This is a genomic window from Agrobacterium genomosp. 13 str. CFBP 6927 (assembly GCA_900012615.1).
Taxonomy (GTDB): Bacteria; Pseudomonadota; Alphaproteobacteria; order Rhizobiales; family Rhizobiaceae; genus Agrobacterium.
In genome coordinates this window covers 1,746,735-1,803,902 of record LT009756.1, presented here as the reverse complement: position 1 = coordinate 1,803,902, position 57,168 = coordinate 1,746,735, and the positions used below count along the sequence as shown (strand labels likewise).

The 57,168-nt window shown below is 59.0% G+C and carries 53 protein-coding genes and 2 pseudogenes (2 of these 55 running past the window's edge); 19 read left to right on the top strand and 36 right to left on the bottom strand.

Annotated elements, in window-relative coordinates:
- The 3 genes from purL to AGR13A_RS08980 all read right to left on the bottom strand — a co-directional run.
- Nucleotides 1-1,966 carry the 5' portion of a phosphoribosylformylglycinamidine synthase subunit PurL gene (purL, locus tag AGR13A_RS08990; RefSeq protein ID WP_080834847.1) on the bottom strand. The gene continues 269 nt to the left of window position 1, outside the view, so the window shows 1,966 of its 2,235 coding nt (coding positions 1-1,966); it begins with the start codon at nt 1,964-1,966; the stop codon falls past the left edge of the window.
- A 114-nt stretch (nt 1,967-2,080) separates the two neighbouring features.
- Nucleotides 2,081-2,671 carry an acyloxyacyl hydrolase gene (locus tag AGR13A_RS08985; protein WP_035224214.1) on the bottom strand — a complete coding sequence of 197 codons (591 nt, stop codon included), beginning with the start codon at nt 2,669-2,671 and terminating at the stop codon, nt 2,081-2,083.
- 107 nt (nt 2,672-2,778) lie between these two features.
- Nucleotides 2,779-4,197, bottom strand: coding sequence for an aminotransferase-like domain-containing protein (locus AGR13A_RS08980; RefSeq protein WP_035224216.1), 1,419 nt, complete (start codon nt 4,195-4,197; stop codon nt 2,779-2,781).
- Nucleotides 4,198-4,290: 93 nt separating this feature from the next.
- Here AGR13A_RS08980 and AGR13A_RS08975 point away from each other — a divergent pair, with 93 nt between their 5' ends.
- A complete protein-coding gene (locus AGR13A_RS08975; protein ID WP_035224218.1) occupies nt 4,291-4,596 on the top strand; it encodes a DUF1127 domain-containing protein in 306 nt (101 codons plus the stop codon).
- A 247-nt stretch (nt 4,597-4,843) separates the two neighbouring features.
- Here the strand turns inward: AGR13A_RS08975 and AGR13A_RS08970 are convergent, their stop codons facing one another.
- From AGR13A_RS08970 to AGR13A_RS08900, 14 genes and pseudogenes are all read right to left on the bottom strand, one after another.
- On the bottom strand, nt 4,844-5,248 hold the full coding sequence (locus AGR13A_RS08970) for a hypothetical protein (RefSeq protein WP_035224220.1): 405 nt from the start codon (nt 5,246-5,248) through the stop codon (nt 4,844-4,846).
- Nucleotides 5,249-5,325: 77 nt separating this feature from the next.
- Nucleotides 5,326-5,997 (bottom strand): phosphoribosylformylglycinamidine synthase subunit PurQ, encoded by a 672-nt coding sequence (gene purQ, locus AGR13A_RS08965; RefSeq protein WP_080834845.1) that lies wholly within the window; start codon nt 5,995-5,997, stop codon nt 5,326-5,328.
- Nucleotides 5,998-6,018: 21 nt separating this feature from the next.
- On the bottom strand, nt 6,019-6,261 hold the full coding sequence (gene purS, locus AGR13A_RS08960) for a phosphoribosylformylglycinamidine synthase subunit PurS (protein ID WP_003495372.1): 243 nt from the start codon (nt 6,259-6,261) through the stop codon (nt 6,019-6,021).
- Between the two features lie 56 nt (nt 6,262-6,317).
- Nucleotides 6,318-7,082 carry a phosphoribosylaminoimidazolesuccinocarboxamide synthase gene (purC, locus tag AGR13A_RS08955; protein ID WP_003495374.1) on the bottom strand — a complete coding sequence of 255 codons (765 nt, stop codon included), beginning with the start codon at nt 7,080-7,082 and terminating at the stop codon, nt 6,318-6,320.
- A gap of 203 nt (nt 7,083-7,285) precedes the next feature.
- The gene (locus tag AGR13A_RS08950; RefSeq protein ID WP_003495376.1) at nt 7,286-7,849 is read right to left on the bottom strand and encodes an alpha/beta hydrolase; all 564 of its coding nucleotides are present in this window, start codon (nt 7,847-7,849) and stop codon (nt 7,286-7,288) included.
- Between the two features lie 68 nt (nt 7,850-7,917).
- On the bottom strand, nt 7,918-9,225 hold the full coding sequence (gene purB / locus AGR13A_RS08945) for an adenylosuccinate lyase (protein WP_035224226.1): 1,308 nt from the start codon (nt 9,223-9,225) through the stop codon (nt 7,918-7,920).
- 124 nt (nt 9,226-9,349) lie between these two features.
- Nucleotides 9,350-9,886, bottom strand: a complete 537-nt coding sequence (locus AGR13A_RS08940) for a hypothetical protein (protein ID WP_080834843.1) — start codon at nt 9,884-9,886, stop codon at nt 9,350-9,352.
- A gap of 60 nt (nt 9,887-9,946) precedes the next feature.
- Entirely contained in the window at nt 9,947-10,624 is a 678-nt protein-coding gene (gene rpe, locus AGR13A_RS08935; protein WP_035224231.1) for a ribulose-phosphate 3-epimerase, read from the bottom strand.
- Between the two features lie 110 nt (nt 10,625-10,734).
- A complete protein-coding gene (locus tag AGR13A_RS08930; protein ID WP_308400189.1) occupies nt 10,735-11,862 on the bottom strand; it encodes a branched-chain amino acid ABC transporter substrate-binding protein in 1,128 nt (375 codons plus the stop codon).
- Nucleotides 11,863-12,688: 826 nt separating this feature from the next.
- A complete protein-coding gene (locus AGR13A_RS08920) occupies nt 12,689-13,105 on the bottom strand; it encodes an NUDIX domain-containing protein (protein WP_080834839.1) in 417 nt (138 codons plus the stop codon).
- A gap of 29 nt (nt 13,106-13,134) precedes the next feature.
- Nucleotides 13,135-14,639 (bottom strand): annotated as a pseudogene (locus tag AGR13A_RS08915) (DEAD/DEAH box helicase).
- 219 nt (nt 14,640-14,858) lie between these two features.
- Nucleotides 14,859-16,154 (bottom strand): M23 family metallopeptidase, encoded by a 1,296-nt coding sequence (locus tag AGR13A_RS08910; RefSeq protein WP_080834837.1) that lies wholly within the window; start codon nt 16,152-16,154, stop codon nt 14,859-14,861.
- 160 nt (nt 16,155-16,314) lie between these two features.
- Nucleotides 16,315-17,142, bottom strand: a complete 828-nt coding sequence (locus tag AGR13A_RS08905) for a ferritin-like domain-containing protein (protein WP_167377448.1) — start codon at nt 17,140-17,142, stop codon at nt 16,315-16,317.
- Between the two features lie 15 nt (nt 17,143-17,157).
- Entirely contained in the window at nt 17,158-17,625 is a 468-nt protein-coding gene (locus tag AGR13A_RS08900) for a peroxiredoxin (protein ID WP_080834832.1), read from the bottom strand.
- Nucleotides 17,626-17,744: 119 nt separating this feature from the next.
- Here AGR13A_RS08900 and AGR13A_RS08895 point away from each other — a divergent pair, with 119 nt between their 5' ends.
- The gene (locus AGR13A_RS08895) at nt 17,745-21,128 is read left to right on the top strand and encodes a YhdP family protein (RefSeq protein WP_080834830.1); all 3,384 of its coding nucleotides are present in this window, start codon (nt 17,745-17,747) and stop codon (nt 21,126-21,128) included.
- A gap of 239 nt (nt 21,129-21,367) precedes the next feature.
- Here AGR13A_RS08895 and tyrS read toward each other — a convergent pair whose 3' ends face one another.
- A complete protein-coding gene (gene tyrS, locus AGR13A_RS08890; protein ID WP_080836709.1) occupies nt 21,368-22,621 on the bottom strand; it encodes a tyrosine--tRNA ligase in 1,254 nt (417 codons plus the stop codon).
- 148 nt (nt 22,622-22,769) lie between these two features.
- Here tyrS and AGR13A_RS08885 point away from each other — a divergent pair, with 148 nt between their 5' ends.
- Entirely contained in the window at nt 22,770-23,891 is a 1,122-nt protein-coding gene (locus tag AGR13A_RS08885; RefSeq protein ID WP_080834827.1) for an anhydro-N-acetylmuramic acid kinase, read from the top strand.
- A gap of 240 nt (nt 23,892-24,131) precedes the next feature.
- On the opposite strand, the gene AGR13A_RS08880 is transcribed toward AGR13A_RS08885, so the two are convergent.
- The gene (locus tag AGR13A_RS08880; RefSeq protein WP_020012833.1) at nt 24,132-24,809 is read right to left on the bottom strand and encodes an alpha/beta hydrolase; all 678 of its coding nucleotides are present in this window, start codon (nt 24,807-24,809) and stop codon (nt 24,132-24,134) included.
- Nucleotides 24,810-25,020: 211 nt separating this feature from the next.
- On the opposite strand from AGR13A_RS08880, the gene AGR13A_RS08875 reads away from it, so the two are divergent.
- The 7 genes from AGR13A_RS08875 to sufA all read left to right on the top strand — a co-directional run bounded on the left by AGR13A_RS08875 (nt 25,021) and on the right by sufA (nt 32,303).
- Entirely contained in the window at nt 25,021-26,190 is a 1,170-nt protein-coding gene (locus AGR13A_RS08875; RefSeq protein WP_080834825.1) for a cysteine desulfurase family protein, read from the top strand.
- A 197-nt stretch (nt 26,191-26,387) separates the two neighbouring features.
- Nucleotides 26,388-27,857: a Fe-S cluster assembly protein SufB gene (sufB, locus tag AGR13A_RS08870; protein ID WP_006698793.1), complete on the top strand. Its 1,470-nt coding sequence runs from the start codon at nt 26,388-26,390 to the stop codon at nt 27,855-27,857.
- Between the two features lie 238 nt (nt 27,858-28,095).
- Nucleotides 28,096-28,851 carry a Fe-S cluster assembly ATPase SufC gene (gene sufC / locus AGR13A_RS08860; RefSeq protein ID WP_003522658.1) on the top strand — a complete coding sequence of 252 codons (756 nt, stop codon included), beginning with the start codon at nt 28,096-28,098 and terminating at the stop codon, nt 28,849-28,851.
- Nucleotides 28,852-28,873: 22 nt separating this feature from the next.
- The gene (gene sufD / locus AGR13A_RS08855) at nt 28,874-30,145 is read left to right on the top strand and encodes a Fe-S cluster assembly protein SufD (protein WP_080836707.1); all 1,272 of its coding nucleotides are present in this window, start codon (nt 28,874-28,876) and stop codon (nt 30,143-30,145) included.
- Nucleotides 30,138-31,388, top strand: a complete 1,251-nt coding sequence (locus tag AGR13A_RS08850; protein WP_080834821.1) for a cysteine desulfurase — start codon at nt 30,138-30,140, stop codon at nt 31,386-31,388. Before sufD ends, AGR13A_RS08850 begins: the two co-directional genes overlap by 8 nt.
- 36 nt (nt 31,389-31,424) lie before the next feature.
- Nucleotides 31,425-31,808, top strand: coding sequence for an SUF system Fe-S cluster assembly protein (locus tag AGR13A_RS08845; protein WP_003495414.1), 384 nt, complete (start codon nt 31,425-31,427; stop codon nt 31,806-31,808).
- A gap of 105 nt (nt 31,809-31,913) precedes the next feature.
- Nucleotides 31,914-32,303, top strand: coding sequence for a Fe-S cluster assembly scaffold SufA (gene sufA, locus AGR13A_RS08840; protein ID WP_059760334.1), 390 nt, complete (start codon nt 31,914-31,916; stop codon nt 32,301-32,303).
- A gap of 217 nt (nt 32,304-32,520) precedes the next feature.
- Here the strand turns inward: sufA and AGR13A_RS08835 are convergent, their stop codons facing one another.
- From AGR13A_RS08835 to AGR13A_RS08820, 4 genes are all read right to left on the bottom strand, one after another.
- Nucleotides 32,521-32,796, bottom strand: a complete 276-nt coding sequence (locus AGR13A_RS08835) for a hypothetical protein (protein ID WP_080834819.1) — start codon at nt 32,794-32,796, stop codon at nt 32,521-32,523.
- A gap of 62 nt (nt 32,797-32,858) precedes the next feature.
- The gene (locus tag AGR13A_RS08830) at nt 32,859-34,067 is read right to left on the bottom strand and encodes an ABC transporter permease (protein ID WP_080834817.1); all 1,209 of its coding nucleotides are present in this window, start codon (nt 34,065-34,067) and stop codon (nt 32,859-32,861) included.
- A complete protein-coding gene (locus tag AGR13A_RS08825) occupies nt 34,057-34,776 on the bottom strand; it encodes an ABC transporter ATP-binding protein (RefSeq protein WP_003495418.1) in 720 nt (239 codons plus the stop codon). Before AGR13A_RS08825 ends, AGR13A_RS08830 begins: the two co-directional genes overlap by 11 nt.
- A gap of 14 nt (nt 34,777-34,790) precedes the next feature.
- Nucleotides 34,791-36,089, bottom strand: coding sequence for an efflux RND transporter periplasmic adaptor subunit (locus AGR13A_RS08820; RefSeq protein ID WP_003495419.1), 1,299 nt, complete (start codon nt 36,087-36,089; stop codon nt 34,791-34,793).
- Between the two features lie 236 nt (nt 36,090-36,325).
- On the opposite strand from AGR13A_RS08820, the gene AGR13A_RS08815 reads away from it, so the two are divergent.
- Nucleotides 36,326-36,481 carry a hypothetical protein gene (locus tag AGR13A_RS08815; protein WP_080836705.1) on the top strand — a complete coding sequence of 52 codons (156 nt, stop codon included), beginning with the start codon at nt 36,326-36,328 and terminating at the stop codon, nt 36,479-36,481.
- Nucleotides 36,482-37,259: 778 nt separating this feature from the next.
- Here the strand turns inward: AGR13A_RS08815 and AGR13A_RS08810 are convergent.
- Genes AGR13A_RS08810 through AGR13A_RS08795 form a run of 4 tightly spaced genes read right to left on the bottom strand, consistent with a single transcriptional unit; the run spans nt 37,260 to nt 43,004 of the window.
- A complete protein-coding gene (locus tag AGR13A_RS08810; RefSeq protein WP_080834815.1) occupies nt 37,260-39,104 on the bottom strand; it encodes a TniQ family protein in 1,845 nt (614 codons plus the stop codon).
- The gene (locus AGR13A_RS08805; protein WP_080834813.1) at nt 39,104-40,093 is read right to left on the bottom strand and encodes an ATP-binding protein; all 990 of its coding nucleotides are present in this window, start codon (nt 40,091-40,093) and stop codon (nt 39,104-39,106) included. Before AGR13A_RS08805 ends, AGR13A_RS08810 begins: the two co-directional genes overlap by 1 nt.
- A gap of 2 nt (nt 40,094-40,095) precedes the next feature.
- Complete coding sequence (locus AGR13A_RS08800) at nt 40,096-42,318, bottom strand: Mu transposase C-terminal domain-containing protein (protein ID WP_080834811.1); 2,223 nt, start codon at nt 42,316-42,318, stop codon at nt 40,096-40,098.
- A 47-nt stretch (nt 42,319-42,365) separates the two neighbouring features.
- Nucleotides 42,366-43,004 carry a hypothetical protein gene (locus tag AGR13A_RS08795; protein ID WP_080834809.1) on the bottom strand — a complete coding sequence of 213 codons (639 nt, stop codon included), beginning with the start codon at nt 43,002-43,004 and terminating at the stop codon, nt 42,366-42,368.
- A 794-nt stretch (nt 43,005-43,798) separates the two neighbouring features.
- Here AGR13A_RS08795 and AGR13A_RS08785 point away from each other — a divergent pair.
- Genes AGR13A_RS08785 through AGR13A_RS08775 form a run of 3 tightly spaced genes read left to right on the top strand, consistent with a single transcriptional unit; the run spans nt 43,799 to nt 46,585 of the window.
- A complete protein-coding gene (locus tag AGR13A_RS08785; protein WP_139786039.1) occupies nt 43,799-44,593 on the top strand; it encodes an ABC-three component system protein in 795 nt (264 codons plus the stop codon).
- Entirely contained in the window at nt 44,577-44,828 is a 252-nt protein-coding gene (locus AGR13A_RS08780; protein WP_080834803.1) for an ABC-three component system middle component 6, read from the top strand. Before AGR13A_RS08785 ends, AGR13A_RS08780 begins: the two co-directional genes overlap by 17 nt.
- A complete protein-coding gene (locus tag AGR13A_RS08775; RefSeq protein ID WP_308400187.1) occupies nt 44,825-46,585 on the top strand; it encodes a DUF2326 domain-containing protein in 1,761 nt (586 codons plus the stop codon). The genes AGR13A_RS08780 and AGR13A_RS08775 overlap by 4 nt, the downstream gene beginning before the upstream one ends.
- Before the next feature lie 93 nt (nt 46,586-46,678).
- Here the strand turns inward: AGR13A_RS08775 and AGR13A_RS08770 are convergent, their stop codons facing one another.
- The gene (locus AGR13A_RS08770; protein WP_080834801.1) at nt 46,679-47,203 is read right to left on the bottom strand and encodes a DUF6428 family protein; all 525 of its coding nucleotides are present in this window, start codon (nt 47,201-47,203) and stop codon (nt 46,679-46,681) included.
- Nucleotides 47,204-47,246: 43 nt separating this feature from the next.
- Between AGR13A_RS08770 and AGR13A_RS08765 the strand changes: the two genes are divergently transcribed.
- The gene (locus AGR13A_RS08765; protein WP_035242396.1) at nt 47,247-47,588 is read left to right on the top strand and encodes an ArsR/SmtB family transcription factor; all 342 of its coding nucleotides are present in this window, start codon (nt 47,247-47,249) and stop codon (nt 47,586-47,588) included.
- Nucleotides 47,589-47,607: 19 nt separating this feature from the next.
- Nucleotides 47,608-48,810: an arsenite efflux MFS transporter ArsK gene (gene arsK / locus AGR13A_RS08760; protein ID WP_080834799.1), complete on the top strand. Its 1,203-nt coding sequence runs from the start codon at nt 47,608-47,610 to the stop codon at nt 48,808-48,810.
- 105 nt (nt 48,811-48,915) lie between these two features.
- On the opposite strand, the pseudogene AGR13A_RS25135 reads toward arsK, so the two are convergent.
- The 7 genes and pseudogenes from AGR13A_RS25135 to AGR13A_RS08715 form a co-directional block, all read right to left on the bottom strand.
- Nucleotides 48,916-49,076: pseudogene (locus tag AGR13A_RS25135) on the bottom strand (arsenical resistance protein ArsH); the annotation flags it as partial.
- Nucleotides 49,077-50,068: 992 nt separating this feature from the next.
- A complete protein-coding gene (gene arsH, locus AGR13A_RS08740) occupies nt 50,069-50,845 on the bottom strand; it encodes an arsenical resistance protein ArsH (protein ID WP_080834796.1) in 777 nt (258 codons plus the stop codon).
- On the bottom strand, nt 50,772-51,194 hold the full coding sequence (arsC, locus tag AGR13A_RS08735; protein WP_080834793.1) for an arsenate reductase (glutaredoxin): 423 nt from the start codon (nt 51,192-51,194) through the stop codon (nt 50,772-50,774). The genes arsH and arsC overlap by 74 nt, the downstream gene beginning before the upstream one ends.
- A gap of 2 nt (nt 51,195-51,196) precedes the next feature.
- Nucleotides 51,197-52,255 carry an ACR3 family arsenite efflux transporter gene (gene arsB / locus AGR13A_RS08730; RefSeq protein ID WP_080834791.1) on the bottom strand — a complete coding sequence of 353 codons (1,059 nt, stop codon included), beginning with the start codon at nt 52,253-52,255 and terminating at the stop codon, nt 51,197-51,199.
- 1 nt (nt 52,256) lies between these two features.
- A complete protein-coding gene (locus AGR13A_RS08725) occupies nt 52,257-52,784 on the bottom strand; it encodes an arsenate reductase ArsC (RefSeq protein ID WP_080834789.1) in 528 nt (175 codons plus the stop codon).
- A gap of 15 nt (nt 52,785-52,799) precedes the next feature.
- Entirely contained in the window at nt 52,800-53,063 is a 264-nt protein-coding gene (locus tag AGR13A_RS25130) for a GNAT family N-acetyltransferase (protein ID WP_308400186.1), read from the bottom strand.
- A gap of 139 nt (nt 53,064-53,202) precedes the next feature.
- Nucleotides 53,203-53,556 carry an ArsR/SmtB family transcription factor gene (locus AGR13A_RS08715; RefSeq protein WP_080834784.1) on the bottom strand — a complete coding sequence of 118 codons (354 nt, stop codon included), beginning with the start codon at nt 53,554-53,556 and terminating at the stop codon, nt 53,203-53,205.
- Between the two features lie 233 nt (nt 53,557-53,789).
- Here AGR13A_RS08715 and AGR13A_RS08710 point away from each other — a divergent pair, with 233 nt between their 5' ends.
- Both AGR13A_RS08710 and AGR13A_RS08705 read left to right on the top strand, forming a co-directional pair.
- Entirely contained in the window at nt 53,790-54,407 is a 618-nt protein-coding gene (locus tag AGR13A_RS08710) for a hypothetical protein (RefSeq protein WP_080834781.1), read from the top strand.
- A gap of 44 nt (nt 54,408-54,451) precedes the next feature.
- Nucleotides 54,452-56,425, top strand: a complete 1,974-nt coding sequence (locus tag AGR13A_RS08705) for an AAA family ATPase (protein WP_080834779.1) — start codon at nt 54,452-54,454, stop codon at nt 56,423-56,425.
- On the opposite strand, the gene AGR13A_RS08700 is transcribed toward AGR13A_RS08705, so the two are convergent.
- Complete coding sequence (locus AGR13A_RS08700; RefSeq protein ID WP_139786037.1) at nt 56,381-56,956, bottom strand: type II toxin-antitoxin system VapC family toxin; 576 nt, start codon at nt 56,954-56,956, stop codon at nt 56,381-56,383. The genes AGR13A_RS08705 and AGR13A_RS08700 overlap by 45 nt on opposite strands.
- A 108-nt stretch (nt 56,957-57,064) precedes the next feature.
- Between AGR13A_RS08700 and AGR13A_RS08695 the strand changes: the two genes are divergently transcribed.
- Nucleotides 57,065-57,168 carry the 5' portion of a hypothetical protein gene (locus AGR13A_RS08695; protein WP_139786036.1) on the top strand. Its footprint extends 100 nt past the window's final position, so only the first 104 of its 204 coding nucleotides appear in the window; it begins with the start codon at nt 57,065-57,067; its stop codon lies off the right edge, out of view.

The following is a 57,168-nucleotide window of genomic DNA, read 5'->3' as shown; positions in this document are numbered from 1 at the left end:
TGGTTGCGCCGATGCCCGACGAAATCGCCATTTCGGCAACTGCAAGCGCGAGGCCGCCCGAAGAGCAATCATGAACCGCGGTGGCAAGACCATCCGTGATGAGCGTACGGACGAAATCGCCGTTCTTCTTTTCGGCGGCCAGATCGACATGCGGTGCCGGACCATCGATGCGGCCATGAATGTCACGCATGTAAACCGACTGGGCGATATGCGTGCCGAGGCCGGCAGGGGCGCCAACGAGCAGCACCACTTCGTCAGCGGCGGCGAAACGGATGCGCGCCATGCGGCCCCAATCCTTCAGCAGGCCAACGCCGCCGATGGTGGGGGTGGGCAGGATCGCCTGGCCATTGGTTTCGTTATAGAGCGAGACGTTGCCAGAAACGATGGGGAATTCCAGCACACGGCAGGCTTCTCCGATGCCCTTGATGGCATGGACCAGCTGGCTCATGATTTCAGGCTTTTCGGGGTTGCCGAAATTGAGGTTGTCGGTGGCCGCCAGCGGCAAAGCGCCGGTTGCGGTGATGTTGCGCCAGCATTCGGCGACGGCCTGCTTGCCGCCTTCGAACGGGTCGGCCTCGACATAACGCGGTGTGACGTCGGAGGAGAAGGCGAGCGCCTTCTTGTCATGGCCTTCGACGCGCACCACGCCGGCATCGCCGCCGGGAAGCTGCAGCGAATTGCCCTGGATCAGCGTGTCATATTGTTCGTAAACCCAGCGGCGCGAGGAATTGTTGGCCGAACCGACCAGCGATACCAGCGCATCGGCGATATCGGCGGCGGGGACGTCGTTTTCTGCCAGCGGCGCGGGCACCTTGGCGGGCGTCCATGGGCGGTCATATTCGGGAGCCTCGTCGCCGAGTTCCTTGATCGGCAGGTTGGCGACTTCCTCGCCATTGTGCAGCACGCGGAAGCGCAGGTCGTCGGTGGTCTTGCCGACAATCGCGAAATCCAGACCCCATTTGACGAAGATCGCCTTGGCGACCTCTTCCTTGGAGGGCTCGAGAACCATGAGCATGCGCTCCTGGCTTTCCGACAGCATCATTTCGTAAGCCGTCATGCGCTCTTCGCGCACCGGTACGGCGTTCAAGTCAAGTTCGATGCCGAGATCGCCCTTGGCGCCCATTTCAACGGCCGAGCAGGTGAGGCCGGCGGCGCCCATGTCCTGAATGGCGATGACAGCGCCGGTCTTCATCAGCTCGAGGCAGGCTTCCAGCAGGCACTTTTCGGTGAAGGGGTCGCCGACCTGAACGGTCGGGCGCTTTTCCTCGATGGATTCGTCGAATTCGGCGGACGCCATGGTCGCACCGCCGACGCCGTCGCGGCCGGTCTTCGCACCGAGATAAACGACCGGCAGGCCGACGCCCTTGGCTTCCGAGAGGAAGATCGCGTTGGACTTGGCAAGGCCGGCGGCAAAGGCGTTGACGAGGATGTTGCCGTTATAACGGGGATCGAATTCCACTTCGCCGCCGACAGTCGGCACGCCGAAGGAATTGCCGTAACCGCCGACACCGGCGACGACGCCGGCCACGAGGTGGCGGGTCTTCGGATGATCCGGCGCGCCAAAACGCAGGGCGTTCATGGCCGCGATCGGGCGTGCGCCCATGGTGAAGACGTCACGCAGGATGCCGCCGACGCCGGTTGCCGCACCCTGGTAGGGCTCGATATAGGACGGGTGGTTGTGGCTCTCCATCTTGAAGACGACGCAGTCACCATCGTCGATATCGACCACACCGGCGTTTTCGCCGGGGCCCTGAATGACGCGCGGTCCTGTTGTCGGCAGGGTCTTCAGCCACTTCTTGGAAGACTTATAGGAGCAGTGCTCGTTCCACATGGCCGAGAAAATGCCAAGCTCGGTAAAGCTGGGCTCCCGTCCGATCAGGTCGAGGATACGCTGGTATTCGTCGGGCTTCAGCCCGTGGGATGCAACGAGTTCCGGGGTGATCTTGATGGAATTTGAGATAGACATAGGTCTCACGCGGTTCGAGCCGAGGAAAGTTTCCGGTTCTTTAGCGCAAGAGGCTTGATCGTGCGACAGGAAAATGCGCCGTTTTGCCGGCAAAGCGCTGCTTTGTTGGCTTATTCAGAACTTGTAGCCGACCATTAGTCCTACACGCGTCAGCCCGTCATTGGGGCCGTCGCACAGATTGGCATGTGAGGCGTGTTCGATCTGGGTCGAGATATTCCAGTTGCTGTTGAAGCGATATCCGATGGCGGCATATTCATGAAAAAGCACGCGGCAGCCAAATTCCGCGCCGGTTTCGCCCGGACCGTTTCTCAGCCTGCCGTCATGCCACAGGCCGCCGAAGCCGAGATCGACGAAAATCTTCGGATTGAGGTCGAAGGTCCAGTTGACGCCGCCGTAAATGGTATTCGCTTCGCCCTCGGTGCCGATTTCCGCACCCAGATGCAGTCGTGGGCGAGCGAGCTTTTCGCCAAGGGTGACGGCCGAGGCACTGGCGAAGGGATCGAAATAGGCGGTGAAGGCTGGAAAAACGCCGTCTTCGCCGCCGTCATCGCGATTGGCGAGCGAGGTTGTGACCCCGAAACGCAATTCATCGAAAACGGTCCCATCTGCGGCGATGGCCGGCGTCATATCAGTCAACACATATGCTGCGAAAACCATCACAAGAGCGAAGAATGCCCTGGCGGAAGTGGAACCGAATGCTGCCATCGAATCATTCCCCGCTGCGAAGTAGGGAAAGGATGGCAGATTCGCCGGTTTGGTAAATGATGAGTTACTGAATTAGAGGTCGTGTTGCAGGAAAGACTCGTTCCCGCTCACGCCTCGCTTTCATAACCGGCCGAACCATTGTCGAGCAGATGCCGCAAGGTGCCGAAGGCATGGGTCAGATCCTCGCGTTTGGGAGGCCCGGAAAAGCTGATGCGGACACGGTGGAAAACCTTCTCCGTGCGCCCGGCCTTGAACTCGTCCTCGTCGTCGATCAGCACGCCCTCCTTCATGGCGGCATTGCGGAACGTGCCGGAAAGCCAGGGTTCGGGCAGCCGCAGCCATAAGAAGGCGATATCCGGCAGGGAATTGAATTCCAGCCCGGCAAAAACGCGTCTGGCGATCGCCTCACGCTGGTTGATCTCGGCAATACAATCCTTGCGGATGTCATCGGCGTCGCCGCTATTGACGAGCCGTGCATTCAGTTCGGCCAGCATGAAGGGCAGACCGCCGGTTATCATCGAATGCGAAATGCGTATCCTAGACGAGAACTGCGCCGGGCAGGCGACCCAGCCGCCCCGGACACCGGCGGAAACGGATTTGGACAGGCCGCCGACAACAAAGGTGATATCGGGCGCGAATTCGGCAATCAGCGGGATCGCCTCGCGGGTCATGGCGCCATAGAGATTGTCCTCGACAATCCATACGCCGTATCTACGGGCGATATCGGCGATCGCACGCCGCCGCTCTTCGGGCAGGGTGGCGCAGGTCGGGTTCTGGCCCGCCGACATCAGGAAGATCATCTTGGGGTGCTGCTGGGCGCAGACGCGTTCGAAATCGTCGGGGACAATACCCTTCTCATCCGCTTCCACCAGCGTTACCCGCCGTCCGGCCAATGCGGCGCTGCGGCTGATATGGGAATAGGTGAGGGGCTCGAAAACGATCCGGTCGCCCGGCGCCGTCATCGCCGTCACCACGCTCATCACCGCGGCGTGGGCGCCGAGCGTCGAAACGATGTTTTCCGGCTTTGGCGACCAGCCGTTCTGGGAAAGCCAGCGAACGCCCGCCATACACCAGCTGTCTGGAAGCGCGCGGGTGTAGTTGGTCACTTCGAAGGGATGGTCCCGGGTGACGGCCTCGATATGCCGGGTGATCAACGTGCTCTGGCCGACATCGGGTGCGGCAGTGGTGTTCAGCCGGAACTCCGCGCTGGTCTCGATCGGGTGGCGTGTGCCGCCGAATGCGGACGCTGCGGGTTCGATACGTGACGACGGGGCGGGGGTCTTGCTCTCATTGACATAGGTGCCACGCCCGACTTCGCCGCTGACGAGACCACGCTCGTGGATGAGCGCATAGGCGCGGCTGATTGTGCCGATTGTCACACCCAGATCATAAGCGAGATTGCGTTGCGGCGGCAATTTTGAACCGGCCTTCAGAATGCCATCCGAAATCGCACCTTCGATACTGTCTGCAAGGCGCAGGTAAATGGGCCCATTGCCCTCGGTAATGTCGGGAAGCCAATTTGTCATGGTGACAATTTATGCATTGTATCTACGTGCAAGTCAATTGTATTTATTGGATGCATTAACTGAGGCTGAACGCACGGAGACAATAGGTGCAATATGCGCAAGATGGATCAATACCTTTCGACAACGGATACAATTTATCCTGACGGTTACGAACGGGAACGCGTGTTCCGCGATGCCGGCGACATGGTCGCACCGGCGCCGTATCCGGCTGAGATCGCTCGCACGCTTATTGGTCGCCTGATTACGGGCTTGTTCAATTGGCACGATAAACGACAGGGACGGCTCGCTTTGCGGGAACTGTCGGACGATCTTCTGCAGGATATTGGCGTGACGCGCGACGAGGCCTTGAAGGAGGCCGCAAAGTCGCAGCTTTTCTCGTGGCCAACGCGGCCGCTTTGATTTTCTGCCGGAGAGCGGCGCCATCTTTCCCCGGTGCCTGATAGCCATTCGGCAGGCCCGCCACGCCAGTCCCAACCGGCGCGGCGGGTCTTTTTGTATTGAATCTTCCACCCTCCGTCGTTCTCGGGCTTGACCCGAGGACCCGTTTTCATTCGGCCGTGGATCCTCGGGTCAAGCCCGAGGATGACGTCGCGAGCGGGGCGGCCTTGTCGTCAAATCTTTAACAGAACACATCAGGGTCGCTAAATCAGCAACCCTTGCCGCCATTCGCCCAGCGTTTTACGTCGGTCGCGATGCGGCCGGCAACGGCGTCGTTCATCACCGGACCGAAAGCGTCGAGCTTTGCCGGGTTGCCCTCGGCCTGAACCACCAGCATGGGGCGGGATTCCGGGCTGTTGCGCGGCACGAGCAGGATGCGCGGGCGGCCAGAAAAGGAATTCAGTTCCGGCGCCAGGCGATAGGCCTTGAAGGCCGGATCGCCCGATTTGAACCAGCAGGCATTCGCGCCCAGCGCGACCCGTTCCATGGTCGGCAATGCCGCTCGCGACACGGATGATACCGGCTGGGGCTTGGGCTGGCATGCGGCAAGCGCTGCGGCGGCGAAAAGCAATCCAGCGGCCTTCGGGGCATGGGATCGGAACAGGCGGTTCATCGCGTCATCCAAATTAAAGGCCAAACTGGAGCCGGAAGTGGCATCGAGAAGAGGGCAGGCACATGCCCGCCCGCTTGTCAGGCTGCGATGACGCCGAGCGCCGAGGCAAAGAGGCCGCGGCCGTCATTGCCGCCATGGGCGGCCTCGATCAGGTTTTCAGGATGCGGCATCATGCCGAGAACGTTGCCCTGAGCGTTAATGACGCCGGCAATGTCGTTCAACGAACCATTGGGATTGGTGCCGTCAGCATAACGGAACACGACCTGGCCATTGCCTTCGACGGCCTTCAACTCATCCGCTTCGAGGAAGTAGTTGCCGTCGTGGTGGGCGACGGGGCAACGCAGTACTTGGCCCTTGTCATAGGCGCGGGTGAATTCGGTGTCGTTATTGACGACTTCGAGCTTCACTTCACGGCAGACGAATTTCAGCGAGGCGTTGCGCATCAGCGCGCCCGGCAGCATGCCGGCTTCGACGAGAATCTGGAAGCCGTTGCAGACGCCGAGAACCTTGACGCCCTTTTCGGCCTTTTCGCGGATGGCCTGCATGACCGGCATGCGGGCGGCAATGGCGCCGCAACGCAGATAGTCACCGTAGGAGAAGCCGCCGGGAATGACGATCAGGTCAACATCCGGAAGTGTCGTTTCCGTCTGCCAGATGGTGACGGGCGCCGTTCCGGAGATTTTCGTGAGCGCCGCGATCATGTCGCGGTCGCGGTTCAGGCCGGGAAGTTGGACGACAGCGGATTTCATGGTCGGCGGCTCCTGCGGCTTTTAGAGAATGGCGATAGAGTAGTTTTCGATAACCGTATTGGCCAGAAGCTTTTCGCACATCGCCTTCAGGTCGGTCTCGGCCTTGGCCTTGTCGGCACCTTCCAGCTCCAGGTCGAAGACCTTGCCCTGACGGACATGGCCGACGCCGCCGAAACCGAGGCTGCCGAGCGCGCCTTCGATTGCCTTGCCCTGCGGATCGAGAACGCCGTTCTTCAGCGTAACAGTCACCCGTGCCTTGATCACCTGATCTTCTCCTGATTTTACCCTTGCGGTGTCGATATTACTTCACGAGGCCGATATTACTTCACGAGGACAGGGCCGGTGCCGCGGATCGGTTCGTTTTCATTGATGATGCCGAGACGGCGCGCAACTTCGGAATAGGCTTCGAGAAGCCCGCCCATGTCGCGGCGGAACAGGTCCTTGTCCATCTTCTTCTGGGTCTCGATATCCCAGAGACGGCAGCTGTCTGGCGAAATCTCGTCGGCGAGGATGATGCGCATCATGTCGCCTTCGAAAAGGCGGCCGCATTCGATCTTGAAATCGACGAGCTGGATGCCGACGCCGAGGAAGAGGCCGGACAGGAAGTCGTTGACGCGGATGGCAAGCGCCATGATGTCGTCAAGCTCGGCGGGGTTGGCCCAGCCGAAGGCCGTGATGTGCTCTTCGGAGACCATCGGGTCTTCCAGCTCATCCGACTTGTAATAAAATTCGATGATGGAGCGCGGTAGAACCACGCCTTCCTCGATGCCGAGACGCTTGGAGAGAGAGCCGGCGGCGACATTGCGCACGACGATCTCGAGCGGGATCATCTCCACTTCCTTGATCAGCTGCTCGCGCATGTTGAGGCGGCGGATGAAGTGGGTGGGAATGCCGATCTTGTTCAGATGCGTGAAGACATATTCGCAGATACGGTTGTTCAGCACACCCTTGCCGTCGATGACTTCGTGCTTCTTCTTGTTGAAGGCGGTCGCATCGTCCTTGAAGAACTGGATAAGCGTGCCTGGCTCCGGACCTTCGTAGAGGATCTTGGCCTTGCCTTCGTAAATACGGCGGCGACGGTTCATAATGGCAGGTCTCTTGGTTGACGCCGATTCTGGTGGCGTTACGTTTCTGTCTTTGAGCGGTCCCATAAAGGAAAAGAGTGCATTCTACAATGCAGCGCGCATATCTTCCCTTCAATTCTTATGTCGGGCCGACAATGTCCCATGGCTGAAAATCGACCGGCGCGAGCGGCAAGGGGCGGGGCGGGTCTCGCCCTTCGTATCTCTCAGGGCTCGTTTGCCTTCAGGCGGCTCAGGAACTGGGCGAACACCATGCCGCCTTCCGGCCATGGGCCATGGCCGGACTCGGCGTTGATATGGCCGGACATGCCGGCATCGATCAGCAGCGAACCCCAAGCGGCGGCAATATCGTCGGCATGTTCATAGGAGCCGAAGGGATCGTTGCGGCTGGCGATGGTGATGGCCGGAAACGGCAGCGGATCGCGCGGATAGGGGCCGAAGGTCATCAGATGTTTCGGCCGGATATCCGGATTGGCGACATCCGGCGGGGCGACGAGAAGTGCGCCTGCAACTTTCCTGCCGATTTCCGGAATGGCGTGGATGACGGTCGGAACACCCAGCGAATGGGCGACGAGAACGACGGGCTTGGTCGAGGCGTTGACCTCTTCCACCAGCCGCGCCACCCAATCGTGCCTCACCGGTTTTGTCCACTCGGCCTGCTCGACACGGCGCGCGGTGGAAAGCTTGCGCTCCCAGCGCGTCTGCCAGTGGTCTGGGCCGGAATTGGTGTAACCCGGTACGATGAGGATATCTGCTTCTGAAACTTTCATGCGCCCATATCTGTGTCGTGATGCCGCCGCGATCAAGGCCGCGACGGCATTAACTTCAGGGTATTTGCTCAGGCGTTGCCGAAGACGCGCTTGAAGATCGTGTCGACATGCTTGGTGTGGTAGCCGAGATCGAACTTCTCGCGGATGGCATCTTCGGGAAGGGCGGCGCGCACTTCCTCATCGCCCAACAGCTCCTCGAGGAAATCCGCACCCTGTTCCCAGACCTTCATGGCGTTGCGCTGCACCAGGCGGTAGGCGTCCTCACGCGAAACGCCGGCCTGCGTCAGCGCCAAGAGAACGCGCTGCGAATGCACGAGGCCACGGAACTTGTTCATGTTTTTCAACATGTTGTCCGGGTAGATCACCAGCTTTTCGATGACGCCGGCAAGGCGGTTCAGTGCGAAGTCGAGGGTAACGGTGGTGTCAGGGCCGATGGCGCGCTCCACCGAGGAGTGGCTGATATCGCGCTCATGCCAGAGCGCCACGTTTTCCATGGCCGGGACGACCGACATGCGCACCAGACGGGCAAGGCCCGTCAGGTTTTCAGTCAGCACCGGGTTGCGCTTGTGCGGCATGGCGGAGGAACCCTTCTGGCCGGGAGAGAAGAACTCTTCCGCTTCCAGAACTTCGGTGCGCTGCATGTGGCGGATTTCGATGGCGACGTTTTCAATCGAAGAGGCGATGACGCCGAGGACGGCGAAGAACATGGCGTGACGGTCACGCGGGATGACCTGCGTGGAGACCGGCTCGGGAATGAGGCCGAGCTTGGCGCAAACATGTTCTTCCACGCGCGGGTCGATATTGGCGAAGGTGCCGACGGCGCCGGAGATCGCGCCAGTGGCGATTTCCGCACGGGCATTGACGAGGCGCTCGCGGTTGCGGTGCATCTCGGCATAAAAGCGGGCAAAGGTCAGGCCCATGGTGGTCGGCTCGGCATGGATGCCGTGGCTGCGGCCGATGCGCACCGTGTTCTTGTGTTCGAAGGCGCGGGTCTTCAGTGCGGCGAGCACCCGGTCCATATCGGCGAGCAGCAGATCGGCGGCGCGGACGAGCTGGATGTTGAGCGTGGTGTCCAGCACGTCGGAGGAGGTCATGCCCTGATGGACGAAACGGCTATCGGGGCCGACAAATTCGGCGAGGTGCGTCAAGAAAGCGATGACGTCGTGCTTGGTGACGGCCTCGATCTCGTCGATGCGGGCGACGTCGAAAGTGGCGCTGCCGCCCTTTTCCCAGATGGTCTGGGCAGCCGACTTGGGGATGACGCCGAGTTCGGCCAATGCGTCACAGGCATGCGCCTCGATCTCAAACCAGATGCGGAACTTTGTTTCCGGCGACCAGATGGCGACCATTTCCGGCCGGGAGTAACGAGGGATCATGGCAATGACTTTCTTTGTGTGGAATTCTCTGTGGAGGAATTTTGCTGCCCGTTTAGCAAAGTGTTCCGGTAATCTCAATCAGCTATCAGGCCTGCGCATCGGCCCGATGCGCATATTCAAAGTGTCAGGGCGTCCTTTGTGCGTCTGAACGGATGCGCGGCGCGCCATGTGCCCGTCTGCAAAGGACAAGGCCTGCAAGCAGCAGCGGAACGGCGGCAAATGGAAAATAGAGGCGAAGGCCCAGAATGCAGAACTGGTAGATGGCGCCGAGCGAGGTGAAGAGCTGCTGGAAAAACCAGATGCGGGAAAATGCCGGTGCGTGCCACTGCGCATAAAAGATGCGGTACTGAAAAGCGAAAAAAGCTGCCGTGACCGCTATGGTGAAGAAGGCGATGGCAAGGCAGCTTGCCGCAAGGCGCAGCGGCAGGTTGACGGATGCGGGGAGGAAGCGCAGGGCGACCATCGCCAAGGGCCAGCCCAGAAGGCCACCGCAAAAGAACAATATTACGATGTCGGCAGCATGGTCGGTTTCGAACCGGTTTCTGAGATAGAGGCCGAGGGCGGCGCTGGCTGCCGAAGAGGCGGCCCAGACGAGCGGGGCAAGGAGCGGAAACAGAGAGGCCGGTATTATCTTACGGAAATCCTGCGTTTCGCTGTCCATCAAAGCCCCCACCCAAACGCCTGCAGTCTCGTTTCCGGCGTCTCCGCGTTTGGTGTCGGATCAGGACTGCCCGGCTTCCGCCGTCGTGCGCAGCAGCGAGACCGTTTTACGATAATCCTCGACGCCGTCTCCCTTGAAGATGGCCGAGCCGGCCACGAGTGCATTGGCGCCGGCGGCAACGATCGCGCCGGCGGTCTGCGCCGTCACGCCGCCATCCACTTCAAGTTCGATCGGCCGGTCGCCGATCATCGCTTTTGCCGCGCGGATCTTGTCGAGCATGGCGGGAATGAATTTCTGCCCGCCGAAGCCGGGATTGACGCTCATGATCAGGATGAGATCGACATCATCAAGCACGTTTTCGATGACGGAGAGCGGTGTGGCGGGATTGAGCGTCACACCGGCCTTCCTGCCGAGCGTGCGAATGGTTTGAAGCGAGCGATGCAGGTGCGGCCCCGCCTCCGCATGCACGGTGATGCCGTCGCAGCCGGCCTTGGCGAAGGCCTCCAGATAGGGGTCGACGGGAGCGATCATCAGATGGCAATCAAAAAAGGCATTGCTGTGCGGGCGAAGCGCCTTGATCACATCCGGTCCGAACGAGATGTTGGGCACGAAATGGCCGTCCATGACATCGAGATGGATCCAGTCCGCGCCTGCTTCCGTCACATCGGCGACTTCCTGCCCAAGCTTGGCGAAATTGGCAGCCAGGATGGACGGTGCTATCCGGATGGGAAGGGACATGGGGCAAACTCCTCTCGACGCGTTGCTCAACGCTGCCTTTAGCATCGTGTATCCGGGTTTGAAACGGCCTCAGCCGCGACTTGTTGAATTTCCGGTGACGCCGGCTTCACTTACTGTCGTTCGGCCTTGTCCGCCGGTTCGAAGCGCTGGCCGTTCCACCGCTGCAGGCGATAGGGATTGTCCGCAAGCTCATGCGACGGGTTAAAAACGATATCGCCGATGACGGTTTTGAAGACGGTACCGCCTGCCAATATTTCGGGTGCGGGTTTTCCCTGCGATTGCGCCGCTTCGGCGAGCGCTGCGGTCAACTCCGTCGCCGCATAGGCGGGCAGGGTGTATCCCTCCGGTTCGATGTTGGCGGCGCGCAATTCACCGGCAACGGCCTGTGCCGAGGGCAGCGTGTCATAGGCGGGGCGGGTGATCGCCAGCACATTGGCGGCAAGCGCAACCGGATTGTTCGCCGCATTCATGGCATCGCCGCCCATGATGGTAAGCGGAATGTTTTCCGAAGCGGCATCTCTGGCGATGATCGCAATGTCATTGCGCTCGCCGCCGATGAAGACATGGGTAATTCCGGTTCGCGCCAGCCGGCGCACAAGCGCCACCTGCTGTTCCTGGCCGGGGCGTATCGTGTCGGCGAAGGTGGGTTTCAGCCCGTTTTCCTCCAGCGTCGAGCGGATGCGGTCGATCAGGTCGCGGCTGAAGATCGTGCCGTCATCCACAAGACCGATCGAATGCCCTTTCCAGTCACGCAGGATGATTTCCGCCGCCCTGTCCGACTCGGCCCTGTCCGACGGAGTGAGGCGGAAGAGCGGCCAGCCATATTTAAGGGCGTCTTCCATCAGGATCGGGGCGCGGCTGGAGAGCGTGATCGCCGGAATGGCCGCCGCCTTGAGGGGCGGCAGAACGCCCTGAAGTGTCTCGGTGCACAGGAACCCGATTGCGGCGCTGACTTTGGCGGCCACCAAGCCGTCGGCAATCGCACCGCCGCTGCCGTCTTCGCAGCTCTCATGGATTTCGACGACGTCCAGCCCGAGCTTGGCGGCGGCCGCCTTCGCGCCCTGCCGTAGCTGCTGTCCCAAAAGCTCGTAGGGGCCGTTCTGTGGAGCAACGATGCCGATCGATGCCGCACTTGCTGAGCCCGCAAGGGCAAAACCGGCGATAATCGTTAGCAGGCGAAGTGAAAGCATGACGTGATCGAAATCCTGTTGTCCCGGCTTGATGTTTATCGGCAACAATCGGTTTTCCAAAGGAAAAATCACTGACACCCCCGCAGAATCGCACATCGACCGCCCTTCGCGATGGTTGTGGTGGAACTTATCCGATTCGAAAGGCGGGAGGACGACGACACGTCCTGGTTGTTGGTGTTTGGCGCAATTATGGGCGATCTGCCGATTATCGTTGCTCGAAAGCTAATGGAATTTCCGCAGAGTGCAAAAAGAAGTATCGCCTGCGCTCTACGAGAGGCTCTTTACTTTATAATGCTGTAACATGCCGAGCTTATAAGCAAATTTTATGCAGATTAATATCTCATTCTGCACTTTTTAAGTGCAGCGCGATAGACTGCACATTTAATTTTCATCTCTTCAATTCATTGATATGCAAAGATAATATTCTGATTTTTTTGCCTGCCATTTGCTTCTTGCCATGTTTTTTTCGCATTTGCGAGAAGATTTGCTTGACGGAAAGTAAATGTTTAGCTTAGATATCCGTGTTTCAGGGGACGACTGAAATTGGCTTTAAAAGGCCTCGGAAGTGTTCCGATTATAAGCACTGCCAGACTATATTACAGTTCTTATTCTATTTATTTCATCACGTATAAACCGCTTCAGGCAACTGGGGCGGTTTTTTACATTGTGCTAATTTAAGCAATTTTAAATTGTATTTGGAAAGCTTCGCGCAAAAACATTCTTCTATAATTATGTTTGCTGAAAATAAATCGCATGAAAGCGGGTCTTCTGGCGCGGGCGTGAGCATGTTCGATCCCCCGCAAATCTCTCCTTGAGACGGAAAAATGCCGTCCTTGCGTCGGCAGAGCGGCGGTTCGCTGTTTGTTGCCCGGCTTTATTTCAGCGCGGTCAAGGCGTCTTTCGCAAAGGCGGAGATGGGTGCTGGAAGGGCATCGAGGTCGAACCAGCCGATTTCGGAAAGCTTGTCCGGTTCCGTCAGCGACGGTTCACCCTGCGTGTCACGCGTCATGAAGATCAGCGAGACCCAGTGATGGCGGTCTTCCGGATTGATATATTCGCTGTGGCAGAGAAACTCGACCTTGCCGATTGTCAGCCCGGTCTCTTCTTCGGCCTCTCGCCGTGCTGCGGCGAGGGCGGATTCCAGATGGTCAACCTTGCCGCCTGGAATATTCCAGTATCCTGCCTCCGGCGCTTTCATGCGCCGGCAGAGGAGAAGCTGGCCATCGCGCAATATGGCGAGGCCAACGCCGACGCCTGGAAAATCCTGTCCTGGCTTGATGGTCGGCGTCATGTTTTCATTCCCGCGGCAGTCTGGTGGGCTCAGGCCTTGGCGTTTGCCACGATCAGCATGAATGCAGGAATGTCGTCGCCGAAACCAACGGGCGTCGGGCCGTCATCATGGTCGCGATAGTGGCGACGGCGGTCGCGGTTGTCGTCATTGGCATGCGGCTGGTTGCGGTTGTTGCGCTCCGAATTGCGCGGGGTCTTTTCCGGTCTGCGTTCTGCTTTCACCTTGTCGTCTCCATGAGCCGGGATGTCCGTGTCCACAGCGGATTGTGCAACCTGATTGATGTTTTCGACCGGCGATGCGGGTGCATCGCGACGGTTCCTGTCGCGGCCCCTGCCGCCACGTTCCTTGCTACCCCGGCGGCCGGAATTGCTTTCAAAGCTTTCCATGGGGCGGGGAGCGAGGACAGATCACCATTCAGCCACTCGATCTTCTCGGCGATCAGCTTTTCGATCGCGTCCAGATATTTTGCGTCGCTTTTGGTGACGAGGGTGAAGGCCTTGCCCGAACGGCCCGCGCGACCGGTGCGGCCGATGCGGTGGACATAGTCTTCAGCGTGAATGGGAACATCGAAGTTGAAGACGTGGCTGACATCGGGAATGTCCAGTCCGCGTGCTGCAACGTCGGAGGCGACCAGCAGCGTCAGATTTCCATCGCGGAAATTCTGCAGCATCGTGGTGCGCGAACGCTGGTCCATGTCGCCATGCAGGGCGCCGACGGAAAAGCCGTGACGATCCAGCGAGCGGAACAGGTCTGCCACATCCTTCTTGCGGTTGCAGAAGATGATGGCGTTCTTGAGTTCGGTCTCTTCGGCACGGACGAGATCGCGCAGCACGGCGCGCTTCTCATAATCCTTGTTGTGCGCGGCGACGATGCGCTGCGTGACCGTCTTTGCCGTGGAGGAGGGCTTGGCAACCTCGACACGGGTGGGGTTCTGCAGGAACCGGTCGGCGAGCTTCTGGATTTCCGGCGGCATGGTGGCCGAAAAGAACAGCGTTTGCCGGGTAAAGGGGATCATCTTGGCGATACGCTCGATATCCGGAATGAAGCCCATGTCCAGCATGCGGTCGGCTTCATCGATGACGAGGATTTCCACGCCAGTCATCAGCAGCTTGCCGCGCTCGCAATGGTCGAGGAGACGGCCGGGTGTGCAGATGAGAACATCGGCGCCGCGCTCAAGCTTGCGGTCCTGATCTTCGAAGGAAACGCCACCGATCAGAAGGGCGACGTTCAGCTTGTGATTCTTGCCGTATTTCTCGAAGTTTTCGGCGACCTGCGCTGCGAGTTCGCGGGTCGGCTCGAGGATCAGCGTGCGCGGCATTCTGGCGCGTGCGCGGCCCTTCTCGAGCAAGGTGAGCATCGGCAGAACGAAGGAAGCGGTTTTCCCCGTGCCCGTCTGTGCGATACCGCAGATATCACGCTTTTCCAGCGCGGGCGGAATTGCGCCGGCCTGAATGGGTGTCGGCGTCGTGTAGCCGGCATCTGCAATAGCGGAAAGAACTTTTTGGCTCAGGCCAAGATCAGAGAATGTTGTCAAAGGAAGAACTTTTTCCGTTCTGGTTCGGTAAGAACACCTGCGTGCCGCTGCGACACTTGCAAAGACTTGGCGCGGGGATATGCCCAAATTGCCGGAAAGTCAAGGAAACAACGGGAAATGCACGCGAAACGTCGCGGTTCGGGCGAGGCTTTTTAGCCTTCGGCGTGGTTTTGCGCGATTTATCGTAAAAAGCGCAAAAAAAGCGTTAAATTCGGCCGACTATTTAAGATAGGTTTTAAGCTCTGCCCCGGCGATCAGGAACCGCATCGGATCAACAGGCGTATCGTTGCGGCGTACTTCATAATGCACATGCGGACCGGTCGAGCGGCCGGTGCTGCCGGCCCGGCCGATAACGTCGCCGGCCTCCACTTTCTCACCCACCCTGACCAGAATGGCGGAGAGGTGGCCGAATCGCGTCGACACGCCCTGGCCGTGGTCGATCTCGACCATATTGCCGTAGCCGCCGGAATTTTCCGCCACCGTCACCTTGCCGGCACCGGTTGCCTTCACGTCCGCGCCGGTTTCTGCACGGAAATCGATGCCGGTATGCAAGGCGGGCCGCCCGAGAAACGGATCCATCCGGTTGCCGAATCGGCTGGTGATCGTCCTGCCGGGAGCCGGATTGCCGAAGGGCAGGGCGGTTGCGCTTTCCTTGACGATATCCAGACGGTTGAGCGCATTGTCGAGATTGGTGAGGGAAAGATTGAAGGGATCGGTTTCACTGCGCTGAGGATCGGCATAAGGACCGCCAACATCGTCCGTTCCGCTTTCGTCGATTTTCAGGCCGGCCTGACGGATGATGTCCTGCATTGCGCTCGCCTTGTCCTCGGCGTCGCTGGTCAGCCTGGCTATGCGCGATATCTGCTGGCGCTCGATGTCCTTCAGCGAAAGCGTCACCTTGGAGAACACCCGGTCGGCCCGGTCGGAAGGTGTTTCGCCGGCTTCGGGAACGTAGGACGCCCGCTTGTCGGTTTCGGCATTTTCCGGCTGCAATTTCCGGGGCGCCATCAGCTTTTCGATAGCGGAAAGGCCGCCGGACATATCGGCGCGTTTTTCCGGTGCCATCGCATTCGAGAGAGAGGAAGGTGAGGCCGGCGAAGCGGCGATGCCGGAATTTTCCGCGCGTTCCAGCAATTCGCTCATGCGTCCGTGCCTGGAGGTGAGGGCGGCCTGCTGTTCCAGCAGTTTTTCCACTTTCTTTTCAACCACCTGCTGGTCGAGCAATTGCCGTGAAGTAACGCGGTCCACCTGCGCTCTCAGCGCTGCGATGCGGTCTTCGTAATCGTTCTGTATGCGCGTCTGGCGCGCCATGGTTGCGCCGATCAGGTCGTCGCGCAGGATGAGATAGCCGGTAGCCCCGAGATAACCGAGTGAAAGAAGACCGATGGTGCAGCCGGCAAGTGCCGACATCCACGGCCGGATCGTCAGATGCCGCACCTTGTCACCGCGCGCCAGAATGAGGACGTGTGGCTCACGCTTTTTGCCGAATACCCGGTTTTCCGTTGTATCAGTCAAAATCTCTCTCCGGGCTGGCTTCGCAAAGCACGACGCGTAGATTCAACAGTTTGGAGCGTCATTCGCGCGTCCAACCGGACGCACGGGGCACTGGAGGAAATCATAATTCGTTAAGGTTAACGAAGTTTTGCCGGAGAGGCTCTGAGGGCCGAAAGCGGCGTCAGCTGTTGCTGACGGCGGTGAGCGAGCGATAAAAGGATGGCGTCAGACCTGCTTCGGCGCGGGCGAGGTCGTTGAAGGGCGGCTTCAGCGGACCGCGGAAATTGGTGCGCACCAGCTGTTTGAAAGTGGCTGCCGGGTCCTTCTTTTCGCGGGCGCACAGAAACCGGAACCATTTGGCGCCGATGGCGACATGGCCCTTTTCATCATTGTAGATGACATCGAGAACGGCGGCACTTTCCAGATCTCCGGTTTCCCGCATCTTTGCCTGTAGGGAGGGCGTCACATCCAGCCCGCGCGCTTCAAGAATGAGAGGGACGACCGCCAGCCGTGCGGTCAGGTCGTTGCGGGTCGAGTGGGCTGCCTGCCAGAGCCCGTCATGGGCCGGCAGATCGCCATAGTCCGCGCCCAGGCTCCGCAGCCGGTCACGCACCAACCGGAAATGTTTCGCCTCCTCGAAGGCGACCTGCATCCAGCCATCGAAAAAGGAATGCGGCACCGGCTCGCTGGCATAACGGGCAACGATGTCGAGAGCGAGGTCAACGGCGTTCAGCTCGATATGGGCAATGGCATGCAGCAGCGCTATGCGGCCCTTGACGGTGTGAAGGGAGCGGCGCTCGACGGCGGTCGGCGGAACGAGCTGCGGCTTTTCCGGCCTGCCCGGACGTTCGGGCAGGGGCGGATCGAGAGGGGAGCGCAGCGACAGGCGGCGTTCGAACCATCGCGTCGCCGTCTCCTGCGCCAATGCGGTTTTTCTGTCGATATCGGCGCTGGCGATCGCCTCGGTGGCACCGCCGCGCAGCGACATGATTTTGAACGGGGGTGTCACGACAGGGGCCGTCTCTCAGAGTTTGCCTGCGGCCTCCAGGACGGCCTGTGCGTGGCCAGCAACCTTCACCTTGTTCCAGATCTCGGCGATTGTGCCATCGGGTGCGATGAGGAAGGTGGTGCGTTCGACGCCCATGTATTTTTTGCCATACATGCTTTTTTCCTTCCAGACGCCATAGGCTTCGAGAGCCTTCCTGTCCTCGTCGGAGGCGAGCATGACGCTGAGCGCGTGTTTTGCGGCGAATTTGTCGTGGCTCTTGACGCTGTCAGGGGAAATGCCGATGACGACCGTGTTGGCCGCCTCGAATTCTCCGCCAAGGGCGCTGAAGTCGATCGCTTCGGCGGTGCAGCCGGATGTATCGTCCTTCGGGTAGAAATAGAGAACGACCGCCTTGCCTCGCAGGCCGGACAATGTCACCGTTCCTTCGCCGTTACGGGGCAAAGTGAAATCCGGAGCCGGGCTGCCAATCGTCAAGTCTGTCATAATCCACCTTTCTTTCGCCGGGATGTTGAGTGAAAGTCGCCACATTCGATATATAGCGAAACGGCGCGTCGTCCAGTGTTGGGGCGAAACAAAAGCTATTCAGGGGCAAACACGGGCGTATGGCTGAAGTCAGGGGTGAAAAGGTTACGTTCGGCAAGCGCGATATCATTGCGCTGCACGATCTCCCTTCGGCGCAGGCGGAAGATCCCATCATCGTGCATTGCCCGCCGCCGCGTTCCATGGCGCGCGCCTTCATCAAGATTTTCGCTGCTCTTTTCGTGCTCGCCTTTCTGTCGATCGGCGGCATCATCGTCTCCGTTGAAACTGGATCGATCGACAAGACCCTTTCCAGCCAGGCGCAGCAGGCGCTGGAAAGGGCGCTCGGGCCTCACTACAGCGCGCGGATAGGCTCATCGGCCATCCGATTCTCGACCGGGCTGCGGCTGGCGCTGGTGGCGCAGGATGTGGACATTGTCGAGAAGGAATCCGGCCAGCATCTGAGCCGGGCGCGGGCGATCGGCATGGCGCTCGATCCGCTTGCGCTTCTGGCTGGCCGCGTCTCGGTACAGAGCCTCGAGGCCGACGGCATGGAGCTCGATACGGCGCTTTTGCCCAAGGGCAACGGTTTCGATCTCTCCAGTGTCAAGCTCGATGCGGTGCCGCAGCAATTGCAGGAGGCTTTCGGGCAGCTCGACAAGCTTGCGCAGGCTTTCTTGAGCAGCGGAACAGAGGAAATCGATATTTCCAGCGTTTCGGTTCATCTGCCGCCCGGTGAACTGGGCAAACCGCGCACCATCGAGGTGCGGGAACTGTCGCTGACGCCTGACCAGCAGGGCGGCTATGCGCTTGATGGCGAAACCTTGTTTAACGGTGAAATTGCCAGCGTGTCGCTGAAGACCTCGGGCGGCGGCGGCGTGATCGATGGCTTTCAGGCCCGGATAGACGGTTTCGATATAGGTCCGTTTCTGGAAAAATACGATCCGCAGGGCAATATTCATGAGGGGCTTAACGTCAAGACCGGTGTCAGCATCGTTGCCCGCCGCGCCATGGAAGGGCACGAGCCACGGCTGGACGTTTCGGTCGGCATGGGCAATGGAACGCTTCTGATTGGGGGCGAGGCCCAGCCCTTTACCGCCGGCACGGTCAATGCCCGTTACGATTTTCAAAAGAGCACGCTCGTGATCGAAAACTCACGGGTGGAGCTGGGGCGGACGGTCGTTCCGGTCGTTGGCGAAATCAGGGACACCGAAGAGGGCTTCGGTCTTTCGCTGCGGATCGACAATGCGGTGGCTTCCGCCGAAGCCTCGGGTGAGGAGCCCGTTCCCTTCAGCCTGAAGGCGGATGGGCAATTTACGGCGGCCACGAAACAGCTCGAGGTTCCCTCGCTTTATGTCAGCGGTCCACTTGGAGACATGGCGGGATCGCTGAAAATCCGGTTTGGAGAAGGATCGCCGGAAATCAGTTTCGCAGGGCAGATTCCGAAGATGGAGGCGACGGCGGTCAAGCAGCTCTGGCCGTTCTGGATGGCGCACAAGCCGCGCGAATGGGTGGTTTCCAACCTTTATGGCGGGACGATCACGAATGGCTCGATTGCCGTTTTCATTCCGCAGGGGCGGATGTGCGGTCCCGGTTGCCCGCTGGTGCTTGGCGAGAGCGAAATGCAGATCCGCTTCGATATTGACGATACGCGGCTCAATACGACCGGCGACATTCCGCCGCTGCGCGATGTCGACGCGCATTTCAATCTCGTCGGCGGCCAGATGAGTGTCGATATCAAGCGGGCGACATCCTATTTCCCGTCCAATCGCTCGCTTGCGCTTGAGAACAGCCGTTTCCTGATCTCCGATGTCTATGACAAGCCGCTGCTTGGAAATCTTGAGCTGAATGTTGCGGGCGCAGCCGATGCCGTGGCGGAGCTTGCGACGCTGAAACCCATCAATGCCCTCAAGGATACGCAGTTCAAGCCGGACGATTTCACCGGCGATGTGAAGGCGAATGCGAAGCTGACCATAGGGCTGCTCTCCAGCCAAAACCCGCCGCCGCCGGTATGGACGGCCGATCTCGATCTCAAGAACCTGTCGCTGACAAAGCCGTTCGCCGGACACAAGGTGACCGCGCTCGATGGTTTCATGGCGTTGAACGACCGGCAGCTCAGGCTTGAGGGCAAAGGCCGGGTGGACGATGTGCCGATGGACATCGAAATGACGGAACCTGTGCGCAAGAACAGCGACGTCTCTCCGACACTGTTGCTGAAGGCAACCTTGAACGAGTCGCAGGTTGCCAAGCTTGCGCCGGAGCTTTCGACAGTCCTTGGCGGCACGACGGTGATGGAAATTTCAGGGGCCGATCCCAAACGTCAGGATGTCCGGCTCGACCTCAACAAGGCATCGATCATTCTGCCGGGGCTTGGCTGGAGCAAGGGTATCGGCATTCCGGCAAAAGCCGCCTTCACCATGGAGGTGGTGGATGGCCGCACGACGATCAGTGATTTTTCCCTCGATGGCGATGGCTTCGGCGCTGCCGGCGATATTGCCTTCAGCAAGAACGGGCTGATTTCAGCCGATCTCAGCCGCGTGCAATTGTCGCCTTCCGACAATTACGCCGTTTCGGTCGCCGCCTCGAAAAACGGCTATAGCATCAATGCTTCGGGAAAATCCGCCGATGTCAGGCCTTTCCTTTCGAAGCTGCGCAGTTCTTCCGGCGGTGGTGACGGGACATCGCGCGCGCAGCCATCCCTTGCCATCAAGACGCAATTTGACAAGGTTTACGGATTCAACGACGAAATCCTCGCCAATGTCAGCTCGGATATCAGCGTGCGCGACGGCAAGGTGCGCTCGGTGGATTTCCGCGGCGTCACCGGCAACGGCCAGGCGGTCGTGGCGCAGACCGTCAATCGCGGGGCAACGGGAACGGTGACGCTGACCAGCAGCGATGCGGGGTCGCTTGCCCGTTTTGCCAATATCTACAGTCGTATCCGCGGCGGCCTTCTCAACCTTGCGCTCACCACCTCCAATGGCAGCGACTGGAGCGGATCGCTCGACCTGCGCAATTTTGCCGTCGTCAACGAAGCCAAGCTGCAGGATATCGTCGCCACGCCAACGGGTGAGGATGGCAGGAGCCTCAACAATGCGGTGCGCCGCAATATCGATGTCAGCTCGGAGAAGTTCCAGCGCGGTTTTGCGCGGGTCGTTTACGTCAACGGCTCGGTTGCGGTGGAAAACGGCGTCGTGCGCGGCGAGCAGATCGGCGCGACCTTCCAGGGCCTGCTGAAGGACCAGAGCGGCCGCATGGACATGACCGGCACCTTCATGCCCGCCTATGGCCTGAACCGGCTGTTCGGCGAGCTGCCCTTCATCGGCATTTTCCTCGGCAATGGCCGCGACCGGGGTCTGCTCGGCATTACCTTCAAACTATCAGGCCAGACGGACCAGCCGAAACTGACGATCAATCCGCTGTCGCTGATCGCGCCCGGTGTGTTCCGGCAGATTTTCGAATTTCAGTGAATGGAGCGTCGCAAAGCTTGGCGCAAGCGGCTGTTTGGCGAGAACGGGTGCACCCGCGCTTCGTCACCCCGGACCTGATCCGGGGTCCAGTGCGATCAAGTCCTTGATCGCGTGAGAGCCCTTTCACGGCGCAGACGTACCGTGGCTGGATGCCGGATCGAGTCCGGCATGACGGAAGTGAGGGTATCGGCGCATCGAGGACCGCTTTCGCAGTCCTCGACACGATGTTTTTGTAAGTCTTACGCCGGGCGAACCAGAACGTGCTTCTTCTTGCCGACCGACAACTTGATGACGCCGTCGCCGGTCACTTCACCGGAACCAACCGTCTGGCGCTCATCCGAAACGCTGACGTCGTTGATCTTCACCGCACCGCCCTGAACGTGGCGGCGGGCCTCGCCGTTCGAGCCGGCGAGACCCGCACGGACGATGAGCGAGAGAACGCCGAGGCCGGCATCGAGTTCGGATGTCGGAACCTCGATGGAGGGCAGGTTTTCGGCGAGCGCACCTTCCTCGAAAGTCTTGCGTGCCGTCTCGGCCGCTTCTTCCGCAGCGGCGCGGCCATGCAGGATGGCGGTCACTTCGGTCGCGAGGATCTTCTTCGCTTCGTTGATCTCCGATCCGCCAAGCGCCGCAATGCGGGCGATTTCGTCCATCGGCAGGGTGGTGAAGAGCTTGGCGAAGCGCACGACATCCGCATCTTCGGTGTTGCGCCAGTATTGCCAGAAATCATAGACCGGCAGCAGGTCCTTGTTCAGCCACACCGCCCCGGAAGCCGACTTGCCCATCTTCGCACCCGAAGAGGTGGTGAGCAGCGGCGAAGTCAGCGCGTAGAGCTGCGGTGTCCCCATGCGGTGACCGAGATCGATGCCGTTGATGATGTTGCCCCACTGGTCCGAGCCACCCATCTGCAGGCGGCAGCCGGTGCGCTGGTTCAGCTCCACGAAGTCGTAGGCCTGCAGGATCATGTAGTTGAATTCGAGGAAGGACAGCGACTGCTCACGGTCGAGGCGCGTCTTCACGCTGTCGAAGGACAGCATGCGGTTGACCGAGAAATGGCGGCCGACATCGCGCAGGAATTCGAGGTAGTTGAGGCCACGCAGCCAGTCGGCATTGTTGATCATCAGCGCCGGATTGTTGGCGCGGTCATAATCGAGGTAATTGGCGAAGACATGCTTGAGCGAGGTGATGTTGTCCTCGATCATGTCGATCGTCATCAGCTTGCGGGCCTCTTCCTTGAAGGAGGGATCGCCGACCATGCCGGTGCCGCCGCCCATCAGCGAGATCGGCTGGTGGCCGGTCTTCTGCATCCAGTGCAGCATCATGATCTGGGTGAGGTGGCCGACATGCAAACTCGAAGCCGTCGGGTCATAGCCGATATAGGCGGTCACGGTTTCCTTGGCGAACAGTTCGTCGAGACCTGCCTCATCGGAGATCTGGTGAATGAAGCCGCGCTCATCGAGCGTGCGGAGGAAATCGGACTTGAACCTGGACATAACCTTTTTCTTTCTGGTTTGATCTTTGCGGCCATCGAAAACCAATGACCATCGCGCCTTTATCATTGTTTTTTGAAATGTGCACCCGTTTCGGCCATGAATGTCGGGATTCACTCCATGATGATTCGTGATTACAGGGGAGCGGCAGGTGGGCGAGGTCAAAACGGCAATCGGGCTGATGAGCGGCACATCGATGGACGGCATTGATATCGCCCTTTTGCGCACGGATGGCGAGAGCGTGGTTCGGCATGGGCCGAGTGGGTATTTCCCCTATGATCCGGGCCTGCGCGCCATCTGGCAGAAGGCATTGGTCACGGCCAAAGCCATTCGTGAACGGCGCGAACGTCCCGGCGATCTGGGTGAGGCCGAGCGCAAGCTGACGCTTGCCCATGCGGCGGCGGTCAAATCCTTTCTCCATCGTCACCGGCTCCAGCCAGGCGATATCGATGTGATCGGCTTTCACGGCCAGACGGTGCTGCACCGGCCGGATGAGGCGCTGACCGTGCAGATCGGTGACGGACCACTGCTGGCCTCCGAAACCGGCATCGATGTGGTTTACGACATGCGGGCCAACGACATGGTGCATGGCGGGCAGGGCGCGCCGCTGATCCCCGCCTATCACATGGCGCTCTCCGCCAATCTGCCTGATGGGTTCGAAACGCCCGCCGTTTTCGTCAATATCGGCGGCATTTCCAATCTGACCTATATTGGCGAGGGAGTGCGGCTTGCCGCCTTCGACAGCGGCCCCGGCAACATGCTGATCGACCAGTGGATCGAGGCGCATACGGGAAAGGCCTTCGACAAAGGCGGCAAGACGGCGGCGGGCGGCAGCGTCGTCGTGTCGCTGGTGGCGCGTTATATGGAAAGCCCGTTCTTTTCGGCGAATATTCGCCGATCGCTGGACCGCGGTGATTTTGTGCCGCCGAAAAAAGGGGAAGTCTCGCTGGCGGATGGGGCGCGGACGCTGGCGCATCTGACAGGGGCGGCGATTCTGAAGTCGGCGAGTTATCTGCCCGAAGCGGCGAAGACCTATGTCGTTTGTGGCGGCGGTCGATTGAACCCGGTGATCATGGCGGAGTTTTCGGACCTTGCCGAAAAGGTCGGCGCACGGGTGATCGCGGCGGAGGAGGCGGGTTTCGACGGCGGGGCGATGGAGGCGGAGGCCTGGGCCTATCTGGCCGTGCGCTCGCTGAAGGGGCTGCCGCTGACCTATCCCGGTACGACGGGGGTGAGGGAGCCGGTAACGGGTGGGGTTTTGGCGAGGGTTTAGTAGAAGACGGCGGTTGTGGCTTACCCCCCTCTGCCCTGCCGGGCATCTCCCCCTCAAGGGGGGAGATCGAAGCGTGGCGACCTTTCGACCATCTTGAACGTCGCAGCCGAGGCGAAGAGCAAGCCTCTTGCTGATCTCCCCCCTTGAGGGGGAGATGCCCGGCAGGGCAGAGGGGGGTAAACCGCACCCACCGGCGATCATTTTAGAAAAATCGAGCCGCCCGCCAAGAGGCGCAGCCAATCACCGAATACGCTTGGCCGCCGGTTCCGGCACCAGTTCGCCGTTGAGGCGGCGGTCGAGATAGTCCTCGCATTCGCCCATCAGCTCATCCACCTTGCCGTTGAAGAAGTGGTTGGCGCCGGGAAGCGTGCGGTGGGTGATGAGGATGCCCTTCTGGGTCTTCAGCTTTTCCACCAGGCCGTTGACGTCCTTTTCAGGTGCAACCTTGTCGCTATCGCCATTGATGATGAGGCCCGACGACGGGCAGGGAGCAAGGAAGGAGAAGTCGTAGGTATTGGGCTGCGGCGCAATCGACATGAAGCCTTCGATTTCCGGGCGGCGCATCAGAAGCTGCATGCCGATCCAGGCGCCGAAGGAATAACCGGCCACCCAGCAGCTCTTCGAATCGGGATGCAGGCTCTGCACCCAGTCGAGAGCGGAGGCGGCATCGGAAAGCTCGCCGGCGCCATGGTCGAATTCGCCCTGGCTGCGGCCGATGGAGCGGAAATTGAACCGGAGCGTCGTGAAGCCGCGCTTCTGGAAAAGATAGAAGAGCTGGTAGACGATCTGGTTGTTCATCGTGCCGCCAAACTGCGGGTGCGGATGAAGGATGATCGCTATCGGCGCGCTCTTTTCCTTGGAGGGTTGATAACGGCCTTCGAGGCGACCCGCAGGGCCGTTAAAGATGACTTCGGGCATTGGTACTCCGGTCGTGTTTTTTCATTCTCCAACCGCATTCTTCCGATGAGAAGACTTGACGAACTGTGTCATCTTTTCTAGAACGCAGTTTAGAATAATTCGAAACTTTGCGTGTGCTTAAGCACTCGGGTGGTGTCATAAGACAAGCGCAACTGTAATTTCAAGAAAAATGCGTTTTTGCGCATTGAAGATTGGATAAAGCCTCATCGCCATGACGGGTTTGACGCGCACATATATGGACTGGAACGCCACGGCGCCGCTTCTGCCCGCCGTGCGTGATGTCCTTGTGTCGGCGCTCGATCTTTCCGGCAACCCGTCTTCGGTTCATCGGGAAGGGCGTGCGGCACGCGCTGCCGTCGAGGCCGCCCGCCGCGAGGTTGCAGCGCTTGCCGGTGCGCAGGCCGCCCATGTCACCTTTACCAGCGGCGCGACGGAAGCCGCCAATCTGGTGCTGACACCTGAGTTCAGGATGGGGCGCGCTCCCGTGCGCTATGGCCGTCTTTACGTCTCCGCAATCGAGCACCCCGCCTTTCGCGAAGGCGGCCGGTTCGGCAAGGCTGACGTTACGGAAATTCCCGTTACGTCAGCGGGTGTCATCGATCTTGCCGCATTTGAGGCGCTGCTGTCTTCGCATGATGCTTCCACCGGCCTGCCGATGGTTGCCTGCATGCTGGTGAATAACGAAACCGGCATCCTCCAGCCGGTGGCGGAAGCGGCGCGGCTGGTGCACGCGGCAGGCGGATTGATGGTCGTCGACGCCGTGCAGGCGGCAGGCCGGGTTCTGCTCGATATCAATGCGCTCGATGCCGATTTCCTGGTCATCTCGTCCCACAAGCTCGGTGGCCCCAAAGGGGCTGGCGCGCTGGTCTCGCGCGGCGAGGTGATGATGCCGAAGCCGCTTATCCATGGCGGCGGGCAGGAGAAGGGGCATCGTTCCGGCACGGAAAATACCCTGTCTGTCATCGGTTTTGGTGCCGCTGCCGCTGTGGCTGCCCTGAATCTCGAGATTGAAGCGGCGCGTCTTGCCGCTCTGCGGTCGCGGCTGGAAGACGGCATGCGGGTGAGTGCGCCTGACGTGATCATTCACGGCGAGGACGTTGCCCGCGTTGGCAATACCACGTTTTTCACCCTGCCGGGCCTGAAGGCGGAAACGGGGCAGATCGCTTTCGATATTGAAGGCATTGCGCTCTCTGCCGGTTCGGCCTGCTCATCCGGCAAGGTGGGGGAAAGCCATGTGCTGACGGCTATGGGGCGTGATCCCAAGCTTGGCGCACTCAGGATTTCCCTTGGCCATGCGACTGATGAGGCCGATATAGAACGGACGCTTGCGGCGTTCACGAAAATTGCCGGGCGGCGCAGGCTTTCCGGTCAGGCCGCTTAAAATGCGGCAAAGAATTGCGGAATAGCAATTTTCCGCTTGCCGGGATGTGTGAAAAGCGCCATCCCGCACTTACATGGGTATAAGCTCCGCCCCGCTTAACGGCGCGGTGACATTGCCCGAAGATGGATAAGGCGGCTTTCCGCCTTGATACGTTGACAAGCCACCGGACCTTGGCTCCGGCGAGATTGGAGAACGACATGGCAGCGGTTCAGGAAACGATCGATCAGGTCCGCCAGATCGATGTGGACCAGTATAAATATGGCTTCGAAACCAATATCGAAGTCGACAAGGCCCCGAAGGGCCTTTCGGAAGAGGTGATCCGTTTCATCTCGGCCAAGAAGCAGGAGCCGGAATGGATGCTGGAATGGCGTCTTGAGGCTTACAAGCGCTGGCTGACGATGGAAGAGCCGACATGGGCACGCGTCAGCTACCCCAAGATCGACTTCAACGATCTCTATTATTACGCGGCGCCGAAAAGCACGCCCGGCCCGAAGTCGCTCGATGAAGTCGATCCGGAGCTTCTGAAGGTCTATGAAAAGCTCGGCATTCCGCTGAAGGAACAGGAAATCCTCGCCGGCGTCGAAAAGCGCCAGGTTGCGGTGGACGCCGTGTTCGACAGCGTCTCCGTCGTCACCACCTTCAAGGCGGAACTGGCGAAAGCCGGCGTCATCTTCATGTCGATTTCGGAAGCCGTGCGCGAGCACCCGGAACTGGTGAAGAAATATCTCGGCTCGGTCGTTCCGACGACGGACAATTTCTACGCGACGCTGAACTCGGCTGTCTTCACCGACGGTTCCTTCGTCTTCGTGCCCAAGGGTGTTCGCTGCCCGATGGAGCTTTCCACCTATTTCCGCATCAATGAAAAGAACACCGGCCAGTTCGAGCGCACGCTGATCATCGCCGAAGAGGGTGCTTACGTCTCCTATCTGGAAGGCTGCACCGCTCCCCAGCGCGACGAGAACCAGCTTCACGCGGCGGTTGTCGAACTGGTGGCGCTTGATGATGCCGAAATCAAATATTCCACCGTCCAGAACTGGTATCCGGGCGACAAGGAAGGCAAGGGCGGCATCTACAACTTCGTGACCAAGCGTGGCGATTGCCGCGGCAACCGTTCGAAGATTTCGTGGACGCAGGTGGAAACCGGCTCGGCCATCACCTGGAAATACCCGTCCTGCATCCTGCGCGGTGATGACAGCCGTGGCGAGTTCTATTCGATCGCGGTCTCCAACGGCCATCAGCAGATCGACAGCGGCACCAAGATGATCCATCTCGGCAAGAACACGTCGAGCCGCATCATCGCCAAGGGCATTGCCGCCGGCTTTTCGGAAAACGTCTATCGCGGCCAGGTTTCGGCCCACCGCAAGGCGACCAACACGCGTAACTTTACGCAGTGCGACTCGCTTCTGATCGGCGACAAATGCGGCGCGCATACCGTGCCCTATATCGAAGCGAAGAACTCCTCTGCGCATTTCGAACACGAGGCGACGACGTCGAAGATTTCCGAAGACCAGCTGTTCTACTGCCTGCAGCGCGGCATTCCCGAGGAAGCGGCGATCGCGCTGATCGTCAACGGCTTTGTCAAGGAAGTCATTCAGGAACTGCCAATGGAATTTGCCGTGGAAGCGCAGAAGCTGATCGGCATTTCGCTGGAAGGTTCGGTCGGCTGATGGAGACATCCCGACTCGGCGGCCCTGCGCTCCTCATATTACTTTGCATATTCGTATCGATGTGCGGAGTTTTTGTGGGAGTTGGCGGGCTGCTGGCGGGGTGGACATTCGCCAAGCCTCTTCTGATAGGCAGCGGTCTGGCGTTGGCAGCGATATTCTGGCTGACCGATGCACTGAGACCAGAGATATTTGAACGTTTCTCTTCCAGAAAGAGAAAACAAGATCGAGAGAATTGAACATGCTTGAAATCATCGACCTGCACGCAAAGATCGCCGATACCGAAACCGAGATCATCAAGGGCCTCAACCTGAAGGTTGCCGCTGGTGAAGTCGCCGCCATCATGGGCCCGAACGGTTCCGGCAAGTCGACGCTGTCCTACATCCTGTCGGGCCGCGAAGATTACGAAGTCACCTCTGGTGACATTCTCTATAACGGCGAAAGCATTCTGGAACTGGATGCCGCCGAGCGCGCCGCCAAGGGCATCTTCCTTGCTTTCCAGTACCCGGTCGAAATTCCCGGCGTCGCCACCATGCAGTTTCTGAAGGTTGCGATGAACGAGCAGCGCAAGGCGCGCGGCGAGTCCGAGCTGACGACGCCGGATTTCATCCGCCGCGTCAAGGAAGCCGCCGGCGATCTGAAGATCGACATGGAGATGCTGAAGCGTCCGCTGAACGTCGGCTTCTCCGGCGGTGAGAAGAAGCGCGCCGAGATCCTGCAGATGGCGCTCTTGGAGCCGAAGCTCTGCGTTCTCGACGAAACCGATAGCGGCCTCGACATCGACGCGCTGAAGATCGTTGCTGATGGCGTCAATGCGCTGAAGTCGCCGGATCGCGCTACCGTCGTCATCACCCACTATCAGCGCCTGCTGGATTACATCGTGCCTGACAGCGTTCACGTTCTCTACAAGGGCAAGATCATCCGCTCGGGTGACAAGGCGCTGGCGCTGGAACTGGAAAACAACGGTTACGCCGACATCATCGGTGAAGCGGCCTAAGTCGGGCCAGGAGGTGATGTCCATGAACATTCAAGCTACCAACCGGCTGACGCCAGCGGAAACCGCGCTGGTCGACGCTTACACCGCCAAGTTCAGCGAATTGCCGGGCGACGGCGCTGTTGTCGCCGCGCGTGACGTGCTGTTTGACGATCTGAAGACCGGTGGTCTTCCGACCCGCCGCATCGAGGCGTGGCACTATACCGATCTGAAAAGCCTGCTGCGCGCCGTTCCGGAAGACCGGCCCGCGCCTGTTATTGAAAAGCAGACACCAACGGTTGCCGGCTCTCTGGTTGCCTATATGCAGCACGGGACGGCCGATATCGGCAAGATCGAAGACATCCGCGTGTCGCGCTTTGCCGAAAGCCTGGCTGACGGTTCCGCGGCCGCAGGCCTTGCGGAAGCCAGCAAGGATGACGCGATCGGCCGCATCAACGGCAGCTTCGTGCGCGATGGTCTGGTGCTCGAGATCCCGGCCGATGCCGATATCGAGAAGCCGATCGAATTGCAGGCGGTCCATGGCGCAGGCCAGGTTCACAGCCGCTTCCCGGTCCGTTTCGGCAAGGGTTCCAAGGCAACCGTCATCGAGCGTCACCTTTCGGTGACTTCGGATGCAGCCTTCGTTTCCTCCGTCAGCGACATCGTCGTTGAAGACGGTGCGGAAGTGACCTGGATCATCCTGCAGCAACAGGGTGCGGCCGATATCCATCTTGGCCAGCTGCGCATGAAAATCGCTGCGGACGCCAAGATTCGCCTGTTCATTGTCAATGCCGGCGGCAAGCTGGTGCGTCAGGAGCTGCGCATCGATGTGGAAGGCGAGGGCACTGACCTCATCGTTCGCGGCGTTAACCTTCTGGGCGGCGAAACCCATACCGACGTGACGATGGTTCTCGGCCACAACGTGCCGAACACGACCTCGACGGAAGTGTTCCGCAACGTGGTGTTCGACCGTGCAAAGGGTATTTTCCAGGGCATGATCCGGGTGGCGCCCGATGCCCAGAAGACCGACGCGAAGATGGCGTGCAATACGCTTCTGATGTCCGACGATGGCGAATTCTCGGCAAAGCCGGAACTGGAAATCTTCGCTGACGACGTTCAGTGCGGCCATGGTGCGACGGTTGCCGATATCAGCGACAATCATCTCTATTACCTGATGGCGCGCGGCGTGCCGCGGGCGAAGGCACGGGCGATGCTCGTCAACGCCTTCGTTGCCGAGATCGTCGAGGAACTGGAAGAAGAAAATCTGGTAGAGGCGCTGGAGACGATCATCTCCGGCTGGCTGGAACATCATGCCTGAGAGCGAACGCGCCGCATTGGCGGCCCCTTATGATATCGAGGCCGTGCGCAAGGATTTCCCGATCCTGTCGCGCGAGGTCTATGGCAAGCCGCTGGTCTATCTCGACAACGGCGCGTCCGCTCAAAAACCGCAGGTGGTGATCGACGCCGTTTCGCATGCTTATGCGAACGAATACGCTAATGTGCATCGCGGCCTGCATTTCCTTTCCAATGCCGCAACCGACGCCTATGAGGCGGCGCGCGAAAAGGTGCGCCGTTTCCTGAACGCCGGTTCGGTGGACGAAATCGTCTTCACCAAATCCTCAACGGAAGCGATCAACACGGTCGCTTACGGTTACGGCATGCCGAAGATCGGCGAAGGCGACGAGATCGTCATTTCGATCATGGAGCATCACTCCAACATCGTGCCATGGCATTTTATCCGCGAGCGGCAGGGCGCAAAGCTCGTCTGGGTGCCAGTCGATGATGACGGCGCGTTCCACATCGAGGCTTTCGAAAAGAGCCTGACGGAGCGCACCAAGCTCGTTGCCATCACCCATATGTCGAATGCGCTCGGCACCATCGTGCCGGTCAAGGAAATCTGCCGTATCGCGCATGAGCGGGGCATTCCGGTGTTGATCGATGGTTCGCAGGGCGCGGTTCACATGCCGGTCGATGTGCGCGATATCGATTGCGACTGGTATGTGATGACCGGCCACAAGCTTTACGGTCCCTCGGGCATCGGTGTGCTCTATGGCAAGGCTGACCGCTTGCGCGAGATGCGGCCGTTCCAGGGCGGTGGGGAGATGATCCTCGACGTTACCGAAGACAATGTGACCTATAACGAGCCGCCGCACCGTTTCGAAGCCGGTACGCCGCCCATCGTGCAGGCCATCGGCCTCGGTTACGCGCTGGATTACATGGATAATCTCGGCCGCGCCGCGATTGCCGCGCATGAGGCCGATCTTGCCGCTTACGCCGCCGAGCGTCTGCGCGAGATCAATTCGCTGCGCATCATCGGCAATGCGCCTGACAAGGGCGGCATCTTCTCCTTCGAGCTTGAGGGTATTCACGCCCATGATGTCTCGATGGTGATCGACCGGCGCGGCGTTGCCGTGCGTGCGGGCACCCATTGCGCCATGCCGCTCTTGAAACGCTTTGGCGTCACCTCCACATGCCGGGCATCGTTCGGCCTTTACAATACCCGCGCCGAAGTAGACTCTCTTGTTGAGGCGCTGGAATATGCGCGCAAATTTTTCGCCTGATATCGGGATAAGAGATCAGGATTGAGGTTTAAGACCATGACTGCCGAAGCCACTGCAAAGACCCAGGATACGACCGAAGACGCGGCAAAGCCGTCGTCTATCCCGCCTGACGAACTGGCGCGCCTCAGCGATGACGTGATCGCGGCGCTGAAGACCGTCTACGATCCGGAAATTCCGGCCGATATTTTCGAACTCGGTCTCGTCTACAAGATCGACATCGAGGATGACCGGATGGTCAAGATCGTCATGACGCTGACGGCGCCCGGTTGCCCGGTGGCCGGTGAAATGCCAGGCTGGGTGGAAAATGCCGTGGGCGCCGTCGAGGGTGTCTCCGGTGTCGTGGTCGAAATGACCTTCGATCCGCCATGGACGCCGGACCGCATGTCGGAAGAAGCACAGGTCGCTGTCGGTTGGTACTGACGTGATTTGACTGATGTCATCCCTTGATGACACTCTCAGGCGCTACTAAATTGAAATCCATAAGCATCGAGCCTTGAACTCGATTGTCGAAGGAGAATTAAGCCCATGGGCTTTGCGATCATGACCATGACCGGGGCTGCTGCCTCGCGCGTTAAAGCAATCGTCGAAAATTCCGGACCGGATGCCAGGGGCGTGCGCGTCGGCATCAAGAAGGGCGGCTGCGCGGGCATGGAATATACCATCGACCTCGTGACCGAGCCGGATGCGAAGGACGATCTGGTTGAATTCGAAGGCGCAAAGGTCTGGGTTCAGCCTTCCGCCGTGCTTTATCTGCTCGGCACGCAGATGGATTTCGAAGTGACCAAGATGCGCTCCGGTTTCACCTTCAACAATCCGAACCAGACATCCGCCTGCGGCTGCGGTGAATCGGTTGAGCTGAAGCCGGCCGATCTGGCGGCGCTGGCAAAGCAGCGTGAGGCTGAAGCCAGCGTTTGATTGGTTACGCTATCTCTGCGAGGGAAAGACAGACCTTTCCTATGCACACAGCGCTCCCACAAACACGACGTCATCCTCGGGCTTGACCCGAGGATCCATCCCCGTAAAATCCCTTGAGACGTTTGTAGATCCCCGGGTCAAGCCCGAGGATGACGGATGAGAGGTTTCAGATTGTTTTTCTGCAAACTGCGCCACGCGCAAATCAGCTTTCGAAGGATCATGATTGCTTTTTCAGCGTATCGATGAAATCCGCCAGCGGATGAACCGATGGCGTCGTTGTCAACAGCCGCTCGAGAGCCGCCGCGATCATCGCGCAATCCTGATCGGCAAGTGACCGCAGGCTTGAGCTGACCTTGTTATAGTCAGGCGTTCCGCGTGATGCGAGGGAGCGATTGATCACAAACACCTCCGTCTGTCCGTCAATTCGTTCCACGAAGAGCGCGAGTGAACCGCCGTCCGCGGCGGCGGCGCTGTCCGATACCGATTTGAACATCGAAGCCCTCCGTAAATCATCAACCTGTTCCGTCGAAGCCGTTGCAGCCTCGACGGCTTGTCTCACTCGTGCCGCAAAGCCTCGATCGGGCTCAGGCTTGCTGCTCGTCGCGCCGGGAAATAGCCGAAAATCACCCCGATGGCCGCCGAGAAGGCGAAGGCGAGGAAGATGATCGACGGGCTGGTGACGAAGGGCACGTTGAGAAAACTGACCACGCCGTAAGCCAGACCAAGGCCGGTCAGGATGCCGACGATGCCGCCCAAGGCGGAGAGCATCACGGCTTCCACCAGAAACTGCGTCAGGACCTGCTTCTCCAGCGCGCCGATGGCGAGACGAATGCCGATCTCGCGGGTGCGTTCCGTCACCGAGACCAGCATGATGTTCATGATGCCGATGCCGCCAACCAGCAGGCTGACGGCTGCGACTGCGCCCAAAAGCCCGGTCAGCAGTGTCGTCGTGCCGGTCATGGCCGAGGCGATCTGTGTCATGTCGTTGACGGTGAAATCATCCTCGCGGCCGATGCCGATGCGGCGGCGTTCGCGCAGAAGGTTCTGCAGGTCGCTCTGCACCTTCGCAGTCGAAACCCCGTCCTGCGCCGAGACCATGATCGAGGAAATGGTGGTGGTGCCGCCGATGCGCCGCTGATGGATTTTCAGCGGCATGATGACCGTGTCGTCCTGATCGTCGCCGAGGCCTGATTGGCCTTTCCTGCCCAGCACACCGATGACGGGGCAGGAGATGTTGCTGACGCGGATCGTCTGCCCCACCGGGTTCTCTGCACCGAAGAGTTCCTGCCGCACCGTTTCGCCGATGATACAGCCGATCTGGCCGCCGCGATCTTCGGCGGGCTGGAAATCGCGCCCGAGCGCAATGGTCCAGTCCTGCGCGATCAGATAGTCGTTGGTGGTGCCGATGACGCTTGTCTGGTGGTTCTTGCCGCCGAAAATGACGGTGGCGGCGGAGCTGCGGTTCTGCGGCGCCACGGCACGCACACCGCTGATCTGGTTGCGAATGGCCTCGACATCGCGATCATCGAAGCGCTTGGCTTCGGTGCTCGCCCTTCCGGGCCCGAACTGGCCGGGGCGCACGAACAGCATGTTGGTGCCGAGTCGCGACAGTTCCGATTTCACCTGTTCCGTCGTGCCATTGCCGATGGTGACCATGGCGATGACGGCGGCCACGCCGATGACGACGCCGAGCACGGTGAGGAAGGAGCGCAGCAGGTTGCGGCTGATGGCGCGCAGCGCAAGACGCGACGTTTCAAAGAACATCGGCGGTCTCCTTTTTGTCCGTTGCGCTGTCGGAGGCAAGATGGCCATCGACGAAACGCAGGAGACGCCCGGCATGGGCCGCGATATCCTCTTCATGGGTGACCATAACGACCGTGATGCCTCTGTCGCGGTTGAGGGAGGTGATAAGATCCATGATCTCGGCGCTGGTTTTCGTATCGAGATTGCCGGTCGGCTCGTCAGCGAGAAGCAGGGCAGGGCGGGTGACGATGGCGCGGGCAATGGCCACACGCTGCTGCTGGCCGCCGGAAAGCTCCTGCGTGGTGTGATCCTCGCGGCCTTTCAGACCCACCTGCGCCAGCGCCTCCATGGCGCGAGCGCGCCGTTCCGAGGCCTTCATGCCGCGATAGACCAGCGGCAGCTCGACATTTTCCACCGCCGAGGTGCGCGACAGCAGATTGAAGCCCTGAAACACGAAGCCGAGCATGTGCCGGCGCAGCAGCGTCAGATGTTCATTGTCGAAGCCGCTGGTCGGCACGCCCTGAAACAGATATTCGCCAGCTGTGGGCACATCCAGACAGCCGATAATGTTCATCGACGTGGATTTGCCCGAGCCCGATGGTCCCATGATGGCGACGAATTCCTTTTCGCGGATCGACAGGCTGACGCCGTCAAGCGCGCGGATCGTCGCTTCGCCGCGGCCATATTGCTTGACGACATTGCGGAATTCGATGAGCGGCGGCTGTTGCATGGGCTTGTCCTCCGTCAGCCGGCGTTGCGGGCCGTGGCGTCGGTAATCACCTGATCATCGGCTTTCAACTCGCCCGATTTCACCACGGTATGCTGGCCGTCGGTGGAACCGGTTTCGATGGCGACGGAGACCGGATTGTTGTTGCGCAGCACCCAGACCGTTCTTTTGGCCGTTGCCGCCGGGCCGGCGTCGCGGTTTTGCGAGCGGCCCATGCGCGGCGGGCGGAACAGGCTCATCAACCCGCCACCACGGGAGGCGGATTCGCGCGGCGGCGTATAACGGAGCGCGGAATTCGGCACCAGCAGGGCATCCTTGATTTCCTCGACGATGATGTTGGCGGTCGCCGTCATGCCCGGGCGCAGCAGCAACTCCTCATTGTCGACGGTCAATATGCCCTTGTAGGTCACCACGTTGGATACGGTTTCCGAGGCGAAGCGGACGGTTTCGATCTCAGCCGGAAAGCTGCGGTCGGGATAGGCATCGACGTTAAAATTGGCCTTCTGGCCGGTTTCGACCTTGCCGACATCGGCCTCATCCACCGAGACCTGCAGCTCCATGTGGCGCAGATCGCCGGCGATGGTGAAGAGAACAGGGGCATTGAGCGAGGAGGCGACGGTGGCGCCGGGATCGACGCTGCGGGTGAGGATGACGCCATCGATGGGCGAGACAATCTTGGCCTTGCCGAGATTGACCTCGGCAAGCCTCAAATCCGCTTCCGCCGAAAGCACGGTGGCCTCGTTGACTTCAAGCGTGGCCGCGGCGGCATCGTGGCTGAACTGCGCGGCGTCGAGATCCTGCTGGCTGGAGACCCGGTTCTGCACCAGTGATCTCAGACGCTCCATGGATGTCTTTGCCGAGCCGAGATCGGCGCGTGCTTTCAGCACATTGGCCTTGGCGGAGGCAAGCTTGGCGCGGGCGCTCTGCACGTCGGCTTCCAGCTTGTTGGTGTCGAGTTCGGCAAGGATATCGCCTGATTTGACCGGGCTGTTATAGGTGACGTTGACCTTGCGCACCGTGCCGGACAATTCGCTCGATATATCGACCTGATCCGTCGGCTGAACCGAACCGGTGGAGGTGACGATGACGGAAAGATCGCCCTGACGCGCCGCTTCCGTGGTGTAATTATAGGCGACGCCTGCTGCGCGGGATTGGTAATAATAGCCAAGTCCGCCGCCGATCAACACGATGGCTGCTGCTGCATAGAGATACCGGCGCGACTTCTTCTTCCTGCCGGACCTGTTCGTGCCCAGAATCTCCCGCAGATCGGGCTGACTGTTTTCCGTGTCGCGGCCATTGGTGTTGGCATCATTCATTCTCGTCACCCGCAAAATTCAAAATACCACAGGGGATTGTCGCCAACCCTGTTTTCCGGTCCGTCTGTCGCTGTTTGTATTCCTCTGATTGTGGGAAGTGACATAGCTTGCCCCAAGGAGGAAGTGAAAACTTGGTAATATTTATGATAGCTCTGGTCTGGTAGATAGGAATCCGTAAAGGTCGATGCCATTGATGTGGCACCGGTTTCAGCAGCGACATGCAGGACGAAGATAGAATGAACGACAATGTGGTGAAGTTCCGCAAACCGGTGCCGCCGAAAAAACCGCGCGAACCGCTGGGGCCAAAAGCAAAAAAGGCTCTGACGATTGTGGCTATCATTGCGTTTTTTGTGGCGGTGTGGGGGTATTTCACGTTGATGGGGCAGGGGTAGCGAGGCGCAGTCCAGCGTGTATATGGATCGTCGGCGGTGCATTCTGTTAAAAATGTACACTCCGGTGGTCTAGTGATGACGTAGGCAATTCTTGCGCCCGTATCAATCTCACTGATGCTAACACAGGGAAGTGGCCTAATTGACGGGTTTGTTAGCGTGGCATCCAAAGGTAGCTGGCTCCGCCACCAGCAAGGCTCAAAATAAAGCTCACCGTCCACGGGTATCTGAAGGCTAGTGTAAGAGCGGACAAAAGGAGTATACCGAGAATGCCGCTAGCTTCACCTTCGGTGTTACCGTGTCTAAATTTGAGGAAGTTCTTCATAGGGTTCTCCAGCTAAAAATATTCGCTGGCACCACAATGACGATATGCATACCCAAAGGGCTTAAGGTCAAGCCATATATTGAAACCTATTTTTAACCACATGATATTGTGTTTGTGGGCTGGGGAAAACGGGAGAGTAAAAAAAGGAGAAATTTCAAACGGATAGAGAATAACTCACCGTTTTTGAAAGACATCAAATACACGGCCTCAGTGAGCGCGGGGCCTAGTCAACCTGCAAAATTAAGAAACGACGCTAGGAATCAACAAGCAGACTGTATGATTACGCGGTCTTGGTTTGTCCATTTTGCAAAAAGACCCCATTGAATTCACATGGGAATTTTTTGACCTTCTAAACAGATGCGGGCATTCCGCTGCGTTTGATTTGGGCACATTTCCAGATAGGGCGCAAAAAAGCCCGCCGGAGCGGGCCTCAAAGTGTCAAAATGTAAGACTTCGCTAGAGACGAATGCCAGCCTGGATCAGGTCTGATCTTCTGTAAAAGCGTGCGATGAACCCCTCGGGTTCGAAGATCGGTGCGATGCCGGCATTCTCCAATTCAACCTTGATCGCGGCCCTGTAGCCTTGGCGAGATTTGGCGATCTCCGTCAGGGAAGCATGCGCCGCATGGAACTCTGCCAGGGACTGCCGCTCAATGAACTTCACAACATGCCCCGTTTTCCGGCGGACGGTTTGCTGACGGAGGTAACCGCGCTTGATGAGGTCCGCGACCGTCATGGTCGTTGTGCCGAGCGCGAGTTCAGCCTCCTTGAGCCGCATCAGTTCGTCGTCGCCTCCGGCCAAGGGGGTGCCTTTTTTCTGTTCTTTTCGGGCCTCTGCGGACGCGGGGGTCGGTGAAGCAATATGGACCCGTTCGAAGATTGGTCCGCCACCGGAAACGATGAATGCCTCGACACCTCCATCCAGGACCATTTCCACGAGTCGGTTGAACGGTTGGCGAAACACTGGAGCGGCTGAGGCAAGCGACACCAAACCCTCTGTGCCGACTGCAGCGGTCGATTTGTCCTCGAGAGATTGAACCAGAGCGTCCAACGCACTCATTTCGATTCTCACGAAGGCTCGCTCGCCGTCGGCTCGCTTCTCGACTTGCGTCAGGACACCGACGGTCAAAAGACCGTGTACCATTTCTTCGCTGACACCCAAAACGTCTCCTGCCTCCCTGCTGTTCAGCGTATCGCGCGCCGCTTGAAGGATCGGCCGCAAGGCGGCAGCATCGAAGTATGTGGAAGCGTCAGATAGGCCGTCACGAAAGTCAGGATCGTTTGCCTTCATCAAAGCCCTGATCCGATCGTGGGTAAGACCATACTCGGCGTGCGCGGAGCTCACACTATGGAAGTGCCGGGTTTTGACGGGCTTGAAGATGGTCTGCCCCTCTCCGAACGGCATGTTGCGCTCGAGGATATCCTGCATGAGATCGATCACAGGCCCATACGCCTCCTTGACGAGGTTGCGGCGCAGCCACCTCACCATAGGCCCGAGAACCAACTCGACATGCTGCGTTTTCGGGCGCTTATCATCGATGACTTTCCCGATGATGCGACGGATTTCACCTTCGCCCGCTAATGCGAGATTGAATCCCCATTCGCGAAGGTCGGTCCCGTCGTGCATCCACGCCTTGATGTCGTGAAGGACCAGAAAGTCACCGAGATATCGAGAGAGCTCGGCAGCGACATGTGCGTCGAGCCTGCCGAGGAAGCCATCCCCTCCGACCAGGAACACCCTGTCGCGCAGATACGCATCCAGTCGAGGCTGGCGGCTCGGTACTGAAGCCGCCGCGGCGTCCTCGATCAATCTGAGATTGGCATTCACGAACTGCGGGAAGTCGTGGATGTCCTCGGCGGCATCCACTGCCACTTCCGTTAGCCGGCAGCCGTGAACTGGACATCCTTCGATCCCGCGAATGGTCCACCACGCACGGCGATAGGCACGGGACGCCAAACGTCCCGCCTCCCTTTCTCGGTCTTCCAGCACGCATTGGGCGCAGAAGCGATGCATTCGGCCCGGCCGCATGTCCTTGCTGAGGGTTGCACAGCCCATCTGCCAGGTGCCGCCGGCCCCAGACGCCCTCGCGGCCAGTTTTCCCAGCGCAGCGACTGGCACCCCAGACCACTCGCTGACAAACGACAGGGCATCCATATCTCCGTGGACGATGGCATTGGCCGTGGTATCCGTATGCGCAAGAAACTCCCGCAGCGACGGGTATCCGTTGGCGCTAGCAAGACGAGCGACCAGATCGATCGCCGCCTCGTCGTCATGATGGAGAAGCGTTACGGGCAGAACCATTACTTGCCTCCCTTGCCAGCGGTAGCCAAGTCGGCCAGCGCGTTGCCGGGATCGATTTCGCTCCAGCGCGCGGCGGTGAACACGTTATCGCTCGGAAGGCAACCACTGTCGCGCTGGTAGTTGTGGGCGAAGGCGCGGCGATCCACCGTACCCTTTCCCTTATGCATGACGAGGAAGCACGCCGCCTGGACTGCCTCGATGATCTTCCCGTAGCACCCGCTGTTGGCGGCGCACAGGCGGCCGAGGAAGTCGTCGGTGCGGAGCTCATCGGTTAGGTTAAGTCCGCACTTGCCTTCCACGATGTCGGCCAACACCTGCGCGATGCTGGCCTTGTCTCCGGGCAGGCTCAAAGGAATGAAGCGCATGACCATCGAACGGTTGGCCAACTGCTGATCCCCCGTGAGCAGTTCCGCGAGCTCCGGCATTCCGGAATAGATAGTATGCAACGGCCAGTCCTCGATCTGCATCAGGCTCTTGAGGCGGTCCTGGAGGTCGAGGATCGCGCGGCTGCTGCTGTGACGCAGCAAGTGCTGGGCTTCGTCCACGTGAAGATAGATGATCCCGCGCTCGCGCAACTGGGCCTTCACGGTCGCGAAGAGCTGGCCCTCCGTCATCTTGGCCTTCGACGGCACTCCGATCGCGTCCAGGATCGCGATGGCGAAGTCTTTCGTCGTGCACGGCTTCGGTGCCTCGATGCTCAGCAGCGGCCGGACGGTCTCGTCGAACTCGTTCTTCCACGGTTGGAATTCGGGGATACGGCTGAAGTGATGGCGCAACGCGAAGGACTTACCGCTGCCCGAGGCCCCGATGAGGAACAATGCACGCCGGCGCGATCCCACGCCACGGCGGCAAGCCTCCACGTTCTCGACCAGGTCGCGCAGCATCGTTCCCAACCGCGTGTCGCGTGCGTGTTCGATGTAGCCGCTGTAGACTTCAGCCTTCTTGTCGGCGATCGCGTCGAAAGCGATGACGTTCGTGGCGTTTTCCATACTCAGTACTCCTCGTAGTAGTTGTCAGTGGTTTCGGCAGGCGTCTCGGCGGGCGGCGTCTGGTCGACGGCGGCCGCACGCTTCTTCTTCCGCGCATCGCGTTCGCGTTCCGCGTGGAATTCGGGGATCAGACGGGAATCGGATACCGATCCCTCGCGGAGAGGGTCCGCGGGAAGCGCGAAGGCCTGCGTAAGGGTCGGCGTGTCCGCCGCCTTCACGGCGACCCATGCGCCGAACAGTTCGGCCTCGAGGGCCTCATAGTGTTCGGCCGTCATGTTGCGCGGGGTCAGGTTCGCACGCAGCGCCGCTGCCCTGCCGCTCTCGGCGAGACGATTGATGGTACGGTACATCGCCGCCAGACCTGCCTCCGCCTCCGCGGCGTGTTGCGTCCGCAGGTCAGCGCGGGCGACAATCCACTCGGCCAGCGTCAGGTTGCGCGCAATACCGACCTTGTTCTCGACGACGAACCAGCCCTTGTCGCCGCGGACCGCGATGTGTTCGAGGTTTTCGGGGTCAACCTTGATCTCGAATTCCATCTGTCCGTACTTCTTGCGCTGGCGGTCCAGTTCCTCGTTCGCGTACGGGATGCCCATGAATGGGATGCCGTATTGCCCGATGCGGCGTTTGAACTTCGTACCGAAGACATGCAGCATGAATTCGGGGTCTTGGCTCGGGAACTCGATGTCGTGTTCCTGGGTGGCGCGAACCCAGGCGTTATGCGGAGACGCCCCACCAAGGCCGCTGTGCGGCTTGTTGTGGTAGATGTCGCAGATCGCCAGGGTGAAGAGCTGGATCATCTCGTCGACCTGCAGGCTGATCTGATGTTCCGGGTTGTAATCACCCTTCTCGGCGATCGACCCGAACGTTCTGCCGTCGAAGAACGACGCGATCAGCGGCCCGATGGAGTGGAACAGGCTCTCGATGAAGGGACGAGCTTTGGGATTGCCCGCCTGCGGCCGGTTAAACGTGATCTTCGCCGCGCGCATGATGCCTTCGACAAGCGCGTTGGCAAATTCCGTGCCGTTGTCGCTGAAGATGTTGCGCGGCTGTACCATCCCGATCCACGGCGTCTCCGCCCCGACGAAGTCGGAAATGTGCCGCTTGTCGGACATGATCATACGGATGGCCGCCGCTGCCGAAACGGCGTTCGGGTTGACGCTCGCCCTGAACGCAAGAATGTAGCGTGTGGCAACATCAATTGCCGCCACGAACCAGATGCGCTTGCCGACCACCGCCTCTTTGTACGATGGCGGAAGGATGTCCCACATCCCGGTTTCAACGAAGAGGGCCATGAGATCGACGTTCCAGAAGTCGATCTCGATGCGCTCGCCGACGAACAACGCGGGGATTCCACCTCTCTTCGACATGCCGAAGCGCTTGAGCGCCGAGGCACGACCGTGGCGGCCGTCCCATTTGTCGAACTCGTCGAATTTCGAAATCATCGTCTCGAACTTGTGACGTGTGACCTTCAGTAGCGGCGTGGTGCGCTCCGCATTCACCTTCTCCAGTGCTGCCAGATAGTCACGGTAGACCTGCGCCATTGTGGGCTTACGGTCCGTCATGTAATGGAGGGCTTGCTTGTGGGCGAACGCCGTTGAATCCGCGTCAACCTTGCGAAGGTGCAGGCCAGGACCGTGATGGCGGTGGACGATCCCGAGGACTTCGCCGCCGCAGGCGTGATAACGCTTGTAGTCGCGACGGAACGTCTTCACCGACGGTGTCGGAAAGGTCTTTACTTCGACCATCGCGTCGGCGCGGACGTCTGTATCCTCGTCATCGAGACCTAGCATCTCGGCGATGATTTCTCTGCGCCAGGCTCTGAGCTTGGCCTCGAACATCTCCTTCGACCATCGCGGCTTTTTGCCGAGAGTCAGCCATTCTGCATCGAAGCGCTTGATGAGCTTCTCACGAAACAGCGCGAGATCGCGGCGCTTACCGACAATGTCTGAGAACGTGTTGTCGCCGAAAATCGCGCGCAGACGCTGGTTTTCAGGATCGTTGTAGCCATAGCGGATTTTGGCAACTCCGCCGGCGAGTTTCGAATAGACCTCACCGTGCAACACGAAGCGTTCGTCGCTGACGTTCGCCTCGTTGCTAAAGGTCCACCCGTCGGCGTCTCGTTTCTTGGGTTTCCAGTTAACGTCGTCATCGGTGAAGCGATCGGCGTGACGCATTCTGACGACGGCGTGGCGGAAGAGGCTGGGTCTCTGGAAGTCGGTTAGCATCGCAGGCTCCTTTTAGGGCGATCGGAAGTCGGGTGATGGGTTGGGGGTTATCGGCGGACCATCAGCATGGTCAGATCGTCGATCCGGCCGGGTGTCTCGGTCAGAAGGACACACTCGTCGATCAGCAACAGGAGTGCCGTGCGACGAGCCGCCCGGTTCTCACACCCGCGGAGAAGTTCACCGAAGCGAAAGGGGCCATGAAACTTCTGGACGGCTTCAAAAGCTCGGTCGTATTCGGCGTCGACACGCATTCGACGGGCGCGCAGGATGCGTTCGGCGTTTTCATAAGCACCGTATGTCGCCTCCCGTTCGGTCATGAGACGAATGTCGTGGACTGCGCCAGGTGTCGTCGATCCGTTCCGGTTCTTCCCGAGGAAGCCTTCCGCCTCGATGCGCTTCAGCAAGTCCGCCATCACCTCCGACTTGCGGGCGTGTTTCACCGCGACGGCTACAATCTCGCCGTCGTCGAAAACCACGCAGAAGTCACAGATATGCTCGCGCCATACTCCGTCGGCATCGCGATACAGCAGCACCGGGAATTGCGAGTAGATAGCCTTCACGTCTTTGCGGAGCTGGAGGACCTTCGAGACGCGGCGCTCGAGATCGCTCTCGTGATAGACCACCGTTTCCTTGAAGACCGAGAAACCGCGCAGAGTCTTGGCGTGCGTAGCCGGCGGCTTGCGCACGGCACGTTCGGCTACCGGCTCGTTCCAGAACTTGGTTTCAGTCGTCGTTCCGACGACGATTCCGCGTTATTCCGCATTCCACGGCATCGGATGGCCCGTTCTCGGCCATACGGTTGGCATAACCGAAGGTGCGAGGCTGGATTGGAGGCATGCTCAGGAAGCCGAGACCTGCCTTGTGAAGCGCAATGTGTTTGGAAACCTGACGTGCAAAATGCATGAAGCCCTCCTTAGGCTCGAACACGATGACGACATACGGTGCTTCCAGACGGGATGATCCGTCCGAATGGTCACTTTGCTCGTATGCCTATCTCGTTCATGCCTGGCTCCTTAGGTCAGCGATTTCCCAATACCGATTTTTTCGGCGTTGCATAGAGTATCAGAGCCGGATTGGGGCCTTTTGTGCCCCGGATTGGTGCACATCGTTGATCTTGGTTAATGGGAGCCTGCAAAGAAATCTTCATTTTTAATCTCTTAGAGGGACTTGTCGGCAACTTTCACCGATTTCCTCCGACAAGGCACAAGCTGTTGCGTCCAGCTCTTATTTGACTTTGTTTCACCTCGATAACGATGTGCAAACCATTCACTGACAACCTATGGTCACAGTTAGGGGTGGCGATTCGGGGTCTTGGATTATGGAGGTAGATAAGGGCGGATATTGGGAATTCTTACTCGGTGCAAAGCTTAGGATGACCCACGGCGACGGATTTCAAGCGCTGTTCAATGATTTCATGCTACGAGTGCACGGGGACGGTTTCACCCCTGTCAAACCCCATGGCTCACAGGGAGACGGGGGCATGGACGGTGCACTCGGGAACGACGTATTCCAGTGTTATGGTGCTGAAAACGGTCATGTGATCGATGCCGCCCGGGTCTGCAAAAAGATGACCGCAGACTTCAATCGCGCGTGTGAGACCACGCCTTCGATGGAGAGATGGTTTTTCGCGCACAATCTGGTTGATGGCGTTTCTCGGCCGCTAGTAGACTCTCTTGAGCAGATCAAGACGCGTGCGACAAAGATCAACGTTGAAGCCGGGTTCTTCGGCTTGCATAGCTTTCGGCAACTGCTGAAGAAAATGACCGAGGAGGATCGCGCTGCGGTTCTCGGTGTGCGTGCTCAAGATGATTTGATGCTGGCCCGCCTTCCTGCTGCGGTTAACAACCTCATTTCGGCGTTGATGGAGGAAATCAAGCCGATTATGGAGACCTACTCAAGTCGTTCCCGGGTGCCGCGAGATAAGCTCACGCTGAACAACATCTCCAGACATTGGACGTATCAATTTGAATATTTTCTGATGTTCTCCCCAATTTCGAGAGCGGTTATGCGTCGCCTCGGCGGAGAAAAGCAAAGTTTGTTGCTCCCTTCTTTTTTTCGTCTCCGGTACGAAGAATTGAAGCATGAGGGGATGACATCGAGTCAAATTCTAAACACCATGAAAGCATTGCTGGCCGGAAACGTCAGAAATCTCGACGACGATCTAAGGGAATTTGCCGCTATGACAATTCTCGCGGACCTTTTTGAATCGTGCGTCATTTTTGAAGAAACTCGGCAGGAAGCCAATCAGGACGAAATTTATGATCTTGCCGACTAAATATCTTACCGCGGATCGTTCATTGATCGTTGTCGGAGGAGAGATCATCAAAGTCCTTACCGAAACGCCGCGATCAGTCAGCGAAGTTTGGGAACGCGTCACCGCGTCGAGAACACCTCATGCCGCGCCCCTGACGTATGATTGGTTTTTGCTCGCCATAACCCTCCTGTATGCTATCGGCACGCTCGATATGCGCAACGGACTTCTGGCGATTGTGTCTGGGGTCAAGCAATGATTATCGCTCTAGGCAGTTCGATCGAGGGGTTCAAAACTCTCAATTTTCACAAGGGCCTGAACATCCTCCTCGCCGAGCAGGAGACAAATTCGGAAGAGACTAAGACCCGCAACAGTTCGGGGAAGTCCAGCGTCCTGGAACTGATCCATTTTCTCCTCGGCGGCTCAATCCGCAACTCCGTGGTCAAGGCCCAAGCACTGCACGAACACTCGTTCTGGGGCGAATTTGACATCAATGGGATAACATTTCGCGTCGAACGGCGAGTTTCCGATCCCAAGAACGTTCAGGTCGTTGCAAATGATATGCAAGGTCTGATCTACGAGGGTGATCTGCTAGGTAATGCGACGGCAACAAACCAAGCATGGTGTGACTGGTTGGGTCATATCGTTTTCGGTCTCCCCGCGAACACTGTCGGGACTCCTTTCAACCTGCCGCATGCGCCCACCTTCCGATCGATGTTTCCATACTTTGCCAGGCGTCGCGACGACATTGGCTTTCAATATCCAGAGAAATTCGCTGCCAAAAACCAGACCGATGGCAGCGCGCAGATTGCTCTCTCCTATCTACTTGGCCTGGATTGGCTTCTCGCTCGTGATTTTGAACTGGAGCGCGGGGAAAAGCGCGATCTTGCTGCTCAGAGGAAGAGGATAAAGGCGCGACGTTCCGAAAATCTGGACACGTCATCGGCAATCCAATCAGCGATGACACTTGCAGCGCACGAAGCCGAAGTCCAACGAGCGCGGATTGCCTCCTTCCAGGTTGCGGAACACTACGAGGAAATGATCGCGGAGGCATCTCAAGCTAAAAACTTGCTCGAAAAACTCAGCGTCGAAGCAGCCTCGCTCAAGAGTTCTCTGGATTTTATCGAGGAAAGTCTTGAAGCGGAAAAACCCGGGGACGGCGAGGCAGTCGCGGCGTTGTATCGAGCGGCAGGCACGGAGCTGCCGGGTAGTGTGGTGAAATCCTTCGAGGACATCGCCGATTTCCATCAGTCGGTGGCGGACAATCGGCGCTTCCACCTGTCCTCTCAGTTGGATGCGATCCGCCGGCGTATCTCCACGGTAACCGTCGAGATGAATACTGCCCGTGCGCGTAGGGATGAAATCCTTCGTGACCTCAAGGGAAAGGGAGCGTTTAGCGATCTGGCCGCCATGCAGAAGGTAGCTGCCGAGAAGTCCGAAAAACATGCTCGACTCCAGACTCAGTATGAAGACGCTCTTGAGGTTGAGGCCGGCCGCGCAGCGAGGAAAATCCAGGAGAGTAACCTTTTGGCCCGCCTGCAGAATGATCTGCGAACCCGTGAAGCAACCGTGAGCGCCATGGTGCTGGCCGTAATGGAGGCAAAGAAGGCCCTTTACGCCGACAGAGGGGCGTCGTTCGAGGTTCAGGCTACTGTGAATGGACCTCATTTCAGGGTGAATATCGATGGCTCCCGGAGCGGCGGTATCGCCAACATGGAAATCTTCTGTTTCGACTACGCGCTCTATAAACTCACAACGGCACGCCTCGGCGGTCCAGGTTTCCTCATCCACGATAGCCACCTCTTCGATCCTGTAGATAGCAGACAGATCGCCACTGCCATCCAACTTGGGGCTGGTCTCGTTGACGAGGTCGGTGGCCAGTACATAGTCATGCTCAACACCGACATGTTTGATCGCCTGCCTTTCGACGACGACTTCGACGTAAAGTCAAAGATTATGGACATCAGGTTGGACGACACCGATCGCGGAGGATTGTTCGGATTCAGGTTCGCATAAAAACGGTCTGCCTCGCGCTTGGGAGTAAGTGCGCTGGCGAATGCGGAGCCTATTCGCCGATACCAATGACATTGCCAGTCTCCGATGGCACCCTCATTGTGAACAGCATTGGGTAACGGTTGCGGTGCCACAGCAGACGGTTGTTCTCGCGGTCTCCTCGGTCACCCAGCGGTCACGCGGTTTGCAACTCGCAGGCCTCGGGACTAGCGAGATAGTTAGGACGCCGTCGGCCTCCACAGGTTCGTCGGCGCAGAATAGTTGCATAGGTTGGATGCCGTCGCTCACCTCGAAGGTCAGCTTGACGGAGCCGTCGAGACGGACGTGTTCGGAAACCTTGCTGATGATGGCCGAGAACTTCCCGGCCGTCATGTGGGTCCGCTCGCCGTCCTCGACGTCCCATAGCTGTACGAAGATTTCTGCCCAGGCTTCCGGATTGGCCCCGCAGTCGAGCGCGGAGAACTGGCCAGCTTTGACCTCGGTCACGTGATAGCCAGGTTTCACGGTTTTGCCATCGTACAGGAAGACCAATGGCAGGTCCGGTGTCTCTGCCGCTCTGCCGAGTAATTCCCCGAGCGAAATGTCGGTTTTGTCGAAATGGCTATTGTCGATCGTGCTCATTTGTGGATATCCTCGATTTCAACAATTCAAGGATTATTGAAATATGGATGATCGTCAAGCCCTCTCCTCGTTCGCCGCACTCGCACAGGAAACCCGTCTCTCCATCGTGAGGACCCTGGTCGTCGCCGGCCCTGAAGGTCTAGCCGCCGGCGCTATTGCCGAACGAATGGGAGTCTCGCCATCGAATGTCTCGTTCCATCTCAAGGAACTCGAGCGCTCCGGTCTCATCGTCCAGCGCCGGGAGTCGCGTTCGATCCTCTACAGCGCAAGCTACGACACACTGGCCGACCTCGTGACGTTCCTGATGGAAGACTGCTGCGCGGGACATCCCGGCATTCGTGGGTCCGTCGAGCGATCCGCCAGTTGCTGTTCAAACGAAGCATAGGTTGTCAAGGAATACGTCATTGCATTCGACCAAGGTTCCAGCGGGCATCGTCTCCGCTCTCGGTGTCACGCAGATCATCGGCTACGGCACTCTCTACTATTCCTTCAGCATCCTCGCCCCCGGAATGGCCAAGGATTTCGGCATCAGCGTGGAGCGGGTCTTCGCCATCTTCTCGGTCTCGCTGTTCATCGGTGGCCTGTCTGCTCCGTTCATCGGCAGGCACATGGACGGGATCGGCGCTGCGACCGTGATGACGCTGGGATCGGCCCTTGCGGCCTTCACTCTGGCGCTATGTGCATGGTCGCCGTCCGTATCGCTCTTCGCTCTTGCGATCGTCCTACTGGAGGTGTCCTCCGGGATGGTCCAGTATCAGGCAGCCTTTGCGACGCTCGTCGAAAGCGAACCCCGGACGGCGTCACGCAGCATCACCTATCTGACACTCATCGGCGGCTTTGCCTCCACCATTTTCTGGCCGATCGCGGCGACACTGTCCGGATACTTGTCCTGGCGGGAAATCTATCTGGTGTTCGCCGCTCTGAACCTTATCGTCTGCATGCCACTGCACTACTGGATCAGGCGTGACGGAAGGCGTGGTTCCAAACTCGACGGGACAAGAACCCGCGAGGTCGTCGCCGGCGCTCTCGAACCCCAGGCGCGCCGCCGTAGCATGCTGCTGGTCTCTCTTGCCTTCTCGCTCTCGGGTTTCTCCCTGGCCGCGATCCTCGCCCATATGGTGCCTATGCTCGGCGCGATCGGACTCGGCAGCGCGGCGGTCGTGATCGGCTCCCTGTTCGGTCCAGCACAGGTCATGAGCCGTCTGATCAACATGGTCTTCGGAAAGCACCTGTCGCCGCCCGCTCTGGCGATTGTCTCCGCGGCGCTCATGGTCGCGGGCGCGGTGATACTCGGGATGTCGGGTGACTGGTTGCCCGGCGCGGTGGCTTTCGCCATCTGTCTGGGCCTTGGATCAGGGATCAACAGCATCGCTCAGGGAAGCCTGCCGCTCTATCTCTTCGGGTCTGCCGGCTACGGCGCGATCACGGGCAAGATGGCGGCGGCAAGGTTGGCGACTGGCGCGACTGCCCCGTTTGCGTTCGCAGCCGCCATGAACCACTTCGGGACAACCATTTCCCTTTTCGTCATCGCGGCGCTGGGTACGTTCGGAATCCTGGCGTTCGGCGCTGTCGCCACATCGGTGCGTCGCGAACGCGTTGCTGGATGACGGAGGAATGTTCGTAGGTCACCGGATCGCAGCTATTCCCGGCTCGCAATGATCTTGTTGCCGTCGATCGTTCATCTCTGGCGTCACAGCCGACGACGTTTCTCGTCAGATCAACTTGAGGTGGACCCGCATTTCAAGTTTGGCCACATGCTCTTCCACCCGTTGTAGCGGTCAGTTAGGCATGCGGAAGAATCCCTCGTCAGCAGGATGAACTTCACGAGTTCTTCGCAGATATCGACGACACGGTCGTAACGCGCCGATGGTTTCGTCAAATGCGCCGCGCTATGCCGGGAGTTGCCGCCGTGGCCACTTTTCGCCATTCCTAACCAGTTAGCTGTTTGGCAACTGGGGGATGCTATCGCCTCCTTGATTGTAAGGAGAAGAATAACATGCCCCGAATTATCTACCTCAACCAACGCGGATCGGGCTGCTTTGCACTGGAAGCAGACGATGGGGTAATTTGGCCCTATCCCTTTTTCTCTCAAGACCAGGTACTTGAGTTCCTGGAACTTGACGAAACCGACCAAGTTCCCGTGGAATCGTTCAGCTGGATTCCTGCGCCTGGAGGGCCTCCAGGCTATAGGTTATTCGCCCGTCGATATTCCAGCGGCCATATGAGTGTTGTCGTCCTTGGGCCGTTCGGCATGCTGCCTGGCATTTACCCGTCCCCAGAAGCAGCCATCGGAGCTGCCGACGAAGACTATAGGATCAATAGCGAGGCAAAGCCCATAATTCAGAAAACCGCGTCGGCTTCGCTCACGTAGCCAGATTCAGCGCGGGGACGTCGGAATCCATAGTCTGGCGTACGTCAAGGAGGCCACTCATGATTAGTTGCCTGATGTGGGGATGTGAGAGTTTTAATTGACTACCGGAGCCATATATCCTTTCAGCCTCGGAGGCTGCCTCTGCTCGACTGAGTAGTGTACGATAGGTTTCTAATTGGTCTTGAGTCGCGGTAGTTATGATGGTCGCATGGTTACGATTTATCTGGGTGACCAGCGTGCGAACGTTGCCACATTCCTCGCTGAGGGCCATCGCCCTCAGCATAAAATCCACTGGATTACCCTGCGTATCGGTGAAATCGTGCATATCGCCCCCATATCCTCCTCTACAGGGTGACGTGCACGTTCCGTCGGCGCAACGGGTACATTGGCTTTGGTCCACGGAGTTGAGAAGCCGATAAACTTGGTCGTTCACCTGCTTACCAAGCCGGCAGGATCACCACATTCGCACGTTGCGCTCCTACGATAGAAGGGCTTCAGATGGACTTCAGGGCAACCCGCTTTTCAAGTTCGACCGATTGCTCCTTCCGCTCGCTGTAGCGGTCCGTCAGATAGGCCGAGCCATCCCGTGTTAGCAGCGTGAACTTCACCAGCTCCTCGCAGACGTCGACAACGCGGTCGTAGTAGGACGACGGTTTCATCCGGCCGTCGGCGTCGAACTCCTGGTATGCCTTGGCGACCGACGACTGGTTGGGGATCGTGATCATCCGCATCCAGCGGCCGAGGACGCGCATCTGGTTCAGAGCATTGAAGGACTGGCTGCCACCGGAGACCTCCATGATCGCCAGCGTCTTGCCTTGTGTCGGCCGAACCGATCCGAGCGACAGGGGAATCCAGTCGATCTGGGCCTTCATGATGCCCGTCATCGCACCATGGCGCTCGGGGCTGACCCACACCTGACCCTCAGACCATTGCGACAGGTCGCGCAGCTCCTGCACCTTCGGATGGCTTGCCGGAGCCTCGTCGGGAAGCGGTAGCCCCCTCGGATCGAACATGCGCACCTCGCACCCCAAGCGCTCGAGCAGACGTCTGGCTTCGTGCGCCAACAGGCGGCTGTAGGAAACCTCCCGGAGCGAGCCGTAGAGGATCAGGATGCGCGGCTTGTGCGTCGAAAACGCTGGACGCAACGCGTTGAGGTCAGGCTGACGAAGGTGCCGTTCCTGTAAAGCGGGAAAGGTCTCAGACAATGCGCTTTCCCTCCTGGTCGAGGACCTGCTCACCGTCTTCTTTGAAGAACGCTCCCTTGAAGGCATTCGGCAGGATGTCGAGTACGACCTCGGAGGGCCGTGCAAGCCTGGTGCCGAGCGGTGTCACGACGAACGGACGATTGATGAGGATCGGGTTCTTCAGCATGGCGTCGAGCAGCTCGTTGTCCGTCAGTTCCAGATCGTCGAGACCCAATTCAGAGTAAGGCGTGCCCTTCTCGCGGATCGCCTGTCGGACTGTCAGCCCAGCATCGGAGATTATCCTTTCCAACTCGTCGCGCAACGGCGGCGTCTTGAGATACTCGATGACGGCTGGTTCGATCCCGGCTGCGCGGATCATCTCCAACGTGTTGCGGGACGTGCCGCAGGCGGGGTTGTGATAGATGGTGGCGTCCATTGTCATGTCCTTTCAGTGATGGTGTTCCGGGAGACAGCGGGAGCTGCCTCGTACCAGCCCTTGGTGCGGTTCACGGCCCAAACGACCGTGAGCATCACGGGGACCTCGATGAGTACGCCGACGACTGTCGCCAGCGCCGCGCCGGACTGGAAGCCGAACAGGCTGATGGCAGCCGCGACCGCGAGTTCGAAGAAGTTGCTAGCCCCGATCAATGCCGAAGGCCCGGCGACGCAATGGCGCTCCCCCGACATCCGGTTCAGGAGATAGGCCAGCCCGGAGTTAAAGTAGACTTGGATCAGGATCGGGACGGCCAAGAGAGCAATAATTGTCGGCTGCGCAATGATCTGCTCACCCTGGAAGCCGAAGAGGAGAACGAGCGTCGCGAGCAGGGCGACAAGCGAAAGGGGCTGCAGCTTTGCCAGCATGGCGTCCAGAGCCTTCGTCGTGCCGTCGGCGGTCAACCGCCCTCTCAGGACCTGGGCGATGATGACCGGGACCACGATATAGAGGACGACCGACAGAACCAGCGTGTCCCACGGTACGGTGATCGCCGATAGCCCAAGCAGCAACCCGACGATCGGCGCGAAGGCGACGACCATGATCGCATCGTTGAGCGCGACCTGGGAGAGCGTGAACAGTGGCTCGCCGCGCGTCAGATTGCTCCAGACGAACACCATCGCGGTACAGGGGGCGGCCGCGAGGATGATCAGGCCAGCGATATAGGAGTCGATCTGGTCGGCCGGCAGATACGGACGGAAGAGCCATCCGATGAACAGCCATCCCAGCAGCGCCATGGAGAACGGTTTGATGGCCCAGTTGATGAACAGTGTTACACCGATGCCGCGCCAATACGTGCCCACCTGCATCAGCGAGCGGAAATCGATCTTGATGAGCATTGGGATGATCATCAGCCAGATCAGGATGGCGACGGGCAGGTTCACCTTCGCGACCTCAGCCGCACCAATGACCTGGAATACATCGGGCATCAGATGGCCGAAGGCGACGCCAACGACGATGCAGAGGAACACCCAGATGGTCAGATAGCGTTCGAAGGTAGACATCTCATTCGGCCTTTGCGGACTTGGCGGAAGCGCCTTCGAGCGAACCGATCTGGCGGACGTGCTGCTCGAGCGCCAGGCGATCGATGGAAGCCAGAGGCAGATTGATGAAGGCCATGATGCGGTTCTTGAGGAAGCGCGCGGCCTGTGCAAACGCCCGCTGGATTTCGACTTCGGAACCCTCGACGGCTGCGGGGTCTTCGACACCCCAATGTGCAGTCATCGGATGTCCGATCCAGACCGGGCAAGCCTCGCCGTGCGCGCTGTCACAGACGGTAAAGATGAAGTCCATTTCGGGCGCGCCCGGCTGTGCGAAAACGTCCCAGCTCTTCGACGAGAAGCCAGTCGCCGGATAGCCGAGGACGTCCAGTTCCTTCAGGGCATGTGGATTGACTTCGCCCTTGGGCTGGCTGCCCGCGGAAAACGCCCGGAAGCGCTCGCCGCCCTCCTTGTTGAGGATGGATTCGGCGAGAATAGAACGTGCGGAGTTGCCCGTGCACAAGAAGAGCACGTTGTAAGTCTTGTCGGTCATGGTCGTTTTCCGTGGTTAGGTCGAAGGTCTGTCGAGTTTCATAATCGTAGCCGATGCCGGGCAAATGCCCGAGAGCTGACGGGTTGCAAGAACGGCGGCTGGCACGTCGGAGCGCTGTACCACTACGAAGCCAAGGTTTTCGAAGAACGGAGCAGCCGTCGTCGTAGCGAGGAAAACTGCCGAGCTTACATTTGCGGACCTCAGCGTCTCCTTGGTCAGCGCTTTTCCCAGTGCCTTGCCGCGATGCTCAGGCAAGATGACTATCGATCTGAGAAGCACGTCGCCGCCGCACGCCTCTATGCCGGCATGTAAAACGAGCGCTCAGCGTCTTCGAGGTCTTCCGTTGGAAGACCGGAAGCTGACAACGCTAGCTTCAGTCCAGCATCGCCTCCCAGGACTGGTTCCAGTCTAATATCATTCATGATACTTGCACCCCGGGAGTGCAGCAGGGCGTGAGTTCGGCGATCAGCGGCGCGCAGAGTTCGGCAGAGCCGCCGCAGCAATCTTTCAAAAGGAAGAGAGTCAGATTACGTAGCCCCTCCAGATCGGCTCGATAGATGATCGAGCGGCTTTGCCTCTCATTTGTCACGAGGCCCGCTCGCGTCAGTGTGGCGAGATGAGCGGACATGGTATTCTGCGGAATGTCGAGAAGTCGTGCGAGTTCGCCAGCCGGTACGCCATCTGGCTCATGCCTGACAAGGAGCCGGAATGTATCCATCCTGGTGGATTGTGCGAGGGCAGCGAGCGCCATAATTGCTGAATCTTTTTCCATATATCGACAATGCTGGATATGTGGATTTTTGTCAACGCCTTTAAACTACGACCTTCTGAAGTGCTTTCGTCTTATATTTTCGCCTAAGTCATTGCTGGAAGTTGACATTATCAAATATGTTCTCTAATTGTTCACGCATGAAAAATCTTACCCGCCTCATACGAATAGGTTGATCCCCGCGCGCCGCGATAACCGCGGCCTCGATCAGCCGTGTTTCTTTGAGGTTTTAGAAAATGGGTATCGCACAGCGCGCGAAGTCGCTTCGCGCAAGCCGTCATTCCGCTTCCATCCGTACGCTCTATCCAATGGCCACCGTTAAATGCGATGGCCCCCCAGTCTTCCGATCACAGGCGGCGCGTGATGCTGCCTGCCTGTTTGACGTCAACCCATCAATCACGTCATGGCACTGCATGCCGCTCTCGCTCGATTACGGTGGAGGTATCCACGTCCCGGATTTTGGTATTCTCGACGATGATGGCGGGCGCTTGTTAGTCGATGCGTCCGACAGGGTGATGCCGGTCGCCGTAGGCGGGATCGAGGCCGCAGCCCAAAACCATGGCGTCAGATATCGACGACTGGTCGCCGATGAAGTCTACGATGGTCCGCGTCTTCAGAATGCCAAAGACCTGCTTCGGTATGGCGGTACGGTTCTAGCGCTCGGTGACCGTTTGCGGTTACTCGCCGTCTTGGAAGAGCACGGCAATCTGACGATTGCCGAATGCCTGACAGTTTTTACCGAAACCAAGCCAGTTGCCGGACTGGCCCAGATGATCTTGCGCGGTTTCGTCGAAGTCGATCTCGATACGGAATTACTCGGCCCCGAGACAATGGTGCGGCGGATACGGACCTGACCGCCCGTAATCGTCATCATCATTCCCAGTGTTCCGAGGCATACATGCAGTCTTATAGCGATAACCTGATCGCCAATCGCGATCCGTACCATAGCTCGAAGTACGAGCTTACCCTGCCGACCCATCTAGCCATCATCGCAATGTCGAGATCGATCCGCCAGTTCCTGAAAAGGCGATCTTCGTTCGTCGCGGCTTTCGTCATGCCGCCGAAGGCAGACATCCATGCCTACAAGATGGCCGCCAAATGGTTGCTTGAGGGGACTGTGCCGGTCGGTGGCGAACACGGCAACAACTACGTCCTCGTCATCGGCGAAGAGACTGAACTTGCCGACGATTTCCAGGCGTTCAGAAAACTTCGAGAACTCAAACGGGCGATCATTCTTCTCCAAGACGAGGAGCTTCTGTCTGACGAGGTCCGCATCGTCGCTGACATCGTGGTCTCTCTGGGACTACCGGCTCCGAACGATTATCGGATTGCGGCGCGGCGGATGAGGCTCGGGACTGTCACGAATGCCGATGCCGATTTTTTGGCGCACCAATCTCCCAAGCGGGTCGAACTCGGTTGGCGGCGCGGACGATCCGTAGCTGTGAGCATCGGGCGTCTCCGTCGGTATCCTCATGTCGAGAAAGGAAAGCGTTCCTCTGACTCCTTGTCGGCGGGGCCAAGCCTGCGCGACCTATCCGGATACGGTGAGGCTAAAACATGGGGTCTCGAACTCACAGAGGACTTGGCGGCATGGAAGGCTGGGAGACTCTCCTGGCACGATGTCGATTGCGGCGTCCTGATTTCGGGTCCTCCGGGATCGGGCAAGACCTCCTACGCGACGGCTTTGGCAAGAACCTGTAACGTTCCCCTAGTCCTCGGGTCGGCGGCTCGATGGCAGGCGAATGGTCACCTTGGCGATATGCTGAAGGCAATGCGCAAGGCGTTTGCCGAGGCCGCGCGGCAGGCACCGTCGATCCTCCTGATTGATGAATTCGATAGTTTTACTAGCCGCGACGACAGAACCGGCAGTAGCAACGACAACTACCATCGTCAGGTCATCAACGCACTTCTGGAACTTTTGGACGGCGCACAGTTGCATGAGGGCGTCGTGGTGATTGGCGCAACGAACTATCCGGATATTATCGATCCGGCGCTTCTTCGGGCAGGACGCTTGGAACGCCATTTCTCGATTCCTCTCCCAGATGACACAGCGCGTCATGACATCTATCGTTTCTATCTCCGGGGAGACCTTGCAGACGAAGCGCTGGACGACGTGGTGTCGGCAAGCGACGGCTGGTCTGGTGCCGACATCGAACGGTGTGTCCGTGATGCCCGACGCCATGCGAGAAGAGCAAAACGCTCGATGTTGCTCAGTGATCTCGCCACAGCCATGCCACCAGTCATCCCAGTTCCAATGGCCGTACAACGCTGTGTCGCTGCCCACGAACTCGGACATGCCATTCTCGGTGTTTTGCTCGAGGCCGATCCGTTGGTGTCGGTTTCGATTCAGAGAAGCATTCAAGTCGGCCGGTCCTCGCAATCTCTGGGCCACACGGAATTCGAAGAGCGGCTGTTCAGTCGAAAGACTTCGACGTATTTTCGCAACAAGATCGCCACGCTTCTGGGTGGTATCGCAGCCGAAGAAGTGTTGTTCGGGGAATTCGGTAGCGGTGCTGGTGGCGATCCATCGGCCGACCTCAACCGTGCAACTGATCTGGCGACGATGATGGAAACCAAGTGGGGTCTTGGGAAAACCCTGGCTGTCGAACCTGGTGACAGTCCACGTGAATTGTCGGCATTCCGTCACCGCCGCAAGGCTCTCAGCAAATCAGTCGAGGCGACATTGCAGGCGGAGTTTCGGCGCGCGAAATTCCTACTCGAAGAACATAGGGATGCCCTTCTCGATCTTCATGCCGGTCTTTTGCGGGAGGGCAGTTTGGCCGCCGCGGTGGTCAGAGCTGCCGTAGAAAGGAGCGAGAGCTTCGGCCTACCTCATAAAGCCAAAACCGCTGGATACGAACTCGGGCAATGAAGGCAGCGTCATTCCGTAATCGTCGTCGGGTATCACAGCGTGGCATGGAACGTGCCATTGAACTTCAACAGGATGAAATACGCCCGGTAACGGGAAATACCTGTCGATCAGGACGAAATCTTTCACGTTGAAGGAAGCGATCGGCATCTCATGGGTGATCGACAGAGCCGCGAACAGGAGATCGTGTCCGATCTTATCCTTCTTCTGCTCAGGACTTGGCACATGCAGATGTCGGAGGGGTCCGACGGTGGTCATTTCGGCATAGAGATTGGCGGCTTTGGCTGTGAGTTCGGCGAACTGGAAGTCCACGGAGAGGATGTCATCAATCCAGTTGTGGAGTCGTTGCGCTTTTTGTGGATCGTGTTTCAAGGCCAGATGGGCACCCCGCCTCAACTCTGCTATAGCGGGGAACGAGATGGCGAGTGAATCTGCTCCCATGGCTTTCATCCAGGCACGCAACCCTGGCGGAGGGCGTTGCAAACCGGCATTGCTCAGGATGTTCGTATCCAGCAAAAAAATGGGGCCTGCCATTTCGAAACCCTCGGACGTAAACGGAATCACCAAAGGTCGTAGCCGGCATGTGCCGGTTTTCCGTAAACGTCGAAGTATAGAAGTCGTAATTCGAAAATTGGAGAGACGGTGACGATGTCACGAACCTGGACGATCGATGAAGCATCTGCCGACCTGCCGAGCCTTCTGGATGCGGCACGCACGTCGTCGCAATACATCATTGTCCCCGATGG

Bases quoted from the DNA above. Each gene is read 5' to 3' on its own strand.
- AGR13A_RS08985 (WP_035224214.1), bottom strand. From the start codon at position 2,671: ATGGCAGCATTCGGTTCCACTTCCGCCAGGGCATTCTTCGCTCTTGTG.
- AGR13A_RS08980 (WP_035224216.1), bottom strand. From the start codon at position 4,197: ATGACAAATTGGCTTCCCGACATTACCGAGGGCAATGGGCCCATTTAC.
- AGR13A_RS08975 (WP_035224218.1), top strand. From the start codon at position 4,291: ATGCGCAAGATGGATCAATACCTTTCGACAACGGATACAATTTATCCT.
- AGR13A_RS08970 (WP_035224220.1), bottom strand. From the start codon at position 5,248: ATGAACCGCCTGTTCCGATCCCATGCCCCGAAGGCCGCTGGATTGCTT.
- purQ (WP_080834845.1), bottom strand. From the start codon at position 5,997: ATGAAATCCGCTGTCGTCCAACTTCCCGGCCTGAACCGCGACCGCGAC.
- purC (WP_003495374.1), bottom strand. From the start codon at position 7,082: ATGAACCGTCGCCGCCGTATTTACGAAGGCAAGGCCAAGATCCTCTAC.
- AGR13A_RS08950 (WP_003495376.1), bottom strand. From the start codon at position 7,849: ATGAAAGTTTCAGAAGCAGATATCCTCATCGTACCGGGTTACACCAAT.
- purB (WP_035224226.1), bottom strand. From the start codon at position 9,225: ATGATCCCTCGTTACTCCCGGCCGGAAATGGTCGCCATCTGGTCGCCG.
- AGR13A_RS08940 (WP_080834843.1), bottom strand. From the start codon at position 9,886: ATGGACAGCGAAACGCAGGATTTCCGTAAGATAATACCGGCCTCTCTG.
- rpe (WP_035224231.1), bottom strand. From the start codon at position 10,624: ATGTCCCTTCCCATCCGGATAGCACCGTCCATCCTGGCTGCCAATTTC.
- AGR13A_RS08920 (WP_080834839.1), bottom strand. From the start codon at position 13,105: ATGACGCCGACCATCAAGCCAGGACAGGATTTTCCAGGCGTCGGCGTT.
- AGR13A_RS08900 (WP_080834832.1), bottom strand. From the start codon at position 17,625: ATGACAGACTTGACGATTGGCAGCCCGGCTCCGGATTTCACTTTGCCC.
- AGR13A_RS08895 (WP_080834830.1), top strand. From the start codon at position 17,745: ATGGCTGAAGTCAGGGGTGAAAAGGTTACGTTCGGCAAGCGCGATATC.
- tyrS (WP_080836709.1), bottom strand. From the start codon at position 22,621: ATGTCCAGGTTCAAGTCCGATTTCCTCCGCACGCTCGATGAGCGCGGC.
- AGR13A_RS08880 (WP_020012833.1), bottom strand. From the start codon at position 24,809: ATGCCCGAAGTCATCTTTAACGGCCCTGCGGGTCGCCTCGAAGGCCGT.
- AGR13A_RS08875 (WP_080834825.1), top strand. From the start codon at position 25,021: ATGACGGGTTTGACGCGCACATATATGGACTGGAACGCCACGGCGCCG.
- sufB (WP_006698793.1), top strand. From the start codon at position 26,388: ATGGCAGCGGTTCAGGAAACGATCGATCAGGTCCGCCAGATCGATGTG.
- sufC (WP_003522658.1), top strand. From the start codon at position 28,096: ATGCTTGAAATCATCGACCTGCACGCAAAGATCGCCGATACCGAAACC.
- sufD (WP_080836707.1), top strand. From the start codon at position 28,874: ATGAACATTCAAGCTACCAACCGGCTGACGCCAGCGGAAACCGCGCTG.
- AGR13A_RS08850 (WP_080834821.1), top strand. From the start codon at position 30,138: ATGCCTGAGAGCGAACGCGCCGCATTGGCGGCCCCTTATGATATCGAG.
- AGR13A_RS08845 (WP_003495414.1), top strand. From the start codon at position 31,425: ATGACTGCCGAAGCCACTGCAAAGACCCAGGATACGACCGAAGACGCG.
- sufA (WP_059760334.1), top strand. From the start codon at position 31,914: ATGGGCTTTGCGATCATGACCATGACCGGGGCTGCTGCCTCGCGCGTT.
- AGR13A_RS08835 (WP_080834819.1), bottom strand. From the start codon at position 32,796: ATGTTCAAATCGGTATCGGACAGCGCCGCCGCCGCGGACGGCGGTTCA.
- AGR13A_RS08830 (WP_080834817.1), bottom strand. From the start codon at position 34,067: ATGTTCTTTGAAACGTCGCGTCTTGCGCTGCGCGCCATCAGCCGCAAC.
- AGR13A_RS08825 (WP_003495418.1), bottom strand. From the start codon at position 34,776: ATGCAACAGCCGCCGCTCATCGAATTCCGCAATGTCGTCAAGCAATAT.
- AGR13A_RS08820 (WP_003495419.1), bottom strand. From the start codon at position 36,089: ATGAATGATGCCAACACCAATGGCCGCGACACGGAAAACAGTCAGCCC.
- AGR13A_RS08815 (WP_080836705.1), top strand. From the start codon at position 36,326: ATGAACGACAATGTGGTGAAGTTCCGCAAACCGGTGCCGCCGAAAAAA.
- AGR13A_RS08810 (WP_080834815.1), bottom strand. From the start codon at position 39,104: ATGGTTCTGCCCGTAACGCTTCTCCATCATGACGACGAGGCGGCGATC.
- AGR13A_RS08805 (WP_080834813.1), bottom strand. From the start codon at position 40,093: ATGGAAAACGCCACGAACGTCATCGCTTTCGACGCGATCGCCGACAAG.
- AGR13A_RS08800 (WP_080834811.1), bottom strand. From the start codon at position 42,318: ATGCTAACCGACTTCCAGAGACCCAGCCTCTTCCGCCACGCCGTCGTC.
- AGR13A_RS08785 (WP_139786039.1), top strand. From the start codon at position 43,799: ATGGACGGTGCACTCGGGAACGACGTATTCCAGTGTTATGGTGCTGAA.
- AGR13A_RS08780 (WP_080834803.1), top strand. From the start codon at position 44,577: ATGATCTTGCCGACTAAATATCTTACCGCGGATCGTTCATTGATCGTT.
- AGR13A_RS08775 (WP_308400187.1), top strand. From the start codon at position 44,825: ATGATTATCGCTCTAGGCAGTTCGATCGAGGGGTTCAAAACTCTCAAT.
- AGR13A_RS08770 (WP_080834801.1), bottom strand. From the start codon at position 47,203: ATGAGCACGATCGACAATAGCCATTTCGACAAAACCGACATTTCGCTC.
- AGR13A_RS08765 (WP_035242396.1), top strand. From the start codon at position 47,247: ATGGATGATCGTCAAGCCCTCTCCTCGTTCGCCGCACTCGCACAGGAA.
- arsH (WP_080834796.1), bottom strand. From the start codon at position 50,845: ATGCCTTCAAGGGAGCGTTCTTCAAAGAAGACGGTGAGCAGGTCCTCG.
- arsC (WP_080834793.1), bottom strand. From the start codon at position 51,194: ATGGACGCCACCATCTATCACAACCCCGCCTGCGGCACGTCCCGCAAC.
- arsB (WP_080834791.1), bottom strand. From the start codon at position 52,255: ATGTCTACCTTCGAACGCTATCTGACCATCTGGGTGTTCCTCTGCATC.
- AGR13A_RS08725 (WP_080834789.1), bottom strand. From the start codon at position 52,784: ATGACCGACAAGACTTACAACGTGCTCTTCTTGTGCACGGGCAACTCC.
- AGR13A_RS08715 (WP_080834784.1), bottom strand. From the start codon at position 53,556: ATGGAAAAAGATTCAGCAATTATGGCGCTCGCTGCCCTCGCACAATCC.
- AGR13A_RS08710 (WP_080834781.1), top strand. From the start codon at position 53,790: ATGGGTATCGCACAGCGCGCGAAGTCGCTTCGCGCAAGCCGTCATTCC.
- AGR13A_RS08705 (WP_080834779.1), top strand. From the start codon at position 54,452: ATGCAGTCTTATAGCGATAACCTGATCGCCAATCGCGATCCGTACCAT.
- AGR13A_RS08700 (WP_139786037.1), bottom strand. From the start codon at position 56,956: ATGGCAGGCCCCATTTTTTTGCTGGATACGAACATCCTGAGCAATGCC.